Raw genomic sequence first — 57,671 nt, 5'->3', positions numbered from 1 at the left:
ATGCTGGTCGAGGAGGGCTACGAGGTCGTCGGCGAGGCCGGTGACGGCGAGACCGCCGTCCGGTTGGCCGAGGAGCTCAAGCCCGACCTCGTCATCCTCGACATCAAGATGCCGATCATGGACGGGCTGGCCGCCGCCGAGCGGATCGCCGGTGCCCGGATCGCCCCCGTGATCATCCTGACCGCGTTCAGCCAGCGTGACCTGGTGGAGCGGGCGCGGGCCGCCGGTGCGATGGCCTACCTGGTCAAGCCGTTCCAGAAGAGCGATCTGGTGCCGGCGGTGGAGATCGCCCTCTCCCGCTACTCCGAGATCGCCGCGCTGGAGTCCGAGGTGGCCGGCCTCACCGACCGGCTGGAGATCCGCAAGACGGTCGAACGCGCCAAGGGCGCGCTGATGACGACGTACGGGATGACCGAGCCGCAGGCGTTCAAGTGGATCCAGCGCACCGCGATGGACCACCGGATGACCATGAAGGAGGTCGCCGAGCGTATCCTCGCCGAGACCGCCGGTGGCGAGATCGCCGAGCAGCCCACCTCCTGAGCTGTCGGCGCACCGGCCGCCGATCGGTCCGTCTTTCCTCCCCGCTCGACTGCCCACCCCGTCCGGTCGGCGAGGTGACCCGCTCCGAACAGGCGGACGAATCCGCCCCGACGGCCGTCCGGTTCCGTCCTGACGTCGACCCGTTCCGTTCTGACGTCGACCCGTGCGGCGCGGTCCGTCCCGCGCCGGCGGCGACACCACGACGTACCGGTCGGCCGGTGGGCCCCTGCCCCCGATCACCCGGCTCCCGTCTGCGCAATGGTCGATCAGTTCGCCGGCCGGGCGGCCCGACCCGCCCCCCACGGCGGGGTTCCGCTGCCTAGCATCGACGCATGTCTGCCCGGCGCGTACTCGTGGTGTGCGCTCTGTTGGTCCTGGTGGTCGCCGGCTGCGACCGGCCCGGACCCGGAAACGACGAGGCCGGGCGGGGTGACGGCCGGTCGGCGTCGGTCGAGCCGGCCTGGCAGGAGGCGACCCTGCCCGTGCCGCCCGGCCCGGCCGGACGGCTGGTGCTGCGCGACGCGGTCTCCTGCGCCGGGGTCCGGTTCCTGGTCGGGGGGGTCGTCGACGCCGCCGGTGGGAGCCGCCCGGCGGCCTGGTCCAGCGCGGACGGTTCCACCTGGGTGCCGGTGCCGGTCGCGGCCAGCACGTTCTACGGCCGACAGCACGTGCTCTACGCGGCGGCCTGCGCCGGGGGTCGGGTGGCGGCGCTGGGCGCCAAGAACGGTGGGGTGCACGGCAACCCGCGTACCGGGACCTGGGTCCGCGACGGCGACGGCCCGTTGCGGGAGGTTCCGGCGGCGTTCGAGCTGTTCGGCGGCCCCCGCGCGGTCAGCGTGGCCCGGTTGGCGGCCGGTGCCGGGGGCTGGTTGATCGCCGGTGCCCGGGCCGACGGCGCGGCGGTCTGGACGTCGTCGGACGCGGGCGGGTTCACCCTGGCCGAAGGGCTGCCGGAGCTGGCCGGCGACGCCCGGGGGCGGACGGCGGCGTACGACGCGGTGGCGCTGCCGGCGGGTTGGCTGGTGGTCGGGTCGCTGCTGCCGGCGGGTGGATCGGCGCTGCGGCCGATGGCCTGGACCTCGGTCGACGGGCGTTCCTGGCGGCGGGTGGAGCTGCCGGTGGAGGACGGCCGGGGGCGGGCGGAGCGGGTGGTGCTGCGTGACGGCGTGCCGGTGGTGGTGGGGGCGGTTTCTGGCGGTTTCGCCGTGTGGCGGGCCGACGACGGGTCGCGGTGGCGGCGGGTCGGCGGGTTCGGGGCGGCCGGTCCGGGCGTGCTGTCGGTGGTGGGGCTGGCCGTGGTGGGTGGCGCGCTGGTGGCCGTGACCGGTGACGGTGTCGGTCGTGCGGTGTGGATGTCGACGGACAGTGGGGTGTCGTGGCGCTCCGTGCGGGTGCCGTTGACGGTCGTCGATGGCGGTGACACCGCCCTGACGGTGGCCGGCGGCGACGATCGACTGCTCCTGCTGGCTGACGACGGCAGGGGCTCCCATGCCTGGTGGGGGCGGGTTTGAGTGGCTATAGGCGGGGGCGGCGGCCGGCGGCGTCCCGCGCCTTCGAAGAGAAAGTGAAAATCTCTCAGAACTGACGGTTCTTACAGCGATCGTTTCGAATCCGCCACGGCGTGTAACGGTTCGATCAACCCCGCTTGCTGGGGCTTACGTCGCAGCTTCCCGGTGGGATAACGTCCCGGCCCAGACCGGCGACGACGGTCTGGTTCGTCCGCCCCCGCAAGGGCCAATAGGCAGCGGGTGGTTCGGACCATGCGACGGAGGAGGGTTCCGGCCTTGAGGCAGAAGCTCGCACGCGTGATCGGTGGAGTCGCCATGCTGGCGCTCGTCGCCGGCGGCACCGCTTGCTCCAGCGGCAGCGACGACGAGGCGTCCGGAGGCGACGGCTGCGGTAGCAAGATCGCGTTCTTCGGCGCGCTGACCGGCAGCTCGGCGGCGCTGGGCATCAACGAGAAGAACGGCGTGAAGCTCGCCGTCGAGAAATACAACAAGGAAAACGCCGACTGCAAGGTCGAGCTGGCCGAGCTGGACTCGCAGGGCAGCCCGGACCAGGCGCCCGGTCTGGCCCAGAAGGCCATCGACGACAGCAAGCTCCTGGGCATCGTCGGCCCGGCCTACTCGGGTGAGTCCGAGGCCGCCGGCCCGCTGTTCAACGAGGCCGGCCTGGTCACCATCACCCCCTCCGCCACCCGCCCCAGCCTCGCCCAGCAGGGCTGGAAGACCTTCTTCCGCGCGGTCGGCAACGACCTGAGCCAGGGTCCCGCCGCCGGCACCTACATCAAGAACGTGATGAAGGCCGACAAGGTCTACGTCATCGACGACCAGTCCGCCTACGGCGCCGGCCTGGCCGACGAGGTCAAGAAGGTCCTCGGCAGCGCGGTCGTCGGCTCGGACAAGGTCCAGGGCGAGGGCAAGCAGACCGAGTTCTCCGGCGTGGTGACCAAGGTCAAGGCGGCCGGCGTCAAGGCCGTCTTCTTCGGCGGTTACTACCAGGAGGCCGGCCTGATCCGCAAGCAGCTCACCGCTGCCGGGGTCACCGCTCCGCTGATCGTCGGTGACGGCTCCAACGACCCGGCGTACATCACCACCGCGGGTGCCGCCGCCGCCGAGGGCACCATCCTCACCTGCCCGTGCGCGCCGGCCGCCGAGGCCCGTGGCACCTTCGTCGAGGAGTTCAAGGCCCTCAACGGCGCCGACCCGGGCACCTACAGCGACACCGCCTACGACGCCGCGAACATCCTGCTCGCCGGCATCAAGGCCAAGAAGACCACCCGCGCCGACCTGCTGGAGTTCGTGAAGAACTACAACGGCGAGGGCGTCGCGTCGAGCTACAAGTTCGTCGAGGGTGGCGAGCTGGACCCGGCGCAGGTCAAGGTCTGGGCGTTCAAGGTCCAGGGCGGCAAGGTCGTCCCCGACCAGGAGATCCCGAAGGCCTGACCACGGTCGCTGCGAGCGATTGACGACAGATCGCGGGTGCGGCCGGGAGCTCGCTCCCGGCCGCACCACCTGTTTCTCCACACCTGACGGAGCGGCCCTCCCGTGAACTTCGACGGACTGTTCTCCAACTTCGGGGAACTCACCACGACCGGCCTGACACAGGGTGCGATCTACGCCCTGGTCGCGCTCGGCTACACGCTGGTCTACGGCGTACTCAGACTCATCAACTTCGCTCACTCCGAGGTCTTCATCGCCGGCGCGTTCGCCGCCATCTGGACCTGGAACGGCTTCGGCCTCGACCAGGACTCCCAGGTCAGCGGGGTCGGCTCGATCCTGTTCTACCTGCTCGTCGCGATGATCGTCGCGGCCATCGCGTCCGCCGGCACGGCGACCGTGATCGAGCGGGTGGCGTACCGGCCGCTGCGCAAGCGCAACGCGCCGCCGCTGGCCTTCCTGATCACCGCGATCGGCGCGTCGATCGCGATCTCGGAGGCGTTCGGCATCTGGACCCGTCGGCGGCCCGAGGGCGCACCGATCCTGATCAGCCAGAAGCCGCTGTTCCACCTCTTCGGGGTGCCGATCGACGGGGTGCAGTTGCTCACCCTCGGCGCCGCGCTGGCGATGATGGTCGCACTGGACCAGTTCATCAACCGCAGCCGGGTCGGCCGGGGCATCCGGGCGGTCGCCCAGGACGCCAACACCGCCGCGCTGATGGGCGTGAACAAGGACCGGATCATCCTGATGGTCTTCATCGCCGGCGGCACCATGGCCGGCGTCGCCGGCCTGCTCTACGACGTGCGGATCCAGAGCCTGACCTACAGCGTCGGCTTCCTGCTCGGCCTCAAGGCGTTCACCGCCGCGGTGCTCGGCGGCATCGGCAACCTGCGGGGCGCCCTGGTCGGCGGCCTGCTGCTGGGCGTGGTGGAGAACTACGCGTCGGGGTTGTTCGGCAGCGAGTGGAAGGACTTCGCCGCCTTCGCCGTCCTGGTGGTGCTGCTGATGTTCCGGCCGACCGGTCTGCTGGGCGAATCGCTGGGAAGGGCACGGGCATGACGACGACGGTTAATCCGCCGACCCCCGAGCAGCAGCAGGGGATCGGGACACGGCTGCGGCACGGCCGCGAGGCCATCGCCCAGCGGTGGCACGACGCCCCGCGCTGGGTGCGCTGGGCGGCACTGGTGGCGCTGATCGCGTTCTTCTACGCGCTGCCCAACAAGGAGTTCTACCAGTACCTGGGGCCGATCCCGACCACGGGCTCCAACTTCACCCAGGTGCTGTTCACCGTCTCGATCTACGTGCTGCTGGCGGTCGGGTTGAACATCGTGGTCGGCTTCGCCGGCCTGCTCGACCTCGGCTACTTCGGCTTCTTCGCCGTCGGCGCGTACACCGTGGCGGTGTTGACCTCGCCGAGCAGCAACCTCAAGACGCTCTGGCCGTGGCTGCTGGTGGTGCCGATCGCGATCGCCCTCACCATGGTCTCCGGCGTCATGCTCGGCACCCCGACCCTGCGGCTGCGCGGGGACTACCTGGCGCTGGTGACGCTCGGCTTCGCCGAGATGATCCGGATCGCGGCGGTCAGCTCCGACTTCCTCAAGGGCCAGCGGGGCTTCAACCAGATCCCGCACCCGCCCGGCACGTACGCCGACGGCAAGCCGTTCTTCGGGGTGCTCGACGCCCGCCCGTACTACTGGCTGGTGCTCACGCTGATCATCCTGGTGGTGATCGGGGTGCGGAACCTGACCCACAGCCGGGTCGGCCGGGCCTGGATCTCGATCCGGGAGGACGAGGACGCCGCCCAGTTGATGGGCGTGCCGACGTTCAAGTTCAAGCTCTGGGCGTTCGCCTCGGGCGCGGCGATCGCCGGCCTGGCCGGTGCGCTCTTCGCCGGCAAGCAGAACTTCGTCAACTCGCAGAACTTCGAGCTGCTCAACTCGATCATCATCCTGGCCGCGGTCATCCTGGGCGGCTCGGGCAACATCGTCGGCGCGATCGTCGGCGGTGGCCTGGTGGCGTACATGATCGAGCGGTTCCGCGGCATCGAGCTGTTCGGCGTGGAGCTGTACGAGTACCGGTTCCTCTTCTTCGGCCTGGTGCTCGTGGTGATGATGATCTTCCGGCCGCAGGGCCTCATCCCGAACCGGCGACGGGCGGCGGAGTTCAAGGACCGTCGCAAGGAGGTGATCGTCGGTGAGTGACACCGAACAGACCCCGGCCGTTCCGGCCCAGGCGGGCGCGCCCGCCGTCGAGACCATCCCCGGGCGGGAACCGCTGCTGGAGGTCGACCACGTCACGCTGCGCTTCGGCGGCGTGGTGGCGCTCAACGACGTCGACTTCACCCTCTACAAGGGGGAGATCCTCGGGCTGATCGGCCCGAACGGCGCCGGCAAGACCACCTGCTTCAACGCGATGACCGGCATCTACCAGCCCAGCGAGGGGCAGATCCGGTTCCGCGGCGAGAAGATCAGCGGCAAGAAGCGGCACCAGATCACCAAGATGGGCATGGCGCGGACGTTCCAGAACATCCGCCTCTTCCCGGAGATGACCGCGCTGGAGAACGTGCAGGTCGGTGCCGACGCGCACCACAAGACCAGTGTGGTCTCGGCGCTGTTCCGGCTGCCCCGGCACTGGCGCGAGGAGCGTGAGGGCCGGGAGAAGGCCGAACGGCTGCTGGAGTTCGTCGGCATCCGGTCCCGGATGCACGAGTTCGCCCGCAACCTCTCCTACGGCGAGCAGCGCCGGCTGGAGATCGCCCGGGCCCTGGCCACCGACCCGGTGCTGCTCTGCCTGGACGAGCCGGCCGCCGGCTTCAACCCGGCGGAGAAGGAGGAGCTGCTCCAGCTCATCCGGCAGATCCGCGACACCGGCGTGACCGTGCTGCTGATCGAGCACGACATGCGCCTGGTCATGGGCGTCACCGACCGGATCGTGGTGCTGGAGTTCGGGAAGAAGATCGCCGAGGGGCTGCCCGCCGAGGTGCGGGACAACCCGAAGGTGGTCGCGGCGTACCTGGGGGTACCGGACGATGCTGCTTGAGATTGACGACGTCAGCCTGCTGTACGGGCGCATCCAGGCGCTGCACGGGATCAGCCTGACCGTGGGGGAGGGCGAGATCGTCGCCCTGATCGGCGCGAACGGCGCCGGCAAGTCCACCACCATGCGGGCGATCTCCGGTATCCGGCCGATCGCCTCCGGGGCGATCCGTTTCGAGGGCGAGGACATCTCCAAGCTCCGGGCGGACCTGCGGGTCCGGCGGGGGCTGTGCCAGGCCCCGGAGGGTCGCGGCATCTTCCCCGGCATGACCGTGCTGGAGAACCTCGACATGGGCGCCTACACCCGGCGGGACCGGGCGGGCATCGCCCAGGACCTCAACCGGGTGCTGGAGCTGTTCCCCCGGCTGGCCGAGCGGCGCAAGCAGGCCGGCGGCACCCTCTCCGGCGGCGAGCAGCAGATGCTGGCCGTCGGCCGGGCGCTGATGAGCCGGCCCAAGCTGCTGCTGCTCGACGAGCCGTCGATGGGTCTGGCCCCGATGCTGATCCAGCAGATCTTCTCCATCATCACCGAGATCAACGAGCAGGGCACCACCATCCTGCTGGTGGAGCAGAACGCGCAGCAGGCGCTCGCCCGGGCCCACCGGGCGTACGTGCTGGAGACCGGCCGCATCGTCAAGAGCGGCACCGGCGCGGAACTGCTGCACGACCCGTCGGTCAAAGAGGCGTACCTCGGCGTGGCCTGACCGTCGCCCCCCTCGCAAAGGAGTACTGCCATGTTCCACCTCACCCCTGGTCGGCGGGCGGCGTTCGGCGTCGTCGGCGCGACCGCCCTGCTGCTCTCCCTCGCCGCCTGTGGCGAGGAGGAGAGCACCGAGCAGCCCGGCGGCGGCCCCTCGGTCAGCGCGTCGGCCGACACCTCGCTGGCCGACAAGGTCCCGGCGGCCATCAAGGCCGACGGCAAGATCGTCGTGGGCACCGACTCGACGTACGCCCCGGCGGAGTTCCTCGACAACGACGGCAAGACGGTCATCGGCTTCGACGTCGAGCTGTTCACCGCCGTGGCGGCCAAGCTCGGCCTCAAGGCGGAGTTCGTCTCCGCGCCGTTCGGCGACATCATCTCCGGCGTGAGCACCGGCAAGTACGAGGTCGGCGTCTCGTCGTTCACCATCAACGACGAGCGCAAGCAGCAGGCCAACATGGTCAGCTACTTCCAGGTCGGCACCCAGTGGGTGACCAAGAAGGGCAACCCCTCCGGCGTCAAGATCGACGACGCCTGCGGCAAGAAGATCGCCGTGCAGAAGGACACCGTCCAGGTCGAGGACATCCAGAAGCGCTCCAAGACCTGCACCGAGGCCGGCAAGCCGGCGATCACCGTCGAGCAGTTCCCCGGCCAGGACGCCGCCACCGCCGCGGTGGTCTCCGGCAAGGACGACGCGATGCTCGCCGACTACCCGGTCGGGGTGTACGCGGTGACCCAGTCCAACGACGCCCTCGAACTGCTCGACAAGCAGTACGAGGCGGCCCCGTACGGCTACGTGGTCGGCAAGGACCAGGCGGCGTTCGCCGAGGCGGTGCGGGACGCGACCAAGGCGCTGATCGCCGACGGGTCGTACAAGTCGGTGCTGGACAAGTGGAAGGTGGCGGACGGCGCGATCACGGACCCCGCGATCAACCCGTAACAGGTCATGGAATCCCACGACACTTCCACCGTACGGGCGCGGCCGGAGCCTCTCCGCGCCGTGCCCGTACGGCACCCGGGGCGGTGGGTCGCGGTCGCCGTGCTGGCCGTGCTGGTCGCCATGTTCGTCCACCTGCTGGTCACCAACGACGCCTTCAACTGGTCGTTCATGGTGGACAAGATGTTCCGCCCGCCGATCATCGAGGGCCTGCTGCGCGGCACGGTGCTGATGACGGTGAGCGCGATGCTCATCGGCGTCACGCTGGGCGTGGTGGTGGCGGTGATGCGGCTGTCGGACAATCCGATCCTGCGCGGGGTCGCCTGGCTCTACACCTGGTTCTTCCGGGCGGTGCCCCGGCTGGTGCTGCTGGCGGTCTTCGGCAACATCGGCATCCTGTGGAGCCGGATCGAGTTCGGGGTGCCGTTCGACACCCAGCTCGGTCAGCTCTTCGGCATCGACAACCTGCAACTGCGGCTGTTCGGCTTCTCCTCCCGGGACATCCTCACCGGCTTCATGGCCGGCCTGCTGGGGCTGGCGCTGTCCGAGGCGGCCTACATGGCCGAGATCGTCCGGGCCGGCATCCAGTCGGTCGACGAGGGGCAGACCGAGGCGGCCCAGGCGTTGGGCATGAGCCGGGGTCAGCTGCTGCGCCGGGTGGTGCTGCCGCAGGCGATGCGGGTGATCATCCCGCCGACCGGCAACGAGACCATCGCGATGCTCAAGGACACCTCGCTGCTGCTCTACGTGCCGGTGAGCGTGGAGCTGTTCTTCCAGCTCGACGCGGTCGGCAAGCGGACCTTCCAGATCTTCCCGATGTACGTGGCCGCCTGCCTGTGGTACCTCTTCCTGACCAGCATCCTGCTGGTCGGGCAGTACTTCCTGGAGCGGCACTTCGGCAGGGGCTACGGTCCGGCCGGCCGGGCCCGGCTGCGGTTGCGGGGGATGACGGCGGAGACCGGTGGCGGCGGCAACGCGGGGACGGTGGGTCCGGCATGAGTGAGCTGATTCCCGGCCAGCCGGGCGCGCCGGCCGCCGAGTCACCTGCCGGTGCCCCGGCCGACGGTGCCGGGCTGATGGTGCGGGCCGAGCAGGTGCACAAGTCGTTCGGGTCGCTGGAGGTGCTCAAGGGCATCGACCTTGCGGTCCGTGCCGGCGAGGTGTGCTGCCTGCTGGGGCCGTCCGGCTCCGGCAAGTCGACCTTCCTGCGCTGCATCAACCACCTGGAGAAGATCAACGCCGGGTCGATCCGGGTGGACGGCGAGCTGATCGGCTACCGGGAACGCGGCGGCCGGCTGCACGAGATGCGGGAGAAGGAGGTGGCCGCGCAGCGCCGTTCGATAGGCATGGTGTTCCAGCGGTTCAACCTCTTCCCGCACATGACGGTGCTGGGCAACGTGACCGAGGCCCCGGTGCTGCTGGGCCGGGAGAAGAAGGCGGCGGCCCGGGAGCGGGCCGCGCAGCTGCTGGAGCGGGTGGGGCTGGGCGACAAGCTCGGCGCGTACCCCGGTCAGCTCTCCGGCGGGCAGCAGCAGCGGGTGGCGATCGCCCGCGCGTTGGCGATGCGGCCGAAGCTGATGCTCTTCGACGAGCCGACCAGCGCGCTCGACCCGGAACTGGTCGGCGAGGTCCTGGACGTGATGAAGGACCTGGCCCGGGACGGGATGACCATGATCGTGGTGACCCACGAGATCGGTTTCGCCCGGGAGGTCGGCGACACGCTGGTCTTCATGGACGGCGGCGTGGTCGTCGAGTCCGGCGACCCGCGCGAGGTGATCGCCGACCCGCGGCACGAGCGGACCAGGACATTCCTCGCCAAGGTGCTCTGAGCTCCGGGCGACCCCCGGCGTCGGCCGTGCCGCCGCCGGGGGTTGTCGGGGGTACGGACTAGAGTCGCTGCCGTGACAGCTACGACGCCGCGCCTGCTTCTCGTCGACGGACACTCCCTGGCATACCGGGCTTTCTTCGCCCTGCCGGTGGAGAACTTCTCCACCACGACCGGGCAGCCGACCAACGCGGTCTACGGCTTCACCTCGATGCTGATCAACGTGCTCCGCGACGAGCAGCCCACCCACATCGTGGTCGCCTTCGACGTCTCCCGCCGCTCCTTCCGCACCGAGAAGTACGCGGAGTACAAGGCCGGCCGCAGCGAGACCCCGGCCGACTTCAAGGGCCAGGTCAGCCTGGTCAAGGAGGTCCTCGACGCGCTGCGCGTCCCGGTCGTCGAGCGGGAGGGCTACGAGGCCGACGACGTCATCGCCACCCTCGCCTGCCAGGCCCGCGACCAGGGCATGCAGGTGCTGATCAGCACCGGCGACCGGGACGCCTTCCAGCTCGTCGGCGACGACGTCACCGTGCTCTACCCGCGCAAGGGCGTCTCCGACCTGGCCCGGATGGACCCGGCGGCGATCGAGGCCAAGTACGGCGTCGGCCCGCAGCGCTACCGCGACCTGGCCGCCCTGGTCGGCGAGACCAGCGACAACCTGCCCGGCATCCCCGGCGTCGGCCCGAAGACGGCCGCCAAGTGGATCAACACCTACGGCGGGGTCGAGGGCGTGATCGCCCACGCCGACGAGATCAAGGGCAAGGCCGGCGACAGCCTGCGCGAGCGGCTCGCCGACGTGATCCGCAACTACGAGATCAACTGCCTGGTCTCCGACCTGGAGCTGCCGATCCGTCCCGAGGACGCCCGCTGGCAGGGCTGGGACCGCGAGGCCGTGCACCAGGTCTTCGACACCCTCCAGTTCCGCATCCTGCGCGACCGGCTGTACCAATACCTGGAGGCGGTGGAGCCGGAGGCCGAGGCCGGCTTCGACCTGGCCGGCGAGCGACTCACCGCACCCGGTGCGCTTGTCGACTGGCTGGCCGTGCACGTCCCCACCGGCACCCAGGTCGGCGTCGCGGTCAAGACGCCGGCCAAGCCGAAGGACCCCCGCGAGCGCTACGAGCCGCAGCTCGACGCGCTGGCCCTCGCGCTGGCCAGCGGCCCGGCCGCCTGGATCGACCCGGCGACGCTGGCCGAGGCCGACGAACGCGCCCTGGCCGACTGGCTGGCCGACCCCCGGCAGCCCAAGGTGCTGCACGACAGCAAGCACGCCCGGCTGGCGTTCGCCGCCCGGGGCTGGACCCTGGCCGGCGTCGCCCGGGACACCGAGCTGGCCGCCTACCTGGCCCGCCCCGACCAGCGCTCCTACGACCTGACCGACCTGGCGCTGCGCTACCTGCACCGCGAGCTGCGGGTCGACGCGCCGGAGACCGGTCAGCTCACCTTCGACGGGCTCGGCGACGACGGCGAGGCCGAGCAGAACCTGATGCTCCAGGCGCGGGCCACCCTCGACCTGGCCGACGCGATCGACGCCGAGCTGTCCCGCGACGGCGAGCAGTCCGCCCGGCTGATGGCCGAGGTGGAGCTGCCCCTGTCCGAGGTGCTGGCCGGGATGCAACGCGTCGGCATCGGTGCCGACCTGGACTACCTCCACGAGTTGGAGGCCCACTTCGCGGGCGAGGTGAAGTCCGCCGCCCAGGGCGCTTACGCCGCCGTGGGGCGGGAGTTCAACCTCGGCTCGCCGAAGCAGCTCCAGGAGCTGCTCTTCGGGGAACTGGGGCTGCCCAAGACCAAGAAGATCAAGACCGGGTACACCACCGACGCCGACGCGCTCCAGTGGCTCTACGCCCAGAACCCGCACCCGGTGCTGGAGCACCTGCTGCGCCACCGGGACGTGGCGAAGCTCAAGACCACAGTCGACGGCCTGCTCAAGTCGGTCGCCGACGACGGGCGCATCCACACCACGTTCAAGCAGACCGTGGCGGCCACCGGCCGGCTCTCCTCCACCGACCCCAACCTCCAGAACATCCCGATCCGCACCGAGGAGGGCCGGCGCATCCGCCGGGCCTTCGTGGTGGGCGACGACTACCAGACCCTGCTCACCGCCGACTACAGCCAGATCGAGATGCGGATCATGGCGCACCTGTCGCTGGACGAGGCGCTGATCGAGGCGTTCAACTCCGGCCACGACTTCCACGCCGCCACCGCGTCGTCGGTCTTCACCGTCCCGGTCGGCGAGGTCACCGCCGACCAGCGCCGCAAGATCAAGGCCATGAACTACGGCCTGGCGTACGGGTTGAGCGCCTTCGGCCTGTCCCAGCAGCTCGGCATCACCGCCGAGGAGGCCCGGGGGCTGATGGAGAACTACTTCGCCGGCTTCGGCGGGGTGCGCGACTACCTGCACGAGGTGGTGGCCCGCGCCCGCCAGGACGGCTACACCTCCACCGTCCTGGGCCGCCGCCGCTACCTGCCCGACCTGGTCAGCGACAACCGGCAGCGCCGGGACATGGCCGAGCGGATGGCGCTCAACGCTCCCATCCAGGGCTCGGCGGCCGACATCATCAAGGTCGCCATGCTGCGCGTCGACACCGCCCTGCGTGACGCCGGACTGCGGTCCCGGATGCTGCTCCAGGTGCACGACGAGTTGGTCTTCGAGGTCGCGCCCGACGAGCGGGAGGCGTTGGAGACGCTGGTCCGGCAGGAGATGGGGGCGGCGTACCCGCTGTCGGTGCCGCTGGAGGTCTCCGTCGGCGCGGGCCGGGACTGGAACAGCGCCGACCACTAGCCTTCGCACCACCGCCGCACCAGCCAGACCAGGGGGAGAGATGAGCACACTCACCGACCGACCGCACACCGCCCTGCTCGTCGTCGACGTGCAGAACGGGGTCGTCGCCGGGGCGTACCGGCGTGACGACGTCGTCGCCAACGTGGCCGCCCTGGTGCGGCGGGCCCGCCAGGAGGGGGTGCCCGTCGTCTGGGTGCAGCACTCCGACTCCCGGCTCGTCCGGGGCGGGGACGACTGGCGGATCGTCCCCGAACTGGTCCCGGCCGACGCCGAGCCGCTTGTCGAGAAGCTCTACGGCGACTCCTTCGAGGACACCGAGCTGGAGTCGGTGCTGGCCGGGCTGCGCGTCGGGCGGCTCGTGGTGGTCGGTGCGCAGACCGACGCGTGCGTCCGGTCGACCCTGCACGGCGCGCTGGTGCGGGGCTACGACACCACGCTGGTCGGCGACGCCCACACCACGCAGGACCGCACGCAGTGGGGCGCGCCACCGCCCGAGCAGGTCGTCACGCACACCAACCTCTACTGGTCGTACCAGAAGGCCCCGGGGCGCACGGCGGGCACGGTCGGGACGAAGGACGTCGACTTCGCCACGACGGACTGACCCACCCCGCGGGTCAACGCAGCGGGTCGTGGCCCCAGTTCATCAGCGACCAGCGCCACTTCGTGTCCCGGACGTCGCCGGCCGGTCGCTGCGCCAGGTGCCGGTGCACGTAGCCGATCACCTTGCGCATGTGCTGGTAGTCGGCGGCGGACAGTTCGGCCCGCTTGCGGCGCAGCAGGTCGACGATCCGCCGGCCCGACGAGTGCCCCACCGACTCGCCGCCACCGGCCCGGCCACCCTTGTGCCAGCCGACCTGTTTGGACTCGGGCGTCTGCAACCAGGAGGACAGCTCCCCGGGTTTCATGTTCACCGCCTCGGTGAACTCCCGGTAGGTCTGCTGCGGGTCGTCAGCTCGGCTCATGGCGCAACGCCTCCGGCCGGTGGGCGACGTCCCGTCCCGAGTCGTCGTTGCGGATGCGGTACCGCGGGTCGTCCGGGGCGGCGTTCACCGCGCGCCCCCGGACGTGCGTGCGCTCGGTCAGCTCCTCCTGCACCACGCCGTGGGCGCGACCGCTGTGGCTGGCCCAGGAGACATGGTCACCCCGTCGAAACCGCTGCTCGGCCATGGTCGCCGGGTACCCGACGGCACTGCCCCGAAACAACGCGCCCGGCCGGCCCGCCGCCGACGGACCGGTCGGCGGGGCGCGGTGCCGGCCGGTCCAGTGCTTGCCGGTCCAGCGCTTGCCGGTCCAGGGCCTGCTGGTCCGGTACCGGGCCGGTCAGGTACCGGGCCGGTCAGGTGGTGGCCGGCTTCTCCGTGACGAAGATGGCGGTGCCGGGAAAGAGCCGCCCGCGCAGCGGGCTCCACTGCCCCCAGGTCTCCCGATGGCCGGCCGGCCACTCCGGTTCCACCAGGTCGAGCAGGCGGAAGCCGGCACCGACCAGTTCGCGGATCCGGTCGCCGAGGGTCCGGTGCTGCTCCACGTAGCTGGCCATCCCCCGCTCGTCCTGCTCGACGTAGGGGGAGCGGTCGAAGTACGAGTGCACGGCGGTCAGCCCGCCCTCGCCGGGGTCGTCCAGGAAGACCCAGCGCATCGAGTGGGTATGATCTTGCTAGTATCTACTCATGACGCTGTTGAGCAGCCAGGACCGACGCGCCGCGATCTGCCTCCGTCTCTCTGACGATCCGCACAAGGGCACCAGCCGCGAGGGTGAAGGCATCGCGCGCCAGGGGGAAGACTGTGATGCCCACGCGGAGTACAACAGGTGGCCCGTGGCGCATCGGCTCGTTGACAACGACAAAACCGCGCTCCGCCGTCGGCCCGGCTTCGAGGGGCTGTTGAGGCTCATCGCGTCCGGTGAGATCAGCGTGGTCATCGCGTGGTCGAGTGAGCGACTGTTGAAGACAAAGACGGACGAGTATCGGTTCTACGAGACGTGTCTTGCCGCGCCTCACCCGGTGATCGTCTCCTACGCTCGCGGGATGACGTTCGACCTCTCGACGCCGCAGGGGCGCAAGTTCTTCGACAACGCGGCGAGTGACGCCCGGTACGAGACGGAGTTGAAGTCCGAGCGCCAGAAGCGGGCCAACCGGCAGCACGCCGAGAAGGGACGCCCGGCCCCCGGCCCCCGGCCGTTCGGGTACGAGCCTGACCGCGTGACGTTGCGGGAGAAAGAGGCCGAGGCGGCGAAGGACGTCTACCGGGCGATCCTTGCCAAGGGCAACCTCGCGTCCCAGGTCCGAGCGCTGAACGATGCCGGACTACGTACCGGGCAGGGGAACCTGTGGCGAACGGAGACGCTACGCAAGTGGCTTACCAGCCCGCGCAATGCCGGCTTGCGTTCGCACCGGGGCGAGGTGGTGACCAAGGCAGCCTGGCCGGGCCTGGTGGATGAGGCCACGTGGCGGGCGGTCAAGAGCATCCTGGAGAACCCGGCGCGTAGGAGAACCGGCAAGTCCGCCAAGGGGCTGAACACCGGGCTTGCGCGCTGTGGCGTCTGTGACGACACCGTCAACATGAGCGGCCAGTCGAAGACCGGAGCCAAGAACTACACCTGTCGCACCGGGAAGCACGTCAGTCGAGCAGTGGAGCCGGTGGACGAGTTGGTGAGCGATGTTGTCATCGCCCTCATCGAGCGAGACGGCGCTGACTTGCTCGTCGACCACGAGCGGCCCGACGTGGACGCGCTCCGTGAAGAGTTGGAGGCAACCCGGGTCCTGCTCAAGCAACTCGGCATCGACTACGCCAAGAAGCGCATTCCAAGGGCAACAATGCTTGCCGGGACCGAGGCTGCCGAGGCGGACATTGCCGAGATCGAGGCGAAGATGGCAGACGCTGGCCGGGTTGACGTTCTTGGCCCGGCCATTGCCGCCCCGGACGTACGGGCGTGGTGGCACTCCGACGAGGTTACCAACGACCAGCGCCGCCAGATCATCGCAACGCTCATGGACGTCGCCATCCTGCCAGCAGTCCGGGGGCGGAAAGGGTTCGACCCCACGACTGTTCGGATCACGCCGAAGAAGTCGACGAGGCCGACGAGCTCAGCTTGCCGCTGAGGGTCTAACTTTGGTCGGCCACCGAGAGGCATCGATCGGGGCAAGCCACGCGGGATCGTCGCCCCGTCAGGGAGCCGCGACTTTTGCTGCGTTGTCCACTCGGAGTCGGAAAGCCGACAATCGATGAAGCATCGTTGCAAGGTGCTTCTATATCACTTCTAATTGCTGTATTCATGCTAGATGGATTTCGATGTTGCCGAGACCGCTGCTTCCGTGATGCCTTACGTGACCGCTGCCGTGACAGCATATGGAGTCAGCACCCTTGACAAGGTTCGAAGCACGGTGATCGAGGGTGCTTCTGACGCTACGATTGGTGTTGGGCACCACATTCTCAATCGCCTACTCCGCAGAGAGCAGTCCCGGCAGGTAATCGAAGGGGCCGTAACCGACATTGCGGCGGGGGAAGAGGGCGGAGACATCGCGCTGCAATTGCAGATCAGAAAAGCAATGGCGGCCGATCCCGATCTTGCACGAGAGATTGCGCACTTGCTGCCACAGGGCAACAACTTTCAGCGATACGCCATCCAGCAGCAGACCAATTCCGGCTCGGGTAGCATTATCAATGGAAACAACTTCGGGAGCATCAATCCAACCTCCGGGGCGGCGGTCCAATGGTAGCCTCTAACCCGGAATGGGAATTGCCTTCGAGTCAGACAGTTTCCGGCTCCGGCTCCATTGTTAATGGTCACAACTTCGGCCGCATAGAGATGGTGGACAGTAAGACTAAGGCCGTCCTGGACAAGATCTCGCATGATGCACCCAAGCTAGGTACGCTTCTAACGAAAGCGCTGCGAGACGGGGTAATTTCGCCTGACACCGCCCTAGCCCTCAGTGCGGCGGCGCATAACATTAACGCCGATGTTGCGGAAGCCCTCTGGGCGGCCAGCCGTAGCATTAACGTCGACGTTGCCGAGATGCTCATCGTCTCATCAAACAGCATTAACATGGAGGTTGCCTCAACCATCTCCAGGGCTGCTGGCGACCTCGAAAGAATCCCCGAAGGGCTCCGGAATATTGCTGCGGAGATGCGCGAGATCACTGCCGAGATGCACACGGCGGCTCAGGAAATCAGGGAGCTACTCGGCGCTGTTCAGGCGCACGGAGATTTTGATAGCAGCATCTCGGCCATTCTTGGCGCATCCGAGAATCTCGCCATGGCTGCTAGTCGCGTCGCTCCACAGCCTAAGCCCGGACGCTTCTTATTGGGCATATTCGTAGGTGTTCTATTGGTCGTTGTTGCCCTCGGCTTCTACGCCCACGGCGGTAAAGTCGCATAGTGTGTGATCTGGTAGCGAAGATTGTGGCTTTCGAATGATGAGCGCAAGTGTGGAGCGTTGTTCCTCAGTCAATGGAGGCCACCTATCGAGCAGTTTTCGCACATGCTCGACGTAGCGCTGCTGTCGTCTACCCGCAGAATCACCAGGCAACCCGTAAACGCGGCGCGTTGTACGGGTGGGGGTGGTTTCAAGGCCCATCAGGCTCACCCCCCATGCGCGCGTCGTGCGCCGCCTCCCGAGCGGCTTGCAGGTCATCAGCGATGGCATCGGCGAACATGGCTTGTCCAGGCGTGTGACCGTTGCCGGTATAGGTCCACTGCTTGTCGGTGATGGTGTTCGGAGAGTCGGGCAAACGTTCCTCGGTCTGGTCGCGGCGGTGTTCCTCCCTCGCGGCGCGTAGTGCGGTGTAGGTGGTGGAGTAGGCCCGGCTTTTGCTGGCGATGTGGCCTCGGTAGCCGAGCTGATGCGCCCACCGCCGCAGGTTGAGGGCCTTGTATTCCTGCCGTCTGCCAAGCCTCCAGCAGTTGCGGATGAGCGTGCGTGCGTGCTCGGTGAGGGGAAGAACTGAGATCGTGATGGCGTCGCGGATGGGGCGGTCCACGGTGATGCCGGCGACATCGGGTTTGGTGACGTACTTGGCGATGTAGGAGGCCACGGCTCGTTCGGTGAGGTCGTCGCCGTGGTGGCCGGGGAGGATGGGTCGGACATCGAGTTGTGCGCCGAACCGGAGGATGGTGTCCAGGCCGGGCACGGTCAGGTGGACGCGGCGGGTGGCGGTGCGGATGGTCTGGATCAGCAGTGGCAGTGTTGCCCAGGCTGGCGGTGGGGTGGCAGGTGTGGGGCCGTCGAAGCGCATGACGGCGTGGAAGTGGACCGACCCGCGTCGCTGGTACTCGGCCACTTTGGCGTAGGCGATGCGGACTGTCTTGCGTGCGACGGTGCGGGAGATGCCCCGCGACGATGCGATGGCTTCGTACAGGTTGCGGTGCAGGCGTTGCCAGAGTTCGCGGGTGTGCGCGTTCCAGAGCACGGCGGCCGGGTAGTCGTAACAGTCGCCGCAGATCGGGGAACCGGTGAGCGGATCGTCAGTTGCGTGGCGGTCGAGGCACCACAGGGGTCGGCCGTGGGTGCAGACGAGGCCGCGATGTGGGCGGGGCGGCCGGCAGGGCTTGTCGGTGGTGTGCCGGTGGACGGGGCCGAAGCTGGGCGCGGTGAAGGTGACGAAGACGCGCGGGTGCGTCCGTACGGTGTCGGGGACGGACTTGCCTCCGGCGAGCCCGGACACGACGAGTTGGTACGTGTCGCCCTGGTGCAGGCGGGCGCAGGGTTCGCAGCGGGATTGGCGGCGGTTGCCGCAGGCGATGGTGAGTCGGCCGTGTGGTTGTTCGGCGCTGGTGAAGGCGTCCACCAGGCGGCCGGTGGTGGCGTCCACGGTCAGGGTGTGGCCGACGAGGTGGACGGGGTGTTGGCAGCCGCCGATGTGGCGGATGCGGGCGAGCCATGCCCGGAAGTCGGGGTGGGTGGCGGTGGCCAGGATTTCTCGGTCGGTGAAGGTCAACCGTTGCAAATCTCCATTTGAGTCACTTTCGCGCATGGGAATCCTCATTCGAAAAATCTCGGGTGGCAGATTTCGCCGAAATTGTCGGAGTCAAACTCCGACAATCGACCACCTTTCATGTTGAACGGGTTCGCCAATAACCTTCATTCAAGGCGCGGGGACGTCTTTCGATTAAGGGCCCAGATTTCCCGCGCGCCCATCCCTGATGTCAAGGTGAACGGCGATCGGCTGCACGGCTGTTGTCGAACACCGTCGAAGGAAGAAGAGGCGATGGTCAAACGGTTCGTAAGACTGCTACTCGCCGCAATGCTGGTGGCTGCCGGTGGGCTCACCGTGAGCGCCGCTCCCGCAGTCGCAGGCTCCCGACCGAGCACGACTACGAAGGCGTACACCGAAGCCGAGACCGCAACCGGGACGGACCAGTGCTCCAGTCCGGTGAGCGCACGGAAGGGTGCGTGGATCTGCCCGGACACGTCGAAGGTCCGAGCCAATGGCGGAACGTGCTCGGTGCTCGGGTGCTGGTACTACGTCGCGAACTACTGGGCCGAGTTCAGCGGCGATGGCATCTACGGCTACAACGGCACCACGTTGGGCAGTACCGAGTTCTTCATCGAGGTGAAGTTCAGCGGAGGCACCACTACGTCGAAGCCATTCCAGTTCGAGTCGACACGCGGCACGAAGCAGGTCCGGGCGTCGGGTGAGCGGCTGTACTTCAGCAGCGCCCACCCCGAGGGCTACCCCGTGAGCGGGGGTTCGACGTTGCAGACCTGGAGCGGTGGCCCGTATGGGGCCGGGGCCTTGGTGAGCTGCTTCGGATCAGGCGGCTACATCGCCTATGAGAGCACCGTCGCTCATGCCGGAGTGGCCCACCAGTTCGACTGGACGGACCCGTCCAGCTCGTACCCGGGCCGCTGGTACACCTTCGTCAACAGCCCGAAGTTCCACCGCAACTCCGCCGGGGCGTACAACCTGGACGACCCGCCGCAGATGGGCAGCGCCTGGTACGGCTCGGGGTGGAGTCCGTCCTGACGCACCCGAGACAAGCGGTACATGAATAACACCAGAGGGTCGAGCCCCGCGTGACCAAGAAAATGATCACGCGGGGCTCGATCCGCTTCGCGGTTCGGATCTCAGTCAGTCCGGTAGTATCCGCCACATGGAGCAACCTCGCCGCCGCACGAATGCCTATTATCTTCCACCCGAGATTCGTGACGAAGAAATCGCGCCCGCGCAGGTAATAACCGATCCCCGCCCCGGGCACGGCACGGTCTACATACATAAAGGCCGCAACCTGGAACGGGAAATAGTCTGGGCTGCCACTTGGGTGGACGAGATGCCAGGTGGCCAGACGGCCGGGGTGGCGGGAATCGAAGGCACTCGCGACGAGGTTCTGAGGTGGGCGAGGTCGCGTCCGGCGGCGGCGCTCGTGGTACCGGTTGAACGGGAACCGTACTGGATTCCGGCACCCGACAATGACGACGATATTGATATTTAGGCTGGGTCAGCCTCGTTGGCATTTCTCCCTTCACGGATTCGGCGGGGTCAGCCCTGATAGTCGCGGTGCCAGGTGTGCTGTCGCGTTGATGACGGTGTCCAGGGTTTCTGGTGGCAGGTAGACCGAGCGGGCACGAATCCACCCGGCCTCACTGGCGGTGGTGACCGCGATGCCCTTCGCGGCGGGGTCGATCTGCTGGGCGGCTTCCACCGCATCGGGGTAGAGGTCACCTAGCGTCATGTCGACGGTTTCCTCGTCGTTGACGCGTAGGCAGATCCGTCCGGCGAGTTGGGCGCGTAGTGCGGTCACGCCGGGGCCGAGGTCGGAGCCGACCCGTTGCCCGGCCACGACCAGGTGCACGCCGAGGGCCGCGCCGAGTTGCGCCAGCCGGAGAAGGTTCGTCGTGGCCCGGAGGGCTTCGTCCTTGTCGGCCCGTGAAGCGACAAGGTACAGCTCGGCCAACTCGTCGACCACGACGATCACCGGAACGGGTCGCAGGGCCGGCGGGAGTTGCCAGATGTTGCGTGCCCCGTGCTGGCGGCACAGACGCATCCGTTGTTGTGTCTCCGTGACGAGTTGGGCCAGGACATCGGCCGCTTCCGCCCGGTCCGTGGCGAGCGCGGACAGGCGGGGTGCGTGGGGTGCGAGTTCCATGCCGCCTTTGCAGTCGATGCCGACCAGCGCGATCGGTCGGGTCGCCCACCGGGCCACGGCCGCGTTGATGAGCGTGCTCTTGCCCGACTGGGTCGCCCCGGTGATGAGCCAGTGCGGGAAGGTGACCAGGTCGATCACCCAGGGTCGGCCGTCTTCCCGGTGACCGACGTTCGCCGCCAGGTCGCCCGGAACAGCCGTCGTACCGGCCCCGGTGACGACAGTCGGGGCGGTGCTGGCCGCTTCCTCGATGGCGGCTTCTCTGCCGGAGTGGGGCGTCCCCGCAGCCGATGCCGGGGTGGGACCGGTGGCCCAGTCGGCGGGATCGTCGCGATGGTTGGTGGTGAGGGGGTCGGCGGTGAGGATGGTCAACCGGACCCGGCCGCGTTGCCTCGGGTCGACCCGGACGGCGTGGACGCGCCATGCGTGGGACATCGCCTCCGCCGCGTTGACGAACGGCTCGGGGATCTGCCCGGGGTGCAGCAGGATCACCGCCGTCGCGCCGAACGTTCGGGGTCGGATGCGGGTCAGGAGCGGCAGGACCGGCATGATCGGTCGGCCCTTGACGACCAACGGCCCGAGTTGTCCGGTGGTCGGCCGGTCGGTGCCGGTCAGATCGGCGTTGAGGCAGAGGTGCCGCCAGGAGAGCCGCATCCGTATCCGCATCAGCGGGAACCCGACCACGTACCAGTGCACGCGGGGTGCCAGCCGGTGGAGCAGCCGCGACATGACGGCCAGCAGCACGAGGGCGGCGACCACGGCCAACACGGCGGTGATGATGGTGGGTAGCCATGCCTGGAGCCGTTCCAGGGTGACCCCCGGGAAACGCGGCGTGAAGCCGGGAATCCCGGGGGTCATCGATGGTGACGGCGCAGGCATCGGCGGTGGTGCCAATGCCGGCGGCATCAGTCAGTCCTCCGTTCGGATCATCGGGTGGTGGGTGGCGTAGTCGGACTCGTCGGCGTAGGTGCCGTTCAGGTCCAACCCGTGGGCCAGGACGCCGGCCAGCCAGCGGCACCGCGCCGCCATCTCACCGAGGTAGCCGGCCAGTTCCGCGACCAGGCGGGACCGGTCAGCCGGCGGCGCGGACTCGATCGCGTCGGTCAGGCCGCCGACGTCGGAGGCCATGAGCCGGATCACGTCCAGTTCGCTGGTGCCGGGCCGGTCATCGGCCCAGGTCGCTTCGGCGGCGGTCATGCGGTGCCCTTAGCGCCGCGCTCCCGCTGGGGCGGACCCGGCACCACACCGGGCGAGGAAGCACCGCCGGCCGCGTTGCCGGGTCGCTTCGGGTAGATCGATGCGGCCTTGTAGGACAGGCCGTGTCGGCCCTCGATCTCCCACGGCGACACGTCCAGCTCGGTCACACCGACCGGGCTTCCCTCCGTGACGCCTTCGGGCTGGGCGGAGGTCTGCACGTCGATGACCGACGCCTTACGGGTGCCTGCTCGGCGTACCGCGATCCCGGTCACCCACAGGTGGTTACCGTCGCGGTCCTTGCGTTGTTCGCCGTCGAGGTCAGTCTTCGGTTCGGGTGCGGCCACGCAGAGCAGGCCGGACAGACGAGAAAGATCAACAGGAATGCTGTTCACGAAAAGCTCCAAAGACAAGGGGTTTGGTTAAGTGGTGCAGGTTGTGCGGTGGTACAGGTGGTGCCCGATCGGGACAGTGGCAGCGGAGCGGGCCATCAGGGCGGGCCGCGACTCCGGCAAGTCGGCACGAGGCACGACCGGATCGGTGCGGTGACGGTGGCGCAGGCGTGACGGGGCATGACGAACCTCCAGACAGACAGGCGAGAACGGATGACGCCGCCCGAGGACCGGACGACTTCGACGCGACCCGCACGAGCGGACGGCCGAGCGGGATCGGCGTAGACGCTCGCGCACCCGGGTTCCGGCGATCAGGGCCAGAACGACGGAGGCGCGAGGGCAGCAGGGTCAACACCCGGGAAGCCGGGGTGCGTACGAGTTTCCCTACTTGGTCAAGATGCGGGATCGGCAGGGCCGATCCCGCGAAGAAGGAAGGGAGGAAAGGGCGTGGGCGGGGTCGGGGGCTGCGGCCTTCGGCCGGTCCCCCGCCCCGCCCCAGAAGGAAGCAGAGCGCACAGGACACCGGCGATGACCAGCAGACACAGCGATCCGACGTCGGGACCCAGACGGCGAACCCTGAGCACGGACACACGCCACCCCGCCACCGACCACAGCGGCGACGGCGCAAGCCGACAGCGACCACACCCGGCGGGACTGGGCACGAGCCGAATGGCAGCCGTCGTCAGGACGCCAGGCACCACGTCGCCACCCCACCTCACCGAAGCGGCCAACATAGGCCAGAACCCGCAGGCCGCGATACCCCGACGCCACCGACGCCGCCGGGCACAGCAGCGGTCCGGCTTTGAGGTGCTGCCGCGCCGGCAAGCCGGCTTGCCCCCGAATACCGGGCTGAGCAACGCAGACACCAAGCCGGCAGGCCAGGGGGCTACCGCCGGTTACGCGCCGTCTGGCATCGCTAGCCTTCCCTCCCTCCCGAGTGACGCCGCCCCACACGGGTGCTCTCACTTATAAGAGGGGACCGTTCCGGGGCCTAATATTCCAAGATCAACAATTGCCTCGATGCTTGGCGAAGATTTTTTCTGGCCTCCGCGTACGCTCGTGAGATCAAGGTCAGGCCGGTGAGGGTGCCGGTCCGGCTGTCGGTGTGGAGTCGGGCGACGGCGAGCGCTCGCGGTGGGGGCCACGCAAACGGCATGGCAGCCGCACGCGATCCTTCGTACGCTTGTGCGACTCCCGGCTGTCCGCAGCACGCCGGGGGCCGCACAGGGGTCAGTGTCGATCCCGGCCCCACCGCCGACAGGCGGCCCGGCGTGTCCCACCCAGCCCACGGCGACGTTGGGAGGACACGAACCCGTGCCCGAACACCGAGTGCCCACAAGGCACCTTTACGGCATCGTTCTGCCCGGCCACCTCAAGTTCCGGACGCCACCTGCCACCGACGAGCCGCCCGACCTGGTGACGGCGCTCGCCAAGGAAAAGAAGCTGCCCGCCGGGCGGGTCCTGGCCGCAGCTATGACCGTCCACCGGGTCGGCGTGCCGATGGGATTGATTACCGGCACCGACGACAGCCGCTCGGCCCGCGCGGACGAGGTGCTCCGCCACATGTTGTCAGAGGGCACCGCCCCAGAGACGAAAGACCAGGTGTGGCGGCACATCATCACCCAGGTCCGCGACGACCCCGACAACCGCGAGGACTGGAACCTCTACGCCCTCGGCGTCGCCGCCCCCGGAATCCTCACCCGCGCTGTCCGGCTCGCGCTACCAGACGAACACGACCCCGACGAACGCTTCGGCAAAGCGCAGTTCGTGCTGATCGTCGCTCTTCTCGAACGGATTCAGGCCACCGTGACCACCGCGGCCGGTCACACCCGATGGCGGCTGGACATCGACCGACCCAACGTGTTCTCCCGGCTTCTCGGCGGCGCGTACGACCACGCCAGCGGACGCACCGAACACCGACGCAAGCAACGCACCCGCCGCCACGACGAAACCGCAGCAGAGCACCAAGCCCGCATCGCGCGCCTCAAAGAGGAACAGCCCCGCGAGGTGCCCATGGGGGACAGCGAGATCAACGCCCGTGCCGCCGAGCGTCAGCCCGACCCCGACCCCCGAGGCATTGACGCTGTCATAGCCCGCCTACAGGAGTACGTCGCGCAGTCCGCGCGGATGCCGGCCGCGTATCGCATCGACGCCACCAACGCCGAACTACTCGCCCGCACCTACCTCGGAGGCGAACCGCTCGGCCAGGTCGCCGCCGAGCTGAACCTGTCGCAGAGCAACGCGTCCAAACGCCGCGCGACCGCCGTTCGGCAGCTCCGACGCGTCATCGCCGCCAACAAGAGCGATCCCCGCCAACAGCCGCACAGCTAGGCGCCGGAGTCCGGCCGTCCGTGGGTGCGGGACCTCATCCACGGACGGCCGGGGTCACCCTCACCCGACCGGAGTAACCGGCGAAGCGTGCTTGTCCCCGCCCCAGCCGTAGCGGGCTGCCTCCGCTACCACCCGCGTCACTGCCCCTTCGATCAACTCCCGCGACTCCGCGTCGTCTTCGATCCGCCACCCGTAGCGGGAAGCCGAATCCAGGAAGACCACGATCGCGTCCACCACCGGACTGATCCGGACCACCAGCGACCACGACGGCCCATGAACCCGCAGCACCACCCCACCGGAGCCGGAGTCGACCCGCAGCACCCCAGGCCCGCCGCGCTCCACCACACCGGGAGCATCCGACAGGGGTTGCCGCATCGCGGGATCATCGCCCACCCGCGACGGCATCACCCGTTGCGCGATCACGTCCGCCTCACCGTGCCACACCCCGCGCGGCAGCGGGTTCACCAACGCGTCGCACACCTGCTCCGCCAGCGCCCGACGCCGCCGCGCCGCCTCCGACAGCCCTTCCGGCTCCGCTGCCAGCTCGGCGAACGGCATCGCCGGATCACCCACCGGCAGCACCATCATCGGCGTGTCCTCGCCGGCCGCTTGAGCCCGCCACACCTCATCGTGGATGGCCGCAATCCGCGCGTTGTAGAGATCATCAGCCCACGTCGCCCAGGCCGCCCGAGCGCGCGGCTTCGGCAGCGCCCAGCGCGAGGAACGCAAGCGCCGACGCGCTGCCAGCCGAGCCCAGGCGGTCCGGCGGACGGGCGAAATGCGGTACATAAAATACAGCTTGGCACAGTCGCAGTTGGCCCAGCGACAGTTGACCTTCCGCGAGTAGCTGTCGACGGTCAAGGCCCCACAATTCGGGCTACACCCGTCGGTGACCCACCCCACCCCGCTCATCCCCGCACGGTAGGTTCACCTTGTGCTTCCGATGACCTTGCAGGAGATCGCGGCCGTTGTCGGCGGAGCCGTCTACGATGCTCCCGGAGTGGTGACGGTGACGGCCCCGGTGGTGTTCGACAGCCGGCGCGTGGAGCCCGGCGGGATGTACGTGGCGTTGCCCGGTGAGCGCGTCGACGGGCACGACTTCGCCGCCCAGGCGATCGGGGCTGGTGCGGCGGGAGTGCTGGCGTCGCGGCCGGTCGGGGTGCCGACGGTGGTCGTCGAGGATGTTCCGGCCGCGTATGGGCGGCTGGCCCGCGCGGTGGTGGACCGGTTGCCGCAGACCACGGTGATCGGGGTGACCGGATCGGTGGGCAAGACCTCGACCAAGGACATCCTTGCCCAGGTTCTCCCCACCTGGGGTGAGACGGTGGCCAACCGGGCGTCGAACAACAACGAACTGGGGTTGCCGTACACGGTCACCCGCGCCACCGCCGACACGCGGTATCTCGTGTTGGAGATGGGAGCGCGCGGCATCGGTCACGTGGCCTACCTGACCCGTATCGCCCCGCCCACGATCAGCGTCGTGACCCGCGTTGGGCACGCGCACCTTGGCGAGTTCGGGTCGGTGGAGAACATCGCCCAGGCCAAGGGCGAGATCGTGGAAGCCCTGCCCGACGCCCACGACGGCGGGTTGGCGGTGCTCAACGCCGACGACGCGTTGGTGGCGGCCATGGCGAGCCGCACCAGCGCCCGCGTGCTGACCTACGGCATCGACAACCCGGCCGACGTGCGTGCCGAGAACCTGACCATGGACGAGCTGGGCCGCGCCGGCTTCCGGCTGACCTATGACGGCCAGGCCGCCGAGGTGCGGTTGCGTCTCTACGGGCTGCACCAGGCATCCAATGCCTTGGCCGCCGCCACCGTCGCGCTCGGGCTCGGCCACCCCATCGAGGCGGTAGCCGACGCGGTATCGCACGCCGAGGCGGTGTCGCCGGGCCGGATGCAGGTCACCACCCGGGACGACGGCGTGACGATCATCAACGACGCCTACAACGCCGCCCCCGACGCCATGCGCGCCGCGTTGTGCGCCCTTCAGGCGATGACCGGGGACGGTCGGCGGGCGGTCGCGGTGCTGGGTGAGATGGCGGAGCTGGGCGAGCACGCCGCCCACGTGCACCGGGAGATCGGGCAGCAGGTAGCCGAGATCGGGGCCGGATGGCTGGTGGCGATCGGCGGAGCCGACGCCGCCCAGTACGCGGACGGAGCTGCCAGCAACGGCACGACGGTGGATCGGGCAGCGACCGTGGCCGAGGCGTGGGAGTTGCTCCGTGACGGGCTACGGCCCGGGGATGTCGTGTTGGTCAAGGCAGCCAACAGCGCCGGGCTCCTCGCGCTCGCGGACAAGCTGATCGAGGAACCCGGCGCTGTCACCGCCTGACAGGGGAAGGACTCAGGCGGACAGAGCCACCTCGGATCTGCTGCTCAGGGCGTCCAGGATCGCGGCAGCGTAGCCGGACACGTCACCGGTCCCCATCGTGAGCACCACGTCACCCCGCCCGGCCTTGGAGGCGATCACCCGGGCCGCATGGTCGGGTCCGAGGGGCATGCAGCAGTCACCCTCGCACAGCCGGGCCAGAATTGCCGTGGTGTCCGCCAGAGGTCCGCCGTCCGGCACCGTGCCGTGCACGTCGAGCAGCAGGACGTGATCGGCCTTGTCCGCGAGAATCCCGCCGATCCGATCTCCGAACGCCAGGACGCGGGCATGTCCGGACGGCTGGAACACCACGAACACCCGCCCCCGGGCCAGGGTCCGCGCGCCCTCCAGGTCGGCGGCGATCTCGTTCGGGTGATCGGCGTACGAGTCGATCAACGTCACCCCGGCCCGGGTGTCGATGTGCTCGAACCGGCGGCGCACCCCGCCGAAGGTGCACACCGCCCCGGCCACCTCGGCGGGGTCCAGACCCAAGGCCACCGCACACGCCATGACCGCCGCCGCATTGTCCAGGTGGTGCGCCGCCGGGGTCGGCAGAGTCAGCCGCACCTCCGTACCGTCCGGCATCCGCACCGTCGCCGACGCGCTCCACCCCTCGGCGTGCACGTCCAGGAGCCGCACGTCCGCCGCCCGGTCCCGGCCGTACCGCAACACCGTCAGGTCGGGACGCTCGTCCGCGATGACCTCGGCGGCCACGGTCGCACCGACGCAGTCGGCGTTGACGATCAGGAACCCGTCCGGCGCGATCCGGCAGCCGAACCCGACGTAGGCCCGCAGCACGTCGGCGTGGCTGACGAAGTTCTCCGGGTGGTCGTCGGTCACGTTCGTGATGACCGCCAACGACGGGGAGAGGAAGTGGAACGACCGGTCCGACTCGTCGGCCTCCGCGACCAGCAGCCGGGACCGACCGAGGTGCGCGCCGGAGCCCGCCCCGGTCAGGTCAGCACCGATCAGGTACGTCGGGTCCTCCCCGAGGGTGCGCAGGACGTGAGCGAGCATGGCGGCCGTGGTGGACTTGCCGTGCGACCCGGACACCGCCACCAACCGGCGCGCGGCGGCCAACATGTCGAGCACCTGCGCCCGGTGCACCACCGGGATACCGGCGACGCGGGCCGCGCGAACCTCCGGCGTGCACTTCGCAACCGTGGTGTACACCACGCAGCTTGCGCCCTCGATCTGCGCCGCGTCGTGGCCCACGTACACCCGCACACCGGCCGTACGCAACGCCGCGACGGTGGCCGAGTCGCGGACGTCGCTGCCGCTGACCTGGTGGCCCAGCTCGGCCAGCAGCCGGGCCAGGCCGGACATCGCGGACCCGCCCACGCCCACGAAGTACGGACGAGACAGGTCGATAGGGCCGGAGTACGCCTCGATGGTCGGGTTACCAGTGATCGTGTCGGTCATGATGCCGTGACTCCTTCGATAGAGCTGACGGATTGGTGCCACAAGCTGACGTGCGAGGGGGTCCACTCCTTTCCATCGGTGATTCGTTGCGCGCGGCCGAGCCGGCCACGGTCCCGGGGTGGCTCGCCCGGGGGTCCGCGTCGCCGTCATCCGTGACCCCGTTTGTCCGCTCGGCCGGATGCAGCGGACGGGGCATCAAGGAACGACATCGCGGCCAGCTCCCTCAGCAGGCGGTGAAGATCCCGACACACGCACACATCCGGCGACTGAAACGGAATCTCCCGAATCCGCTCCGCCGTCCTCTGATCACGCAACCGACGCGACAGCTCCGCCGCCGCAGCAGACCTCGCCACCAGCACTCCACCCGCGCCCAACGCGTTATCGCACGCCACCCAGAACTCCCGGGGAGCCGGCTGCCGCCCGACCTCCACATTCGCGACCGTGCTCCGCGACCACCGCACCTCCGAAGCGAGCCGCGACTGAGTGACGCCCAGACCCCTACGCGCCGCCCTCAACTGAGCCCCCAGCAGCCGACGAGCATCCGCCAGCGCCTCCGGCGTCACGTACCGGGGTGCCGGATCAGCAGTCACACGCTCCGCAGCGGCGAGCGACAACATCACGGCGTCGACACTCATCTACCGAACCGGGAACAGCGCGGGCGCACCAACACGGCGCGCGTTGACCAACTCCGGACGCGTCGCGCCGGGCCGTCGACTCGGAAGGCGAAGCGTCCGAGAGAACACCGTCACCGCCCCCTCCCTCTTGTAGCAGGGGCCGTGTGTGCCGCATGCCAGGCATCGGCCAGTGGCGCTGGAGGTGATATGCGTGTCGAGCGTGCGCTGGGCATCGGAAAGCTGTTCCTCGGCGGAGTTCGCGTAGTAGGTGGTGGCCCTCATCCCGTCCCCCTCAGGTGAGCCGGCACGCGGATCGTTCTTTCGGGGGTGGTCTGGCCTCGTCAGCAGCCGGGGCGCACCCATCCGCGTACCTACTCATGATCGACAGTCGCTAATCTGGGGTCGCGGCGGCCGACACGTGTCGGGTTCGTCGGTCGCCGCGCCTGGACATAGCGTTGCGAGACGAGCACGCTTGTTGAAGTACCGCGCCGTCTACAAGCGTCGACAGTTGGGGCGTTCCTGTGGTCGATACCTTCGGGCAAGTGCTGAGATCGATACGTGAGGCAGCGGGCCTCAGTCTCTCGGCACTGGCAACCCGTACCCGGTACCACAAATCAGAGATCGGCCACGTCGAGACCGGTCGCAGACGAGCGAGCTTTGCTCTTGCCGCTGCTTGCGATCGGGAACTAGGAACCTCCCCGCTGCTCTCCGTCCTTCTGGAACTTAGCGACGGACAGGGAGACAACGTGAAGCGACGAGCGATGTTGGCAAGCATCGGTGCGGCCACAACGATGGGTGGCCTCGGGTTGACCGTCCTTGCCGATCTAGTGCGGGATGGCCTACTCGACGCCGCCGAGGGGGGCGAGGACTGGGATGCCACGATTGCGTCGTACAACCGGCGCTTCGTAACTGAGCCCTCCGCCGAGTTCGGCCGCTCACTGCTGAGCCAGCTCATGCTCGCCCGGCACCAGATCGCGGACCAGGGCAAGACGCCCGAGCGGTTGAGAGCCGTTGCCGAGTTGGGGCAGTTGTACGGACTGTGGCTCGGTAATCAGGGTGACGTGTCGGCGGCTCGCAACTGGTACCGGACCGCTGCCCACCTCGCGGACCGCAGTGAGCACACCCCGACACGCGTCTACGTGCGTGGGCGGGCACTCTCACGCGGGATCTATGAGGGCTACACGGTGAGGGAGACCATCAACGGGGTGGACGAAACCCTCAGTCTTTCCAATGTTCCCACGCTCGGCGCTCTTGAGGCGTATTCCGCCCTCGTGCACGTGCATGCCCTGACCGGCAACCTGGCGGAGGGTCGGCAGGCAGTGATCGGCATGCGTAGGGTCGCGGATGGGCTGCCCGAGACTGACGTGTTGAAGGTTGCCGGCCCGATTCAGCGGACGGCGTCCTTCAACAGCTACCTAGAGTGCCGAATCGGGTCTATGAAGGAAGCAGAACGAGCCTTCTCCGAGGCCGAGCCCGTGTTGCGCCCCGTGCCGGTATGGCTGGCCGACGCCCGGATCTACTACGGACGGGCGAGGGTGAGTCACGGCGACACGGCCGGCGGCGTGGCGTTCGCGCTGGACGCGATCAGGCGTCTCCGTCATGACGTCCGGGTTGTTGGCCTCGGCGTGAGCGACCTGCTCACCGCCGTCCCCGCCGGCTACCGCTCAGACGAGTTGGACGAGTTGAGAACCTTCGCCGCTGTTGGCTCGGGTCCATGGGAGAACCTGTCATAACCTGGCAGGCCGATCACGGGACGGTCCCGCCCGGGACCGTCCCGGTTCAGTTGGGCGCGCTATGAGCCCTGCCAGGTGCTGCGGACCGTAACGTTACCGGGATGACCCAGCATCCGGAGCCGACTGAACCCCTCGTCATCCGTCGAACTGTGTCGGACAGGGAGACGAGGGCGGCAAACCGACGTTGGTGGGACAGGGACGCCGACAACTACCAGGAGGCGCACCGCGCATTCCTAGGCGATGTTGACCTGGTGTGGTGCCCCGAAGGTCTTCGCGAAGCCGACGCCCGGTTGCTCGGCGACGTCAAGGGAACCCGAGTCCTGGAGATCGGCTGTGGTGCGGCGGCCGGTTCCCGATGGCTCGACGGCCAGGGAGCCGACGTGATCGCCTTGGACCTGTCCGATGGCATGTTGCGCCATGCCAGGCTTGCCGCCGAACGCTCGGGCGTATCCGTGCCGCTGGTGCAAGCTGACGCTCTGACGATGCCGTTTCCCGCTGGCACCTTCGACACCGTCCATACGGCTTTTGGTGCCGTTCCCTTCGTCACCGATACCGAAGCGCTCATGCACGAGGTGTTCCGGGTCTTGCGTCCCGGCGGTACGTGGGTCTTTGCCACCTATCACCCGATGCGATGGGTTTTCCTGGACGAACCAGGCGAGGCCGGTCTGATGGCGGTCAACTCCTACTTTGATCGCCGCCCGTACGTCGAGCAGGACCCGTCGGGAGCGCCCACCTACGTCGAGCAGCACCGCACCTTCGGTGATCACATCCGCGAACTTAACGCCGCAGGCTTCTACCTTCTTGACGTCATCGAACCCGAGTGGCCGGCAGGCCACGAAGAGACATGGGGGCAGTGGAGCCCCATGCGTGGCCGACTCTTTCCCGGCACCGCGATCTTCAAGGCGCTTCGGCCGGATGCCTCGTGACGCACGCTGAGAACGGGTCGCGTCGACGGCGCGTTGAGCACGTCTGGACATTTGAGCAGGCGCTTCTGATATTGCAAGATCATACCCACTTGATCGGGTGGGTCACCGAGAAGACCCAGCGCCCGCCGGGGCGCAGCACCCGGTGCACCTCGGCCATCAGGGCGGCCGAGTCGGCGACGAACGGGATCGCCCCGAACGCCGTGCAGGCGATGTCGAACGACGCCCCGGCGAACGGCAGGGCCAGCGCGTCGGCCTGCACCAGCGGTACACGTACCCCGCTGCTGCCGGCGGCGCGGGTGGCGTGCCGCAGCATGCCGGCGGAGAGGTCGAAGGCGACCGGCTCGGCCCCCTGGGTGGCCAGCCAGCGGGCGCAGGACGCCGCGCCGCAGCCGACCTCCAGCACCCGCCTCCCGGCCAGTTCGCCGAGCAGCCGCGCCTCGGATTCGCGCAGCCCCTCCGGGCACCAGCGGAAGTCCACCTCGCCCAGGAAGGCGCCGTGCTCGGCCTGGTAGTCGTCGGCATCGGCGTCCCACCAGCCGCGGTTGGCCCGTCGTGCCTCGGTGTCGCCCACCCGGCGTCGGATCACCCGCTCGTCGTCGTCCACGCGTCCACGCTAGGCCCTGCGGTGGCGTCGTCCGCCGGACCCCGGCGTGCGCGGCGCGGCGGACGGTCGTACGCTGTCGGTCCCGTGGGGTGGATGTGACGGATGAGACAGCGGAGGTGTTTTCCCACCGAAATCTCCGCTTTCGCAGCAGACGAGGTCGTGAGGACCCGGGAGGGCTTGCACGCTGTGGTAATGCAGCGGGTAGGCTAGACGATGCGCTCGTGGATCGTGTACCTCGGCAGGGAGCAGGTGCGCGGTCACCGGAGCACCGATGATCCTCTCTTGGCGATCGTCAGGTGGGGTCGGTGGCGGATCCGCTGGCGCGAACGGGTCACTGCGACACCACGCCTGCTGTGACAACCCATCCGACCGGAGCAACCGCCCACATGACGAGCAGCATCGAGGCCCCCTCGAGCGCCACCCGGGTCACCCACGACGATCTCGGTTCCGAGGAGGCTTTCCTCGCCGCGATCGACGAGACCATCAAGTACTTCAACGACGGCGACATTGTCGAAGGCACCGTCGTCAAGGTCGATCGGGACGAGGTCCTGCTCGACATCGGCTACAAGACCGAGGGCGTCATCCCCTCGCGGGAGTTGTCGATCAAGCACGACGTGGACCCCGCCGAGGTCGTTTCGGTCGGTGACCACATCGAGGCCCTGGTTCTCCAGAAGGAGGACAAGGAGGGGCGGCTGATCCTCTCCAAGAAGCGGGCGCAGTACGAGCGGGCCTGGGGCACGATCGAGAAGATCAAGGACGAGGACGGTGTCGTCCGCGGCTCGGTCATCGAGGTCGTCAAGGGTGGTCTCATCCTCGACATCGGCCTGCGCGGCTTCCTGCCCGCGTCGCTGGTCGAGATGCGGCGGGTGCGTGACCTGCAGCCGTACGTCGGCCGCGAGCTCGAAGCCAAGATCATCGAGCTGGACAAGAACCGCAACAACGTGGTCCTGTCCCGCCGGGCCTGGCTGGAGCAGACGCAGTCCGAGGTGCGCACCGAGTTCCTCAACAAGCTCCAGAAGGGGCAGGTCCGCAAGGGCGTCGTCTCGTCGATCGTCAACTTCGGCGCGTTCGTCGACCTGGGCGGCGTGGACGGCCTGGTGCACGTCTCCGAGCTGTCCTGGAAGCACATCGACCACCCGTCCGAGGTCGTCGAGGTGGGCCAGGAGGTCGAGGTCGAGGTCCTGGACGTCGACCTGGACCGCGAGCGGGTCTCGCTGTCGCTGAAGGCGACCCAGGAGGACCCGTGGCGGCAGTTCGCCCGCACCCACGCGATCCAGCAGATCGTGCCGGGTAAGGTCACCAAGCTGGTGCCGTTCGGTGCGTTCGTCCGGGTCGACGACGGCATCGAGGGCCTGGTGCACATCTCCGAGCTGGCCGAGCGCCACGTGGAGATCCCGGAGCAGGTCGTCCAGGTCGGCTCCGAGGTCATGGTCAAGGTCATCGACATCGACCTGGAGCGTCGCCGGATCTCGCTGTCGCTCAAGCAGGCCAACGAGGGCTTCGTCGAGGGCGAGGAGCACTTCGACCCGACCCTCTACGGCATGGCCGCGACGTACGACAACGAGGGCAACTACATCTACCCGGAGGGCTTCGACCCGGAGACGGGCGAGTGGCTCGAGGGGTACGACAAGCAGCGCGAGACCTGGGAGAACCAGTACGCCGAGGCGCGTCAGCGCTGGGAGGCCCACACCAAGCAGGTGCAGACCTCCCGGGCCGCCGACGCCGAGGCCGCTGCCAACCCGGCCCCGCCGGTCGCCACCGGTGGCACCACCACCTCGACCAGCTCGTCGGCCCCCAGCCGGCAGGCCGAGGAGCCGGCCGGCACCCTGGCCACCGACGAGGCGCTCGCCGCGCTGCGGGAGAAGCTCGCCGGCGGCAAGTGAGCCGGAGGCTGGCCCCCACCGGGTACGACGGCTGACGTCGCACCCGGGTCCGGGTAGCCGCTGACACAGGAGCCCCGCCCCCGATCCGCCACGCGGACCGGGGGCGGGGCTCCTGTGCGTCCCCGGGTGCTCCGCTCCCGCCCTACCCCGCCTTCTTCACCCCGCCCTGCCGTGCCCTGTCTCGTCTCCCCGCCCTGCCGTGCCCTGTCTCGCCTCCCCGCCCTGCCGTGCCCTGTCTCGCCTCCCCGCCCCGCCTGCCTCGTCTCGTCTCGCCTCTTCCTGCCCCGCACCGTTCCGCCTTGATCTCGCTCGGTTGGCCTGGCCCAGGCTCGTTTCGGCCTGGCCCGGTCGTCCGGCCTGCCCTGTCGCCGCCGCCGTCCGAGTCGGCCCACCCCGCGACGGAGATCGACTCAACTGCCGCGACATTGCGGTCTCGCGCAGCGCGGATACCGCTACATCGCCGATATTGCGGGCTTGCCGGCCTGGGATGCCGCCATACCGGCGACATTGCGCCAGCGACGCGGGTGGGGCGACGCGGGTGCGGGGTCGAGTCGGTGGGGTGGGGGGTGGGTGGGGTGGGGGCGGTGTGGTGGGGTGGGGGCCGATCCGGTTGACTGGGTCGGTGCTGAGGGTGGGGTTGACCGGTGGCATCGGGTCCGGAAAGAGCGCCGTGGCGGCCCGGCTGGCCGAGCGGGGTGCGGTGATCGTCGACTCCGACCGGATCGCCCGGGAGGTGGTGGCACCGGGCACCGAGGGGCTGGCTGCGATCGTCGCCGCCTTCTCCGACCGGGTGCTGACCGCCGACGGGGCACTGGACCGGGCGGCGCTGGGTGCGCTGGTCTTCGCCGACGCGACCGCCCGTCGCCGGCTTGAGGAGATCACCCACCCCCGGGTGCGCGCCCGGTCCGCCGAGCTGTTCGCCACCGCACCCGCCGACGCGGTGGTGGTCAACGACGTACCGCTGCTGGTGGAGGTGGGGCTCGCGCCGACGTACCACCTGGTGGTGGTGGTGCGGACGGCCCTGGCCACCCGGCTGGAGCGGTTGACGCGGACCCGGGGGATGAGCCGCGCGGAGGCCGAGCGGCGGATCGCCGCGCAGGCAGACGACGCCCGTCGCCGCGCGGTGGCCGACGTGGTGCTCGACAACGACGGCGACCTCGACGAGCTGCACGCCGCAGTGGACGCCCTCTGGTCGGCGCGCCTGGTCACCTACGAGCGCAACGTGCGGGAACAGCGGGTGGTCCCGGGGTCGGCGGTGCCGACCGCGCCGGACCCGACCTGGCCGCAGCAGTACGCCCGGATCGCCGCCCGGATCCGGCACGCGCTGGCCCCCGACGATCTGCGGATCGACCATGTCGGCTCGACCGCCGTCCCCGGGCTGGCCGGGCGGGACGTCATCGACGTGCAGGTGACAGTGCCGTCGTTGGCCGAGGCGGACGGTCCGTTGGCCCACCGGCTCGCCGACGCCGGCTTTCCGAGGGTGCCCGGCGTGCGGGGCGACCGTCCCCGCTGGGTGGGCCGCGACGCCGGGGCGGGCGGGGACGGTGACGAGGGCTGGGAGCAGCGGCTGCACGGCAGCGCCGACCCGGGCCGGCCGGCCGCCGTCCACCTGCGGGTGGCGGGCTCGGCCGGCTGGCGGCACGCCCTGCTGATGCGTGACCACCTGCGCGCCGACCCCGATCGGCGGGCGGCGTACCTGCTGGTGAAGCGGGAGTTGGCCGCCGCGGCACCTGACGACGCCGGGTCCGGCACCGCCGACGACCCGTGGTTCGCCGAGGAGTACCTGCGGGCGCAGGAGTGGGCGGCGCAGACCGGCTGGCGACCCTGACCGTGCTGCCGGCTCTGACCGTGCTGCCGGCTCTGACCGTCCTGCCGGGTCAACGGGGCCGGGTGGGCGGGGGTGGTTTCCGGTGGGCGGGGACGATCCCCGCCGGCAGCGGGCCGGGGGTCAGCTCCAGTTGCGCCCACAGTCCACCGGTGGTGCGCAGCTCCAACCGGCACAGGAAGCCGGAACGGTCCAGCCAGTACCGCAGCCGCTGGCCCTGGCGGCGTACCTCGAACACGTCCACCGGGCGGTCGGCCCGTCGGTCGCTGCGGACGTGGACCGTCGTGGTCGCACCCCCGGTCGGCGCTACGGCCCGCACCGCCGCGTCGACCAGCGCGTCCAACTCGTCGGCCGGCTGGCCCGCGAGCCGCCAGCCGGCCCCCGTCGGCAGCGGCAGCGGCGGCACCGCCGACGGGCCGGAGGCGGCGGTGTCCGGCCCGACCGGGACGTCCGCCCGGGCGAAGCCGGCCCGGTCCCGACGCCGCAGCGTCCGGCGGCCGAGGGTGTCCAGTTCGGCGACGGACAGGTAGGCGACGCCGGCCGTCCAGCTCAGCCAGCCGCCGCCCCGCAGGTTGGCGGCGCTGCCGAGGGGCGCGGTCACGGTGACCGTGGCGCTCCCGGCGCCGGCACGCAACCGGGTGGCGAGCCGGCCGAGCCGAGCCGTCTCCTCGTCGGTGGCGGCGCGGGGCAGTCCGGGCCGGCCGCCGAGCGCGTCGACGGGCCACGGCGTCGGCCGGTCGACCCGGTCCAGGTCCACCGTGATCGGGGTGCCGTCGGGGAGCCGACCCGCCCAGCGGCGCAGCCGCGCGTCCCGGTCGACCCACCAGCGGGGGTCGGCGTCGTCGGCCCGACGACCACCCGGTGCGGTGGCGGCCGGTGCGGTGGTAACGGGTGCGGTAGTAACGGGTGCGGCGCTGGGAAGTGTGGTGGTGGGAAGTGCGGTGGCCGGCCACAGCGCCGCCTGGAGGACGTCGACCGGGTCGCCGCCGAGGGTTTCCCGGCCGAGCCACCGGCCGGCACCGGCGCGCAGCGGTGCGGCGGGCGCGGCCCGGTCGGCGGCGAGCGCGAAGAGCACCGTGAGCGCCCCGGCCACGCCCCGCCCGGGTGGCGGGTTCCGCAGCCGCCAGCGGTCACCGGGCGGCACCAGCGGTGGCCGGGCCGGGGTCACGATCGCGGCGGGGTCGGGGCGCTGCACCACCGCCGACGGGGTGGCCTGCACCAGCCCCCGGTCCTGCCCGGCCCCGGGGCCGCCGACGTCGAGGTAGGCCAGCGGGCGGGACCAGTCGACCCAGCCGACCAGGTCGGTGCGGCCGGCCCCGGTGCCGACGGCCACCCGTACCCCGGCCCGGACGTCCCGGTAGGTGCCGACCCGGACGGCGGCGAGCCGCTCGGCCTCGTCGTCGGTGAGCGCCCGCGCCGCCGGGGTCGGGGCGGGTGTGCCGCCGAGCAGGCCGGCCACGAGGGCGGCTGCGGCCGTGACGGCGACCACGACCAGGGCGACCAGGGTGGTCCGCCGCCGGCCCGGGGTGCTCTCCTCTGCGACGTCACGGTGGTGGCGGCCGGCGCGGCGACGGCCCGGACCGGCTCCCGGTGGGCGTGGTGGCTGGTCGGGCGAGGTGTCCACGTGTGGTTGAACGGGCCGGCCGGGGCGGAGTGACGCCGTCGGGGGCAGGTGGGGTGGCCCGGGTGCCGGGTGGGGCGGCAGGGGCGCTGACCGTGGTGGGAGACACGTGCAGGGGCGCTCGCGGCGGCCGGTCTGCGCCAGGGGCGCGACCACGCGGGATGCGCACGCCGGTGATGTCCGGGTGCTGCGACCCCAGGTGCCGGGCGGTGGGAGCCTGTCGAGGGCCCGGCCACCGCCGCGGTCGGCCGCCGCGAGCGGCCTACGGTGTCCAGGCTAGCCCCCTGCGATGTGGGCCACAATGGCAATATCGAAGCTGATCACCGGGCTGTCCGGCGATCGCGGCGCGGTGTCGGACCCCCGGCGTACCGTGGAGACCATGGCGCTCGACATTCCCCGGCTCGACGGTCGCTTCCAGGTCGTCAGCGAGTTCCAGCCGGCCGGCGACCAACCGGCCGCCATCGATGATCTTGAGCGTCGGATCCGGCGCGGTGATCGTAACACCGTGCTGCTCGGCGCCACCGGCACCGGCAAGAGCGCCACCACGGCGTGGCTGGTCGAGCGGCTGCAACGGCCGACCCTGGTGCTCGCCCCCAACAAGACCCTCGCCGCCCAGCTCGCCAAGGAGTTCAGCGAGCTGCTCCCGCACAACTCGGTCGAGTACTTCGTCTCCTACTACGACTACTACCAGCCCGAGGCGTACATCCCGCAGACCGACACCTACATCGAGAAGGACTCCTCGATCAACGAGGAGGTCGAGCGGCTGCGGCACAAGGCGACCATGTCGCTGCTCACCAGGCGGGACACGATCGTGGTGGCGACCGTCTCGGCCATCTACGGCCTGGGCACCCCGGAGGAGTACCTCGACCGCGCCGTCCGGGTCGTCGTCGGGCAGGAACTCGACCGCGACCAGTTGCTGCGCCGTCTGGTCGACATCCAGTACACCCGCAACGACATGGCCTTCCAGCGGGGCACGTTCCGGGTCCGGGGTGACACCCTGGAGATCATTCCGGCGTACGAGGAGCTGGCCGTCCGGATCGAGCTGTTCGGCGACGAGGTGGAGAAGCTCTACTACCTCAACCCGCTCACCGGTGACGTGGTCAAGGAGGTCGACAATCTGTTGATCTTCCCGGCCACCCACTACGCGGCCGGCCCGCAGCGGATGGAGCGGGCCACCCGGGACATCGAGGCCGAGCTGGCGGAGCGGCTGGCCGAGCTGGAACGGCAGGGCAAGCTGCTGGAGGCGCAGCGGCTGCGGATGCGCACCACCTACGACCTGGAGATGATGCGTCAGGTCGGCTTCTGCTCCGGCATCGAGAACTACTCGATGCACATCGACGGCCGGTTGCCCGGCAGCCCGCCGCACTGCCTGCTCGACTACTTCCCCGACGACTTCCTCACCGTGGTCGACGAGTCGCACGTCACCATCCCGCAGATCGGCGGCATGTTCGAGGGCGACGCCTCGCGCAAGCGGATGCTCATCGACCACGGGTTCCGGCTGCCCAGCGCCGCCGACAACCGGCCGCTGCGCTTCGACGAGTTCCTGGAGCGGGTCGGCCAGATGGTCTTCCTCTCCGCCACCCCCGGCCCCTGGGAGCTGGAGCAGGCCCAGGGCGAGTTCGTCGAGCAGGTGATCCGCCCCACCGGTCTGATCGACCCGGAGGTCGTGATCAAACCGACCAGGGGGCAGATCGACGACCTGATGCACGAGATCAAGCTGCGCACCGAGCGCGACGAACGGGTGCTGGTCACCACGCTGACCAAGAAGATGGCCGAGGACCTGTCCGACTACCTGCTGGAGAACGGCATCCGGGTGCGTTACCTGCACTCCGAGGTCGACACCCTGCGCCGGGTGGAGCTGCTGCGCGAGCTGCGCAAGGGCGACTACGACGTGCTGGTCGGCATCAACCTGCTCCGGGAGGGTCTCGACCTGCCCGAGGTCTCCCTGGTGGCGATCCTCGACGCCGACAAGGAGGGCTTCCTGCGCAGCGGCCGGTCGCTGATCCAGACCATCGGCCGGGCCGCCCGTAACGTCTCGGGCCAGGTCCACATGTACGCCGACAAGATCACGCCCTCGATGGCGTCGGCGATCGACGAGACCAACCGTCGCCGGGCCAAGCAGATCGCGCACAACGAGGCGCACGGGATCAGCCCCGAGCCGCTGCGCAAGAAGATCCACGACATCCTCGACGACATCTACCGGGAGGCGGAGGACACCGAGAGCGCCCGGGTCGGCGGGGCCGCCCGGCAGCTGTCCCGGGGCAAGGCCCCGGTCAAGGAGACCCGCAGTCGCGGTCGGGCCGCCGCCGGCGCGCCCTCCCGGGAGGGGATGGCCCGCGCCGACCTGGCACAGCTCATCCAGGAGCTCAACGACCAGATGCTCGCCGCCGCCCGGGAGTTGCAGTTCGAGTTGGCCGCGCGGATCCGCGACGAGGTCGCCGACCTCAAGAAGGAGCTGCGGGGGATGGACGCCGCCGGGGTGAAGTGACGGGCGGGCCGGTGCTGGACGAGGTCCGTGTCGGCGTACCGGCGGCACGGCTGCGTCCCGTCGTGGGCCGGTACCTGGGCTACCGGGTCTCCACCCCGGCGCTGCCGCCGGGGTGGAGATCACCAGGGTCCGTTCGACACCGACTACGGTTCCCGGGACCACGCGGCCCGGGACCTCCCCGGCAACGTCTGGTCGTTCGGCACCTACCGGCCCTGACCGGGGTGTCCCGAACGGCAGCCGCAGGGACGGGGGCTGCCGTTCGGGGGCCCTCCGACGACGGCGTGATCCGAGGGCGACTCAGATAGGCGTTGCGGTGTGCAAGCAAACTGTTGCCCTGGGTGATGATCCTGCGTACCCTCCCTCGTGGGGAGGCCGGGATGCCATTGTCATCGAGTCCTGTCATTCGACGTGCGAGGCTCGGCGCCGAGCTGCGCCAGTTGCGCAGGCGGGAGGCGCTGACGCTGGAACAGGTCTGCGCCCGGCTGGGCTGGGCCTCCACCTCCAAGCTGTCCCGCATCGAGCTGGGGCAGAGCCGGCCCGACCTGGCCGACGTGCTCGACCTGCTCGACATCTACGAGGTTCCGTCGCCGCAGCGCGAGGCGCTGATCGTCATCGCCCGCGACGCGGCGACCGGTCGTGGCTGGTGGAAGGCGCTCGGCGAGATGAGCGAGCGGCAGCGCACCTACGCCGAACTGGAGGCGGGGGCGGCGACCATCGTCGAGTACCAGCCGACGGTGCTGCCCGGCCTGCTCCAGGCGCCCGGCTACGCCAGGCTGCGGATCACGGCCGGCCGGCTGCTGCACCCGGACGTCGACGTCGAGGCCGACCTGCGGGCCCGGCTCACCCGGCAGGGGGTGTTGCGTCGTCCCGACCCGCCGCGCTACACGGCTTTGCTCGACGAGCGGGTCTGCGATCCCGCCGGCCTGCCCGCCGACGTCTGGCACGAGCAGTTGGAGCACCTGCTGGCCCTGGCCGAGTTGCCGCACGTCACGATCCGGGTGGTGCCGGGGACGGCGGCCCCGCGCGGTGGGGCGTACCCGTTGACCGCCTTCTCGTGTTACTCCTTTCCCGACCCGGCCGACCCGCGCACCGTGATGCTGGAGGCGTTGACCACCGACGTGCGGCTGGCCTCCGACGCCGACGTCGGGCGCTACGACCGGATGACCGGCTGGCTGTCCGCCGCCGCGCTCGGCGCGGCGGAGACGGCGGAGCTGCTCCGCCGCCGGGTCACCGCACTCGCCGCCGGCACGGCCGATCCGGCGGCGGACGACGCGGCGGGATGGGACGGTCGGGAGACCGCCGGGACGGCGTCCCGGACCCCTGAGGGCGTCGGCCGGGTGGCCGGTCCGGGCTCACCGGTAGCGGTTGAAGCCCCCCTCGGAGTCGATGACCTGGCCGCTGATCCAGTCCGCCTCCCGTGAGCAGAGGAACCGCACCAGCCGGGCGGCCTCCTGCGGGGTGCCCCAGCGGCCGGACGGGAAGAGTGCCGCCACTGCGGCGTGCGCCTCGGGTGGGGCGTAGCCGGTGTCGGTCGGCCCCGGGTTGAGACAGTTGACGGTGATCCCCCGGGGCATCAGCACCGGGGCGAGCTGGGCGGCGAGGTTCTCCACCCCGGCCTTGCTGGCCGCGTAGGCCAACTCGTAGGGCATCGGGCCGAGTCGCTGGCCGCTGGAGAAGAGCACCAACCGGCCGCCCGACCCGGCGGTGAAGGCGGTGGCGAACGCGTCGGCCAGGAGCAGAGTGGCCCGGACGTTCACCAGCAGGTGCCGGTCGATCTCGGTGGCGTCCAGTCCGCCCAGGCTGGTGGGGGTGGAGTAGGCGTGCGTCGCCACCACACCGTCGAGCCGGCCGTGCCGGCGTACCGCCTCGGCGACCAGCGCGGCCGGGGTGGCCGGGTCGAGCAGGTCGGCGGCGGTGTGGGCGGCGGCCCCGCCCAGCTCGGCCAGCAGCGTCGGTACGCCCTGCGGATCGCCGCCGTGGGGCTGCGCCTCGTCGTAGCCGGGCAGCCCGGTCAGCAGCAGCCGGTGCCCGTCGGCGGCGAGGGTACGGGCGACCGCCGCGCCGATGCCGGTCCGTCGGCTCACCCCGGTCACCAGGAACACCCGTGCGGTCATCCGGGCAGTCAACCGGACCGCCATTGCGCACGCCACGGATTTACCCCGCCCGACGGCCCCCGTCGGCGCGCCACCGGCGCGCACGGAGGGGGCCGGTGGCGGGACCGGGCCGGTCGGCCACCGGGTGCGGGCCCGGCGGCCGGCGGCCACGGTGGTTCGCCGCGCGACCACCGGCCCCGGCACCCCCGAACGTGCCGGGACCGGTCGCCGCGCGTGCGCCGCACGGTAGTCCGGGGGTACGACAGAATCGGATCGACCGGGGTGGTTTTTTTCGGGACGCCGCCGGGTCGCGGTCCCGGCCCGGCTCAGGCCGGTACGTCGACGAAGTGTTCGACCCGGGGCGGGCCGGCGAAGTGCGGGCCGATCAGCGCCCGCCACCTGCCGAACGCCTCGGTGGCCCGGAAGTTGTCCTCGTGGGCCTGCACCGAGTCCCACTCGACCAGCAGCACGAACCGGGAGGGGGACTCGATGCCCCGGGTCATCCGGACCGAGCGGCATCCCTCGGCGGCGACGATGATGGCGTGCGCCTGCGCGTAGGCGGCGGCGAAATCGTCCTCGTGTCCGGGCAGTACGTCGATGAGCGCGACCTCAAGCACCATGCCGACAGCCTGCCACGCGGCGGCGTGCCCGTGGCGGGCCGGGGCGACCCCCGTCACCTCCGCTCCTCCTGCCGCGACCCGCTCCGCAGGTCAGCGGCGTGATGCGGCGGGACACCGACCACGGCCACCGCCGTCGATCCGCCGCGCCCCGCTACACCTAGCCTCCTAGGATGCCCTGGGCGGTGTGGCGCGGCACGGAACCGTGCGGCAGGGAGACGACGTGCCGGGCGGCCCGACACGCGGGCGTCGGAACGTGATGCTGCCGGCAATGCGCGCCGCAGGAGATGCGCCCGTAGCCCTCGATGGTGAACAATGGCGGCCGAGGAGGGGAGTATTCCCCCGCGACGGAGTCGTCAGCACGGTCGAGCGTCCCCCGACAACTCGACCCGGCTCCGCCGGTCAGCGCCCCGCCCGCGGGTCGCTGGCGGAAGAGACCTCCGACAGTCACCAGTGTGTGCGTCGTCGCCCACCTCGCCGTCACGCGGCGTACGGTGTGCCCGACGCCGCGTGTCTGCCGGAGGAATGGATTGAACGTGTCCGGAATGGTGTGGGCGGGAACCCTCGTCGCACTGACGGCGGTGCTCCTCGCCGATCTCTTCATCATCGGCCGTCGGCCGCACGAGCCCAGCGTCCGCGAGTCGAGCCTCTGGGTCAGCTTCTACGTCGGCCTGGCGCTGCTGTTCGGCGTGGGGCTGTGGGTCACCGCCGGCGGCGACGTGGCCGGCCAGTTCTACACCGGTTGGCTCACCGAGTACAGCCTCTCGGTGGACAACCTCTTCGTCTTCGTGATCATCATGGCCCGGTTCCGGGTGCCCCGGAAGTACCAGCAGAAGGTGCTGCTCATCGGCATCGTGCTGGCCCTGGTCATGCGGGGTGGTTTCATCGCCGCCGGTGCGGCGCTGATCTCCCAGTTCTCCTGGGTGTTCTACATCTTCGGCGCGTTCCTGATCTACACGGCCGTCAACCTGGCCCGGCAGGGCGAGCCGGAGGAGGACGAGTTCAAGGAGAACATCCTGATCCGGTGGAGCCGCAAGGCGCTGCCGCTGTCGCGGGACTACGACGGCGCGAAGCTCACCACCCACGAGGCCGGCCGGCGGCTGTTCACCCCGATGCTGGTGGTGATGATCGCGATCGGCACCACCGACCTGATCTTCGCGCTGGACTCGATCCCGGCGATCTTCGGGATCACCAAGGAGCCGTACCTGGTCTTCACCGCGAACGTCTTCGCGCTGATGGGCCTGCGGCAGCTCTACTTCCTGGTCGGCGGGCTGCTCGACCGGCTGGTCTACCTCAGCTACGGCCTGGCGGTGGTGCTCGGCTTCATCGGCGTCAAGCTGGTGCTGGAGGCGTTGGCCGACAACAACCTGCCGTTCCTCAACGACGGCGAGCCGATCGGCTGGGCCCCGCACATCCCGATCTGGCTGTCGTTGTCGGTCATCCTCGGCTGTCTCGCCGTGGCGACGGTGGCCAGCCTGGTCAAGTCGTCCCGGGACCGGCGGCGCGAACTGGTCGAGGCACGTCGCTGACCGTAGCGCCACCGATGGGCGTCACCGCACTGCCGGTGACGCCCATTGCCGGTCATACCCGGTGTGCGCCGACGAGGGTGGCGACCCGGTCGGGCGGCAGCGGCTCGGTCAGCACCCGCCGCTGCCGGTAGCAGGCGTGCAGCATCCGTGGCCCCCGGCCGGCGGTCACCAGGCCGACGTGGTGGATGCCCCGGCCGGGTCGGGCGAAGAAGTACAGGTCGCCGGGGCGTTCCTCGCCGGCCGGCACGGGCGTGGTGGCCGCCGCCTGGTCGTCGGCGTCGCGGGGCAGCGTCACGCCGAGCCGTCGCCACACCAGGTGGACCAGGCCGGAACAGTCGATCCCGTGTCCGGAGAGGCCACCCCAGACGTACGCGACGTCGCGCAGCCGGGTGGCGACGGTGAGCACGTCGTCGGCCGTCGGCGGGGTGGCCGGCAGGCCGGTGACGTCCGCCTCGGGGACCCACAGTGGATCGGGCCGCCCGGGTACCCGGACCGGTAGCCACCCGTCGACGGCGGGACCGGCCGGGTGCAGCCGGGTGCCGAGCACGACCCCGGGCAGCGCCACCGGGCCGGCGGGGGCGGCCCGCAGGCCGGTGCTGACGGCGTCGACGACGAGTGGGCCGGCCGGGCCGCCGTCGGGGGTGGCCGGGGTGAGTTGGGCGGCGGGCAGCCAGCCGGGGTAGCCGCGCGGGTCGCGTCGGGGTGCGGCCTGCTGCACCGCGACCACCCGGGCCCAGCCGTCGGGGTGCAGCGCGGTCACCAGCACCCGTTCGCCGAGTAGCAGTTGACTGAGCACACAGTCACCGACCCGCTGGCTGGCGTCCATCCCGGTGATCCAGCCGTCGGTGTCCGAGGGCACCGCCAGGGCGGGCCGGTCGACCGGGCGGGTCGCGTCGGGGTCGGTCCAGAGGGTGGCCACGGCCACCCGGACGAGGGCCTCCCGGCCCGGCTCCAACTCCACGTCGACCTCCGGCTCACGTTCGGTGCCCCACCCGGACCATAGGAAGAAAAGCTGCGATCATCAACCTTGGTGCTGAATCTTTGTTTCGGTCACCGCGGTGATGCCGAGTCCCGGCGCGTCGGGCAGCACCACCGTGGCGCCCTCGTAGCGCAGCCCTCCGCGCACCGGGGACCAGGCCAGCCACCAGGCGGCGTCCAGGTCGGACACGGCGCTGGTCCGGTAGGCGGCGGCCAGGCTGGCCGCCGCGCCGACCCCGACCTGAGTCTCCATCATGGACCCGACGAGGGTGCCCATGCCGTGCTCCCGGGCCAACTCCAGCAGGGTCCGCGCCGGGCGCAGACCACCGCACTTGGCGAGCTTGACGTTGACCAGGTCGGCCGCCCGTCGCCTGATCACCGCGATCAGGTCCCGTACCCCGAACACCGCCTCGTCGGCGAGGACCGGCACGTCCACCCGGTCGGCGACCCAGGCCATGCCGTCGAGGTCCCACCGGGCCACCGGCTGTTCGACCAACTCCACGTCGAGCCCGGCGTCCTCGACGCCCCGGATCACCCGGACCGCCTCCCGGGGCGTCCACCCCTGGTTGGCGTCCAACCGCAGGCGCACCTGCGGGCCGACGGCCGCCCGGACGGCGCGGACCCGTTCCAGGTCGCCCGCCGGGTCGGTGCCGACCTTCAGCTTCAGCACGTCGAAGCCCTCGTCGCGCCGCTGCCGGGCGGCCGCCGCCAGGTCCGCGCCGGCCCCGGCGGCCAGCGTGACGTCCGTCGGCACCCGCAGCGCCGTCCCACCGAGCAACCGCACCAGGGGTACGCCGAGCCGCCGTGCCGCCAGGTCGTGCAGCGCCACGTCCAGCGCGGCCCGGGCCGCCTCGTTGCCGGCCACCGCCGCCGCGATCTCGGCGCAGCGGGCCAGCACGTCGTCGGCGTCCCTCCCGACGACCGCCGGGGCGAGCACGTCGCGGACGCAGGACTCCGCGCCGGCCACCGACGCCCCGGTGACCTGCCACACCTGCGGGGCCTCGCCGTAGCCGGACCGCCCGTCGGTGTCGGTCACCTCCACCACCAGGGTCTCCACCGTGGTGGTGCGCCGCAGCGCGGTGACGAACGGGGTGTGCAGCGGCGCGGACAGCCGGTGGGTGCGTACCACGGCGATCGTCATGTGCGGCACCCTATACGCACGTCGTCACCGAAGGAGCGCGCCGATGACCGTGGGAAGCTGGACGCTGGCGGGTGCGCCGAACGCCCGTGACCTGGGTGGACTGCCCACCCGTGACGGCCGGCGGGTACGCCCCGGCCGGTTGATCCGCACCCCGGCGCTGGGCCGGTTGACCGAGGCCGACCTGACGGTGCTGGGCCGGCTCGCCCCGGCCTGCGTGGTGGACCTGCGGGACGCCACCGAGACGGCGCTCGCCCCGCCGAACCGGCTGGTGGGTGACCCGTACCTGGTGCGGCTGCCGGTGCTCGACCCGGCGCACTCCGGGTTCGGCTACCTGTCGGCGGTGCTGCTCGGTCACGACCTCACCGGCCACGACGAGGCGGCCCGGCGGGGTGCGGCGGCGGCGATGGCGGAGCTCTACCGGTGGTTCGTCAGCGGTGCGGCGGCCCGGGAGGGGTTCGCCCGTGCGGTGCGGCTGGCGGCCGACCCGGTCAACCTGCCGCTGCTGTTCCACTGTTCGGCGGGCAAGGACCGCACCGGGTGGCTGGCGGTGGTGCTGCTCACCGCGCTCGGCGTCGACGAGGAGACGGTCCGGGCCGACTACCTGCGGCACAACGCGTTGACGGTGGAGCTGCGCGGGGAGGCGTCGGCGGCGATGCTGCGGCGGCGGCCGGAACTGGACCCGGAGACGGCCCGGGCGGTGCTTGAGGTGCGCCCCGAGTACCTGGACGCCGGCTTCGACGAGGTGCGCCGGCGGCACGGGTCGTTCGACGCCTACCTGGCCGACGGGTTGGGGGTGACCCCGCAGATCCGGGCCGCCCTGCGCACCCATCTGCTGGACTGACTGTGCCGGTCAGCAGGTGAGGTCGTGCCGGGCGGCCCAGGCCGTCGCCGAGACCTCCGCCAGCAGCCGGCAGGCGTCGAGGTCGTCGGGTGCGGTGGCGGGGTCGGTGGTGGTGCAGACGGCGATCACGTAGGCGGGGGCGTCGCCGGGCAGGACCACGCCGGCGCTGTGCCGTATGCCGCGTACCCAGCCGTTCTTGTGGGCGATCCGGGTGCCGTCGGGCAACCCGGCGGCGAGATCGTCGCGGTGCCGCTGGTCCAGCAGCACGTCGACCATGGCGGCGCAGGCCGCCGGGGAGGCCAGCGGGCCGGGCCGGTGCGCGCCGACGGCCAGCCCGCCGAGCAGAGCCGCCAGGTCGGCGGCGGTGACCAGGTTGGTGATGCCGGCCTCCCGGGCGGCGGCGTCCTCGATGCCCCGGCCGGTGACGCTGTGCCGGGCCCCGGCGAGCCGCCACGCCTCGGCGACGGCGGGCAGGCCGAGGAGTTCGATGATCAGGTTGGTGGCGAGGTTGCCGGACCGGGTGATCATCCGGTCGGCCAGCCAGCGCGGGGTGGCCTGGCCGCCGAGCCGCTGCCAGACGGCGTCGTCGTTGTCGTAGGGCCGGGCGCAGGTGAACCGGGGTGCGTCGGGCCGGGCCGAGGTGAAGTCGTTGACCACCGGCACCGGGGTGTCCAGGCCGAGGGTGCCGGCTTCGGCGGCCCGGTGCAGGGCCAGCAGCACCGCCACCTTCATGGTGCTGGCCGCGTAGTGGGTGGCCTCGGGGGTGCGGGTCCAGGTGGGTGGGGCGTCGAGTCGGCCCAGGTACGCCGAGACGGTGCCGGGCACCCGGTCCAGCCGGGCATCGAGGTCATCCCAGGTCATGCCCGTGACGCTAGCCGAATCCGGCCCGCCGGGAGGGCCCGGCGGCTTCCCGCCGCAGAGAGCGCCGGGACGGCCCGGTGGCACTCGGGGGAGGGTGCCGGGCGGGCCGGCGGCCCCCGGGGCGGGGCCGGTTGCGCCTCGGCGGTGGGGGACGGGCGGAGCCCCGGTCCGGGTGAGGCGGACCGGGGCTCCGGGTGAGGCGGGGTGTGGCTGCGGGTGGGTCAGCCGGCGTGCTTGCGGCGGGCGGCCATCCGGCCGCGCTGGGTCTGGTCCAGCACCACCTTGCGGATGCGTACGGCGACCGGGGTCACCTCGACGCACTCGTCCTCGCGGCAGAACTCCAGCGCCTGCTCAAGGGAGAGCTTGCGCGGGGGGATCAGCTTCTCGGTCTCGTCGGAGGTCGAGGCCCGCATGTTGGTGAGCTTCTTCTCCTTGGTGATGTTGACGTCCATGTCGTCGGAGCGGGAGTTCTCCCCGACGATCATGCCCTCGTACACCTCGGTGGTGGGCTCGACGAAGAGCTGGCCGCGCTCCTGGAGGTTGATCATCGCGAACGGGGTGACCACGCCTGAGCGGTCGGCCACCAGCGACCCGTTGTTGCGGGTACGCAGCTCACCGAACCACGGCTCGTAGGACTCGAACACGTGGTGCAGGATGCCGGTGCCCCGGGTGTCGGTGAGGAACTCGGTACGGAAGCCGATCAGGCCCCGCGCCGGCACCAGCCACTCCATCCGGATCCAGCCGGTGCCGTGGTTGACCAGCTGCTCCATCCGGCCCTTGCGGGTGGCCAGGAGCTGGGTGATCGCGCCGAGGTACTCCTCCGGCGCGTCGATGGTCAGCCGCTCGACGGGCTCGCAGGTCTTGCCGTCGATCTCCTTGGTGACCACCTGCGGCTTGCCGACGGTCAGCTCGTAGGACTCGCGGCGCATCTGCTCGACCAGGATGGCCAGGGCCAGCTCGCCACGGCCCTGCACCTCCCAGGCGTCCGGCCGCTCGGTGGGCAGGACCCGCAGCGACACGTTGCCGATCAGCTCCTTGTCGAGCCGGTCCTTGACCATCCGGGCGGTGACCTTGGCGCCCTTGACCCGGCCGACCAGCGGCGAGGTGTTGGTGCCGATGGTCATCGAGATGGCCGGCTCGTCCACGGTGATCAGCGGCAGCGGGATCGGGTTCTCGGCGTCGGCCAGGGTCTCCCCGATCATGATCTCGGGGATGCCGGCGACGGCGATGATGTCGCCGGGCCCGGCCGAATCGGCCGGCTTGCGCTCCAGGCCCTCGGTCATCAGCAGCTCGGAGATGCGGACCCGCTGGGTGCTGCCGTCGGTGCGGCACCAGGCCACGGTCTGGCCCTTGGCGATGGTGCCCTGGCGCACCCGGCACAGCGCCAGCCGGCCGAGGAACGGCGAGGCGTCCAGGTTGGTGACGTGCGCCTGGAGCGGGGCGTCCTCGTCGTAGGCGGGCGGCGGGATGGTGTCGAGCAGGGTCCGGAACAGCGGCTCCAGGCTGGTGCTGTCGGCAGGCACCGCGCCGTCGGCGGGCTGGGTCAGCGAGGCGATGCCGTCGCGGGCGCAGGCGTAGACGATCGGGAAGTCGATCTGCTCCTCGTCGGCGTCCAGGTCGAGGAAGAGTTCGTAGGTGTCGTCCACGACCTCCTTGATCCGGGCGTCGGGCCGGTCCACCTTGTTGATCACCAGGATGATCGGCATCCGGGCCCGCAGCGCCTTGCGGAGCACGAACCGGGTCTGCGGCAGCGGGCCCTCGCTGGCGTCGACCAGCAGCACCACCCCGTCGACCATGGTCAGGCCCCGCTCGACCTCGCCGCCGAAGTCGGCGTGGCCGGGGGTGTCGATGATGTTGATGGTGACCGGGTCGGAGCCGTCCGCCGGGAGGTAGCGCACGCCGGTGTTCTTGGCCAGGATGGTGATGCCCTTTTCCCGTTCGAGATCCATCGAGTCCATGACGCGCTCGGTGTTCTCACCACGGGCCCCGTAGGCGCCGGCCTGCCGCAACATGGCGTCGACCAGGGTCGTCTTGCCGTGGTCGACGTGGGCGATGATGGCGACATTGCGGAGGTCGGTGCGAAGCTGCATACCCTCCATACTCCTGTCTGCGGTTGCCGGGGCAGGTGTCGGGGTCGTCCCTTCACCGCCCGGATCTGTGCCGGAACTGCTGTTCCGGCCGTGCCAGCGGCGGGTCTGCCGAGCCCACCGGCGGGCCGACCGGCCCACCGGCCGGCCGGGCACCTGGTCGTCGCGACGGTCACCGCGGACGAGGCCGCAGTGATCTTCGGTCTGTCGGTGCCGGGGGAGTCGACCCTGCTGGTCGGTCTCCTAGCGTACGCGGGCCCGTGCCGGCCCGTCCGGGCACTGCTCCCGGTGACCGGACGGGCCGTGACGGGCGACACACCCATCCGGGTGCGCCGCCGGCCGGGGACCACCATCGGTGCAGGTGGGGACCCCCGGCCCGGGAGTGAAGCGGGTGGGCGGGTCAGTCCCGGGCGGCGACGGCCGCAGCGGGCGCGGTCGGCACCTCGTCGTCGGCCTCCCGGTCGATCCGCCCCGGCCACCAGAACCGGTCGCCGAGCAGGAACGCCAGCGCCGGCACCAGCACGGTGCGTACCAGCAGCGTGTCGAGCAGCACGCCGATGCACACGATGATGCCGATCTGGGTGAGCAGGACCAGCGGCAGTACGCCGAGGACGGCGAAGACCGCGGCGAGCAGGATGCCGGCGCTGGTGATCACCCCGCCGGTGACCCGCAGGGCGGAGAGCATGCCGTCGCGGGTGCCGGCCCGGCGGGCGTCCTCGCGGGCCCGGGTGACCAGGAAGATGTTGTAGTCCACGCCGAGCGCCACGAGGAACACGAAGGCCAGCAGGAGCACCCCGCTGTCGAGCGCGGGGAAGCCCAGCACGTGGTCGAAGAGCAGCCACGCCGCGCCGAGGCTGGCGAAGAAGGACGCGATCACGGTGAGCACCAGCAGCAGCGGGGCGAGCAGGCCGCGCAGCAGCAGCGCCAGCACGGCGAAGACGAGCACCAGGATGATCGGCAGGATCAGCCGCAGGTCCCGGGTGTTGGCCTCGTCGGAGTCGTAGGTGGCCGCGACGGTGCCGCCGACGAGCGCCCCCTCGGCCGGTTCGGCACCGGCGACGGTCGGCGGCGCGGAGCCGGGCACGGCGGCCACCGCGTCGCGCAGCGCCTCGACGGCGCGGTCGGCGGCCGGGCTGCCCGGTTCGTCGGTGAGCACCACGTCGACCTGGGCGACGGCGGCGCCGGCCACGCCGGGCCGGGCGGAGGCGACCCCGGGCACGGCGGCGGCGGTCCGGGTGACCTCGGCGGCGGCGGCCGGGTTGGTGAGCACCGCCACCGGCTGGGTGGTGCCGGCGGGGAAGGCGCGGGCCAGCGTCTCGGCTCCGGCGACCGCCTCGGGCTCCACCCGGAACTGGTGGGTTTCGGACAGCCCGGTGCGCAGGGTGAGCCCGCCGAGGGCGAGGCCGGCGAGCAGCAGGGTGGACAGCACGGCGACCGGCAGCGGCCGGCGGACCACGGCGGCACCGAGCCGGCCCCACAGCCGGCCCTCCCGGGCCGGGCCGCCGACCGTCGGCACGAACGGCCAGAACAGTCCCCGGCCGAAGATGACCAGCACGGCGGGCAGCACGAACAGCGCGGAGAGCATGGCGAACACGACGCCGGTGGCGCAGGCCACGGCGAGCGCCCGGTTGGTCTCCTGTTCGGACAGCAGCAGGGTGAGCACGCCGAGCACGACGGTGCCGCCGCTGGCGAGGATCGGTTCGGCGGTCCGGCGTACGGCGGCGCGCATGGCGGCGAACCGGTCCTCGGTGCGGCGCAACTCCTCCCGGTAGCGGGCGATGAGCAGCAGGGCGTAGTCGGTGGCGGCGCCGAAGACCAGCACGCTGGCGATGCCGGTGACCGCGCCCTCCTGGAGGTTGATGCCGACGGCCGGGACGATGGTGTCGACGGCCCGCAGGGTGAGCTGTTCGGTGGCGGCGACGACGATCAGCGGCACGATCCACAGGAACGGGCTGCGGTAGGTGACCAGCAGCAGCAGGGCGACCACGCCGGCGGTGACGGCGAGCAGGGTGAGGTCGGCGCCCTCGAAGACCTTGGTCAGGTCGGCGGTGAACGCGGGTGCGCCGGTGACCGCGACGGTGAGCCCGTCGGGCAGGCCGCCGAGGGCGTCGCGGACCTGCGCCACCTCGTCGGCGACGGCCTGCTGGCCGCCGGCGGTGTCCAGCGGGACGGCGAGCAGCGCGACGGTGCCGTCGGGGGAGACCTGGGGAGGGCTGACCCGGCCGCCGACGGCGAGCCGGCCCAGCGCGCCGGAGCGGTCGGTGACGGCGGCCCGGTCGGCGTCGGTCAGCGGGCTGCCGTCGTCCCTGCTGACCACGACGATCGCCGGTTGGACGTCGTTGTCGGGCAGCTGGTCCTGGAGGCGTTCCACCTGGGTCGACTGCCACTGCACGGACAGGCCGGTGGCCGAGACGGGGGCGGGGTTGTCGGGCTTGGGGAGCCCGAAGACGACCGCGCCGACGACGATCGCGGCGGCCACGGTGAGCCAGGCGGCGAGCCGGCTGCGGGCGACGCGGGTGAACAGAGACATCGGAGGCCCTCGTGGTCTGTCGGCGGGAACGCGGACGGCAAGATAGCCCGTCCTTCGAGTATCTTGATGGACGAGATTATCGGCCGTTGTTCTATGCTGCAACCGGACACAGCGACAGGGGGCAGCGGCGGGCGTGGCAACGCACGGGATGTATCGGCGGCGGGACGACCCGCGTGGGCGGATGGTGGCCGACATCACCAACGACCTGCGGCGCTACTCGGTCGACGCGCAGCACATCGGGCACGCGTTCGCCAACCTGCACGGGCTCAACCCGACCGACCTGCACGCCCTGATCGCGGTCATGGACGCCGAACTGCTCGGCGACCCGATCACCCCCGGCCGGCTCGGCGAGCAGCTCAACCTCTCCTCCGGGTCGGTGACCGCGCTGGTCGACCGGCTGGAACGCGCCGGGCACATCCGCCGTGACCGCGACACCGCCGACCGGCGCAAGGTGTTCCTGCACTACGCCGACCAGGGGGCCGCCCTGGCGATGAGCTTCTTCGGCCCGCTCGGCCGGCGTACCGACGAGGTGATGGCCCGGTTCACCGACGACGAACTGGCGGTCGTGCACCGGTTCCTGGCCACCATGGTCGCCTCGATGCGGGAGCACCGCGACGCGATGCGGGCCGCCCGCGCCGAACCGTCCCGCCGGCCGGTGGACTGAGCGCCGTGCCGGACCTGTCGCTCGCCCGCCTCGCCGCCGCCGTGCTGCGCCTGCCGGCCGTCGCCACCCACCGGGTCGACGTCACCCGGGGCATCGTGGTCCGGGCCCGCGACGGGGCACGGCTGCGTACCGACCACTACGCCCCCCGGCTGCCCGGCGCGCCGACCGTGCTGATCCGTACGCCGTACGGGCGGGGCGGGCCGATGCGGCTGCTCGGCCGGCTCGTCGCCGGTCGCGGCTTCCACCTGGTGATCCAGTCCTGCCGGGGCACCGACGGCTCCGACGGGCTGTTCGAACCGCTGGTGCACGAGCGCGACGACGGCCTGGACACCGTCGACTGGCTGCGCCGGCAACCCTGGTACACCGGCCGGTTCGGCATGTTCGGGGCCAGCTACCAGGGTTTCGTCCAGTGGGCACTGGCCGCCGACGCGGGGGAGGAACTGGCCGCGATGGTCGCCGTGGTCACCGCCTCGGCCACCCGCGACTCGACGTACGCGGGGGAGTCCTTCGCCCTGGACACGGTGCTCACCTGGGCCGAGCTGCTCCAGGCGCAGACCGTGCCGTGGCTGGCCCGGCAGTGGGAACTCAAGCGCGGGCAGCCCCGGCTGGCCGCCGCCCTGGCCCACCTGCCGCTGGCCGAGGCCGACCGGGTGGCGACCGGGGTGACCGTGCCGTTCTTCCAGGAGTGGCTGCGCCACCACACCCCGGACGCCGACTACTGGCGGACCCGGGTCTTCGGCGCGCGGATCGCCGAGGTGCGCGCCCCGGTGACGATGGTCAGCGGCTGGCAGGACATCTTCCTCCCCGCCCAGCTGGCCGACCACGCCGCGCTGCGGGCGGCGGGCGTGCCCACCCGGCTCACCGTCGGCCCGTGGACGCACGGCAGCCCCGGCCAGCTGGCCGAGGCGTTGCGGGAGGGGTTGGGCTGGCTCGACGCCCACCTGCACGGCCGGTCGCCGTCGCCGCGCGCCCCGGTGCGGGTGCACGTCGGCGGGGACGGCGGTGGCTGGCGGGACCTGCCCGAGTGGCCGCCGTCGGCCACCGGCGTCCCCTGGCACCTGCACGCCGGGGGCCGGCTCGACCCGCAGCCGCCGGCCGCGTCGGCCCCGGACACCATCCGGTACGACCCGGCCGACCCCACCCCGTCGCTGGGCGGCCCGCTGCTGGTGGCGCAGCGGGCCGGCCCGGTCGACAACCGTCCCGTCGAGGCCCGGCCCGACGTGCTGGTCTACACCGGCGCGGTGCTGACCGAGCCGGTCGAGGTGGTCGGCCCGGTGCACGCCGAGATCCACGTCCGCAGCGAACTGTCGTACCTGGACGTCTTCGTGCGGTTGTGTGACGTGGACCGGCGCGGCCGGTCCTGGAACGTCTGCGACGGCCTGGTCCGGGTCGCCCCCGGCCGGTTCCCGGTCGACCCGGGCGGGGTGACCCGGGTGCCGGTGCCGCTGTGGCCGGTGGCGCACCGCTTCGCCGCCGGGCACCGGCTACGGGTGCAGGTGTCCGGAGGTGCCCATCCCCGCTACGCGCGCAATCCCGGCACCGGGGAACCGCTCGGCGCGGCGATCACGCTCCGCGCTGGGGTGCGGGAGATCCTGCATGATCCATCGCATCCGTCGCGGCTCGTGCTGCCGGTGGTCCCAGCTGGCTCCCAGCTTCTACCTATCTGAAGACAACCCATTTCATCTGGGGTTTTCCCGGCAGTTGGGACTATCGTCGTCCGCAACGCTCGATGACGTGCACCAGTGGCCGGGCCCCGTCCTCCCCACCGACGTCGCCTACGTGGAGTCACGGCGGTTCCCGACCCTGGGTTGATGCCGAAGCAGCCGGCACCCGTTGGGCCGGCCGCGGAGAGGGGGCGTCATGACGACGGCTCCGGCCAATCTGCTGGCGGTCCGCCGGCTCCTACTCGACACCATCAAGGGGCTCGATCCCGCTGCGGTCGGGATCGTCGGTGATCCGGCCCACCGGGGCGGCTACCACTGCGGCTCCGACCGGGTGGTCACCAACGACTACTCCGTCGTGGAGTCGCCCCGGGACTCAGGCGGCCTCACCCTCTACGCCTCCGGGCTGGACGTGGGCACGTTCAGCGTCCGCGTCGGGGGTACCACCCACAACCTCCAGACGTTCTCCACCTGGTGCGTCGCCCAGTGCCGGGCGAACACGCCGGACAGCCGCGACCTACGGGAGATCATCTACTCGCCCGACGGCAAGGTCGTCCGGCGCTGGGACCGACTCGGCCGGCGCACTTCCGGCGACGATTCGCACCTGTGGCACACCCACCTCAGTTTCTTCCGCGACTCGACCAAGGCCGGACGGGACCAGACCCCGCTGTTCCGGCGCTACCTGACAGGCATCGGACTACTGAAGGACACGGACATGACACCCGAAGAGCACGCCTGGCTGGAAACCGTCCACAAGAACCTGACAGTCCTCGACGGCCGCAACCCGGTAGGTCAGATCTACACCCGGCTGGCGATGGGGGAGGACCACACCAACCCCGACTTCGTTGTCACGCACCCGACCCTTAAGTCGCTCGGCGCGCAACTGACCTCGTTGCAGACCGCGCTGACCGCCCTGGCCAACAAGGACTTCACCGACGAGCAGGCGATCGTCGCCGGGGTCCTGGCCGGGCTCACCCCGGAGAAGATCGCCGCCGCCATCCCACCCACCATCGCCAAGCAGGTCGCCGACGAGTTGGCCAAGCGCCTGGTGGCCTGACGGTGGACCCCGTGGGCGCCCCTTCCGCTCCGCCTCCTGCGGAAGGGGCGCCCACGGCTGCCGGCGGTCAGCCCGGGTCGGTCAGCCCCGGGCCCTGGCCCAGGTGAGGAAGCGGTCGGTCAGCTCCGGGCGTCGCCCGGGGTGGAGCTGGCCGAGCTGGTGATCGGCCTCGGTCATCAGGGCGGCGAGATAGACGAGCAGGGCGGTCCGGTCGTCCCGGTACTCGACCAGCAGCCCCAGCCGGGCCGGCTGGCAGGGCCACTCCGCGCCGCAGTTGCGGCAGCGCCAGAGGGGACGCATGGCGACGTGCGGGACCACCCGACGGGCCGTCATCGGGATCGCGCGACGCCGTGGGGTGTCGTCGTCCACACCGGTCACCGGTGACCCCCGCTCGGCCGGCGGGTTCGGTACCACCTGGTCCTGGCGGGCACGGGCTACCTCCTCGGGACTGGAGGGGCCGCCCCCAGGGAGAGGGGGCGGCCCGGCGGAGTCGGCCCGAGCCCCTCCGGCGTCGGGCAGGTCCGCCACAGGTGACAGTCTGGTGAGGGTGCCGTTACCGTCGGAAGGCATTCACGCTGCACCGCAGCGGGCGTGCAGCACCGTCGTCCTTCACGTACAGGAGTTGTGCAGATGGAGCCGCTGCCCATGCTGGAGCTGTTCGCCGGGGAGTTGCGTCGACTGCGGACGCGCGCGGGGTTGTCCCAGGAGGGGCTGGGCGAGTTGGTCAACTACTCGGCCTCGCTGGTCGCCGCCGTCGAACAGTGCCGTCGGCCGCCGCGCAAGGAGTTCGCCGAGCGCTGCGACACCGTGCTGGCAAGCGACGGCCTGTTGGCCCGGATCAGGGACGCCCAGGTGCGCGAGAGCCTGATGCCCTGGTTCCGTGAGTGGGTCACCATCGAGCAGCAGGCGACCGCGCTGTGCTCGTTCCAGCCGTTGGTGGTGCCCGGCCTGTTCCAGACCGAGGACTACGCCCGCGCGCTGCACGAGGGGGCGAGCCAACTCATCGGTGACGAGATGGAGCAGCAGGTCGCGGCGCGACTGGCCCGGCAGGAGATCCTGCACCGGGCGTCCCCGCCGCTGTTCGTGGCGGTGCTCGACCACACCGTGCTGGAACGCCCGGTCGGCGGGCCGAAGGTGATGCGGGAGCAGTTGCTGCACCTGCGGGAGATCGGCGGCCGGCCGCGGGTGCACCTGCACCTGGTGCCGAGGGACACCGGCGCCTACCCCGGGCTCAACGGCGCCTTCGTGATCGCCACGCCGCCGGAGGGCGAGGACGTCGCCTACCTCGACAACCAGCTACAGGGAACACTCGTCGAACGGACGGCGGACGTACAATCGCTGCGACGATGCTGGGAGTCGGTGCGCGCG

47 protein-coding genes and 4 pseudogenes (2 of these 51 only partly in view) are annotated in these 57,671 nt (G+C 70.8%); 31 read left to right on the top strand and 20 right to left on the bottom strand.

Annotated features, from left to right (window positions below):
* The 12 genes from Q2K16_RS10760 to Q2K16_RS10705 all read left to right on the top strand — a co-directional run.
* Positions 1-540, top strand: partial view of an ANTAR domain-containing response regulator gene (locus tag Q2K16_RS10760; protein ID WP_088643111.1) — the 3' portion only. The gene continues 84 nt to the left of window position 1, outside the view; 540 of the gene's 624 nt are visible here — the last part of the coding sequence; the start codon falls outside the window, past its left edge; the stop codon is at positions 538-540.
* A gap of 332 nt (positions 541-872) precedes the next feature.
* Positions 873-2,051, top strand: coding sequence for a hypothetical protein (locus Q2K16_RS10755; protein ID WP_302745119.1), 1,179 nt, complete (start codon positions 873-875; stop codon positions 2,049-2,051).
* 273 nt (positions 2,052-2,324) lie between these two features.
* Positions 2,325-3,485 (top strand): branched-chain amino acid ABC transporter substrate-binding protein, encoded by a 1,161-nt coding sequence (locus Q2K16_RS10750; RefSeq protein WP_302745117.1) that lies wholly within the window; start codon positions 2,325-2,327, stop codon positions 3,483-3,485.
* A 102-nt stretch (positions 3,486-3,587) separates the two neighbouring features.
* Positions 3,588-4,538: a branched-chain amino acid ABC transporter permease gene (locus tag Q2K16_RS10745; protein ID WP_302745115.1), complete on the top strand. Its 951-nt coding sequence runs from the start codon at positions 3,588-3,590 to the stop codon at positions 4,536-4,538.
* Positions 4,535-5,680, top strand: a complete 1,146-nt coding sequence (locus tag Q2K16_RS10740) for a branched-chain amino acid ABC transporter permease (protein ID WP_302745113.1) — start codon at positions 4,535-4,537, stop codon at positions 5,678-5,680. The genes Q2K16_RS10745 and Q2K16_RS10740 overlap by 4 nt, the downstream gene beginning before the upstream one ends.
* Positions 5,673-6,518, top strand: coding sequence for an ABC transporter ATP-binding protein (locus Q2K16_RS10735; protein ID WP_088643116.1), 846 nt, complete (start codon positions 5,673-5,675; stop codon positions 6,516-6,518). The genes Q2K16_RS10740 and Q2K16_RS10735 overlap by 8 nt, the downstream gene beginning before the upstream one ends.
* A complete protein-coding gene (locus Q2K16_RS10730; RefSeq protein ID WP_088643117.1) occupies positions 6,508-7,218 on the top strand; it encodes an ABC transporter ATP-binding protein in 711 nt (236 codons plus the stop codon). The genes Q2K16_RS10735 and Q2K16_RS10730 overlap by 11 nt, the downstream gene beginning before the upstream one ends.
* A gap of 30 nt (positions 7,219-7,248) precedes the next feature.
* Positions 7,249-8,154, top strand: coding sequence for an ABC transporter substrate-binding protein (locus Q2K16_RS10725; protein WP_302745111.1), 906 nt, complete (start codon positions 7,249-7,251; stop codon positions 8,152-8,154).
* Between the two features lie 6 nt (positions 8,155-8,160).
* On the top strand, positions 8,161-9,150 hold the full coding sequence (locus Q2K16_RS10720; protein WP_302745110.1) for an amino acid ABC transporter permease: 990 nt from the start codon (positions 8,161-8,163) through the stop codon (positions 9,148-9,150).
* Positions 9,147-9,980, top strand: coding sequence for an amino acid ABC transporter ATP-binding protein (locus Q2K16_RS10715; protein WP_489671874.1), 834 nt, complete (start codon positions 9,147-9,149; stop codon positions 9,978-9,980). The genes Q2K16_RS10720 and Q2K16_RS10715 overlap by 4 nt, the downstream gene beginning before the upstream one ends.
* Positions 9,981-10,052: 72 nt before the next feature.
* Positions 10,053-12,761, top strand: coding sequence for a DNA polymerase I (gene polA / locus Q2K16_RS10710; RefSeq protein ID WP_302745109.1), 2,709 nt, complete (start codon positions 10,053-10,055; stop codon positions 12,759-12,761).
* A 40-nt stretch (positions 12,762-12,801) separates the two neighbouring features.
* Positions 12,802-13,362 (top strand): isochorismatase family protein, encoded by a 561-nt coding sequence (locus Q2K16_RS10705; RefSeq protein ID WP_302745107.1) that lies wholly within the window; start codon positions 12,802-12,804, stop codon positions 13,360-13,362.
* 16 nt (positions 13,363-13,378) lie between these two features.
* Here the strand turns inward: Q2K16_RS10705 and Q2K16_RS10700 are convergent.
* The 3 genes and pseudogenes from Q2K16_RS10700 to Q2K16_RS10690 all read right to left on the bottom strand — a co-directional run.
* A pseudogene (locus Q2K16_RS10700) lies at positions 13,379-13,723 on the bottom strand (DUF3140 domain-containing protein); the annotation flags it as partial.
* The gene (locus tag Q2K16_RS10695; protein ID WP_302745105.1) at positions 13,710-13,928 is read right to left on the bottom strand and encodes a hypervirulence associated TUDOR domain-containing protein; all 219 of its coding nucleotides are present in this window, start codon (positions 13,926-13,928) and stop codon (positions 13,710-13,712) included. The pseudogene Q2K16_RS10700 and the gene Q2K16_RS10695, both read right to left, overlap by 14 nt.
* Positions 13,929-14,097: 169 nt before the next feature.
* Positions 14,098-14,406, bottom strand: a pseudogene (locus Q2K16_RS10690) (SAM-dependent methyltransferase); the annotation flags it as partial.
* A gap of 22 nt (positions 14,407-14,428) precedes the next feature.
* Between Q2K16_RS10690 and Q2K16_RS10685 the strand changes: the two are divergent.
* From Q2K16_RS10685 to Q2K16_RS10675, 3 genes are all read left to right on the top strand, one after another.
* Entirely contained in the window at positions 14,429-15,859 is a 1,431-nt protein-coding gene (locus Q2K16_RS10685) for a recombinase family protein (protein ID WP_302745104.1), read from the top strand.
* 180 nt (positions 15,860-16,039) lie between these two features.
* Positions 16,040-16,477: a hypothetical protein gene (locus Q2K16_RS10680; RefSeq protein ID WP_302745103.1), complete on the top strand. Its 438-nt coding sequence runs from the start codon at positions 16,040-16,042 to the stop codon at positions 16,475-16,477.
* Positions 16,478-16,566: 89 nt separating this feature from the next.
* Positions 16,567-17,136 (top strand): hypothetical protein, encoded by a 570-nt coding sequence (locus tag Q2K16_RS10675; RefSeq protein WP_302745102.1) that lies wholly within the window; start codon positions 16,567-16,569, stop codon positions 17,134-17,136.
* A gap of 187 nt (positions 17,137-17,323) precedes the next feature.
* On the opposite strand, the gene Q2K16_RS10670 is transcribed toward Q2K16_RS10675, so the two are convergent.
* On the bottom strand, positions 17,324-18,694 hold the full coding sequence (locus tag Q2K16_RS10670; protein WP_302745100.1) for a replication initiator: 1,371 nt from the start codon (positions 18,692-18,694) through the stop codon (positions 17,324-17,326).
* Between the two features lie 507 nt (positions 18,695-19,201).
* Between Q2K16_RS10670 and Q2K16_RS10665 the strand changes: the two genes are divergently transcribed.
* Together Q2K16_RS10665 and Q2K16_RS10660 are read left to right on the top strand one after the other, a co-directional pair.
* On the top strand, positions 19,202-19,723 hold the full coding sequence (locus Q2K16_RS10665; protein ID WP_302745099.1) for a hypothetical protein: 522 nt from the start codon (positions 19,202-19,204) through the stop codon (positions 19,721-19,723).
* A 127-nt stretch (positions 19,724-19,850) separates the two neighbouring features.
* Complete coding sequence (locus Q2K16_RS10660; RefSeq protein ID WP_302745097.1) at positions 19,851-20,189, top strand: hypothetical protein; 339 nt, start codon at positions 19,851-19,853, stop codon at positions 20,187-20,189.
* A 30-nt stretch (positions 20,190-20,219) separates the two neighbouring features.
* Here Q2K16_RS10660 and Q2K16_RS10655 read toward each other — a convergent pair whose 3' ends face one another.
* The 3 genes from Q2K16_RS10655 to Q2K16_RS10645 are packed head-to-tail and all read right to left on the bottom strand — an operon-like array spanning position 20,220 to position 22,441.
* On the bottom strand, positions 20,220-21,698 hold the full coding sequence (locus tag Q2K16_RS10655) for an FtsK/SpoIIIE domain-containing protein (RefSeq protein WP_302745095.1): 1,479 nt from the start codon (positions 21,696-21,698) through the stop codon (positions 20,220-20,222).
* A 51-nt stretch (positions 21,699-21,749) separates the two neighbouring features.
* Positions 21,750-22,037: a hypothetical protein gene (locus Q2K16_RS10650; protein ID WP_302745093.1), complete on the bottom strand. Its 288-nt coding sequence runs from the start codon at positions 22,035-22,037 to the stop codon at positions 21,750-21,752.
* A complete protein-coding gene (locus tag Q2K16_RS10645) occupies positions 22,034-22,441 on the bottom strand; it encodes a hypothetical protein (RefSeq protein ID WP_302745092.1) in 408 nt (135 codons plus the stop codon). The genes Q2K16_RS10650 and Q2K16_RS10645 overlap by 4 nt, the downstream gene beginning before the upstream one ends.
* Before the next feature lie 1,401 nt (positions 22,442-23,842).
* On the opposite strand from Q2K16_RS10645, the gene Q2K16_RS10640 reads away from it, so the two are divergent.
* A complete protein-coding gene (locus Q2K16_RS10640) occupies positions 23,843-24,757 on the top strand; it encodes a hypothetical protein (RefSeq protein WP_302745091.1) in 915 nt (304 codons plus the stop codon).
* A 60-nt stretch (positions 24,758-24,817) separates the two neighbouring features.
* Here Q2K16_RS10640 and Q2K16_RS10635 read toward each other — a convergent pair whose 3' ends face one another.
* Positions 24,818-25,618: a hypothetical protein gene (locus Q2K16_RS10635; RefSeq protein WP_302745089.1), complete on the bottom strand. Its 801-nt coding sequence runs from the start codon at positions 25,616-25,618 to the stop codon at positions 24,818-24,820.
* A gap of 82 nt (positions 25,619-25,700) precedes the next feature.
* Here Q2K16_RS10635 and Q2K16_RS10630 point away from each other — a divergent pair, with 82 nt between their 5' ends.
* The gene (locus Q2K16_RS10630; protein WP_302745087.1) at positions 25,701-27,092 is read left to right on the top strand and encodes a UDP-N-acetylmuramoyl-tripeptide--D-alanyl-D-alanine ligase; all 1,392 of its coding nucleotides are present in this window, start codon (positions 25,701-25,703) and stop codon (positions 27,090-27,092) included.
* A 12-nt stretch (positions 27,093-27,104) separates the two neighbouring features.
* Here Q2K16_RS10630 and Q2K16_RS10625 read toward each other — a convergent pair whose 3' ends face one another.
* Positions 27,105-28,550: a UDP-N-acetylmuramate--L-alanine ligase gene (locus Q2K16_RS10625; RefSeq protein ID WP_302745085.1), complete on the bottom strand. Its 1,446-nt coding sequence runs from the start codon at positions 28,548-28,550 to the stop codon at positions 27,105-27,107.
* Positions 28,551-28,696: 146 nt separating this feature from the next.
* Positions 28,697-29,167: a helix-turn-helix domain-containing protein gene (locus tag Q2K16_RS33005; protein WP_368052564.1), complete on the bottom strand. Its 471-nt coding sequence runs from the start codon at positions 29,165-29,167 to the stop codon at positions 28,697-28,699.
* Between the two features lie 518 nt (positions 29,168-29,685).
* On the opposite strand from Q2K16_RS33005, the gene Q2K16_RS10620 reads away from it, so the two are divergent.
* Entirely contained in the window at positions 29,686-30,897 is a 1,212-nt protein-coding gene (locus Q2K16_RS10620) for a helix-turn-helix domain-containing protein (protein WP_302745083.1), read from the top strand.
* A 101-nt stretch (positions 30,898-30,998) separates the two neighbouring features.
* Positions 30,999-31,823 carry a class I SAM-dependent methyltransferase gene (locus Q2K16_RS10615; RefSeq protein ID WP_302745081.1) on the top strand — a complete coding sequence of 275 codons (825 nt, stop codon included), beginning with the start codon at positions 30,999-31,001 and terminating at the stop codon, positions 31,821-31,823.
* Between the two features lie 82 nt (positions 31,824-31,905).
* On the opposite strand, the pseudogene Q2K16_RS10610 reads toward Q2K16_RS10615, so the two are convergent.
* Positions 31,906-32,427 (bottom strand): annotated as a pseudogene (locus tag Q2K16_RS10610) (class I SAM-dependent methyltransferase); the annotation flags it as partial.
* A gap of 386 nt (positions 32,428-32,813) precedes the next feature.
* Between Q2K16_RS10610 and rpsA the strand changes: the two are divergent.
* Together rpsA and coaE are read left to right on the top strand one after the other, a co-directional pair.
* Entirely contained in the window at positions 32,814-34,310 is a 1,497-nt protein-coding gene (rpsA, locus tag Q2K16_RS10605; RefSeq protein WP_088643126.1) for a 30S ribosomal protein S1, read from the top strand.
* Positions 34,311-34,932: 622 nt separating this feature from the next.
* Entirely contained in the window at positions 34,933-36,138 is a 1,206-nt protein-coding gene (coaE, locus tag Q2K16_RS10600; protein ID WP_302745079.1) for a dephospho-CoA kinase, read from the top strand.
* Positions 36,139-36,187: 49 nt separating this feature from the next.
* Here the strand turns inward: coaE and Q2K16_RS10595 are convergent, their stop codons facing one another.
* Positions 36,188-37,759: a hypothetical protein gene (locus Q2K16_RS10595; RefSeq protein ID WP_302745078.1), complete on the bottom strand. Its 1,572-nt coding sequence runs from the start codon at positions 37,757-37,759 to the stop codon at positions 36,188-36,190.
* A gap of 376 nt (positions 37,760-38,135) precedes the next feature.
* Between Q2K16_RS10595 and uvrB the strand changes: the two genes are divergently transcribed.
* Together uvrB and Q2K16_RS10585 are read left to right on the top strand one after the other, a co-directional pair.
* Positions 38,136-40,244, top strand: coding sequence for an excinuclease ABC subunit UvrB (uvrB, locus tag Q2K16_RS10590; protein WP_302746432.1), 2,109 nt, complete (start codon positions 38,136-38,138; stop codon positions 40,242-40,244).
* 377 nt (positions 40,245-40,621) lie between these two features.
* Positions 40,622-41,479, top strand: a pseudogene (locus Q2K16_RS10585) (helix-turn-helix domain-containing protein); the annotation flags it as partial.
* Positions 41,480-41,596: 117 nt separating this feature from the next.
* Here the strand turns inward: Q2K16_RS10585 and Q2K16_RS10580 are convergent.
* Positions 41,597-42,358, bottom strand: coding sequence for an SDR family oxidoreductase (locus tag Q2K16_RS10580; RefSeq protein WP_302745076.1), 762 nt, complete (start codon positions 42,356-42,358; stop codon positions 41,597-41,599).
* A gap of 305 nt (positions 42,359-42,663) precedes the next feature.
* The gene (locus Q2K16_RS10575) at positions 42,664-42,957 is read right to left on the bottom strand and encodes an antibiotic biosynthesis monooxygenase family protein (RefSeq protein ID WP_302746431.1); all 294 of its coding nucleotides are present in this window, start codon (positions 42,955-42,957) and stop codon (positions 42,664-42,666) included.
* Positions 42,958-43,484: 527 nt separating this feature from the next.
* Here Q2K16_RS10575 and Q2K16_RS10570 point away from each other — a divergent pair.
* Positions 43,485-44,483 (top strand): TerC family protein, encoded by a 999-nt coding sequence (locus Q2K16_RS10570; protein ID WP_302745075.1) that lies wholly within the window; start codon positions 43,485-43,487, stop codon positions 44,481-44,483.
* 52 nt (positions 44,484-44,535) lie between these two features.
* On the opposite strand, the gene Q2K16_RS10565 is transcribed toward Q2K16_RS10570, so the two are convergent.
* A complete protein-coding gene (locus Q2K16_RS10565) occupies positions 44,536-45,444 on the bottom strand; it encodes a C40 family peptidase (protein ID WP_302745073.1) in 909 nt (302 codons plus the stop codon).
* 60 nt (positions 45,445-45,504) lie between these two features.
* Positions 45,505-46,602: a mandelate racemase/muconate lactonizing enzyme family protein gene (locus Q2K16_RS10560; RefSeq protein ID WP_302745071.1), complete on the bottom strand. Its 1,098-nt coding sequence runs from the start codon at positions 46,600-46,602 to the stop codon at positions 45,505-45,507.
* Positions 46,603-46,645: 43 nt separating this feature from the next.
* Here Q2K16_RS10560 and Q2K16_RS10555 point away from each other — a divergent pair, with 43 nt between their 5' ends.
* A complete protein-coding gene (locus tag Q2K16_RS10555; RefSeq protein WP_302745069.1) occupies positions 46,646-47,443 on the top strand; it encodes a tyrosine-protein phosphatase in 798 nt (265 codons plus the stop codon).
* A gap of 9 nt (positions 47,444-47,452) precedes the next feature.
* Here the strand turns inward: Q2K16_RS10555 and Q2K16_RS10550 are convergent, their stop codons facing one another.
* The 3 genes from Q2K16_RS10550 to Q2K16_RS10540 form a co-directional block, all read right to left on the bottom strand.
* Positions 47,453-48,304 carry a serine hydrolase gene (locus Q2K16_RS10550; protein WP_302745068.1) on the bottom strand — a complete coding sequence of 284 codons (852 nt, stop codon included), beginning with the start codon at positions 48,302-48,304 and terminating at the stop codon, positions 47,453-47,455.
* Positions 48,305-48,525: 221 nt separating this feature from the next.
* Positions 48,526-50,394, bottom strand: coding sequence for a translational GTPase TypA (typA, locus tag Q2K16_RS10545; RefSeq protein WP_302745066.1), 1,869 nt, complete (start codon positions 50,392-50,394; stop codon positions 48,526-48,528).
* Positions 50,395-50,791: 397 nt separating this feature from the next.
* Entirely contained in the window at positions 50,792-52,921 is a 2,130-nt protein-coding gene (locus tag Q2K16_RS10540) for an MMPL family transporter (RefSeq protein WP_302745064.1), read from the bottom strand.
* A gap of 148 nt (positions 52,922-53,069) precedes the next feature.
* On the opposite strand from Q2K16_RS10540, the gene Q2K16_RS10535 reads away from it, so the two are divergent.
* The 3 genes from Q2K16_RS10535 (at position 53,070) to Q2K16_RS10525 (ending at position 56,303) form a co-directional block, all read left to right on the top strand.
* Positions 53,070-53,585: a MarR family winged helix-turn-helix transcriptional regulator gene (locus Q2K16_RS10535; RefSeq protein WP_302746430.1), complete on the top strand. Its 516-nt coding sequence runs from the start codon at positions 53,070-53,072 to the stop codon at positions 53,583-53,585.
* A 5-nt stretch (positions 53,586-53,590) separates the two neighbouring features.
* Complete coding sequence (locus Q2K16_RS10530) at positions 53,591-55,252, top strand: CocE/NonD family hydrolase (protein WP_302745063.1); 1,662 nt, start codon at positions 53,591-53,593, stop codon at positions 55,250-55,252.
* Between the two features lie 193 nt (positions 55,253-55,445).
* Positions 55,446-56,303, top strand: coding sequence for a hypothetical protein (locus Q2K16_RS10525; protein WP_302745061.1), 858 nt, complete (start codon positions 55,446-55,448; stop codon positions 56,301-56,303).
* A gap of 81 nt (positions 56,304-56,384) precedes the next feature.
* Here the strand turns inward: Q2K16_RS10525 and Q2K16_RS10520 are convergent, their stop codons facing one another.
* On the bottom strand, positions 56,385-56,681 hold the full coding sequence (locus Q2K16_RS10520) for a flavin reductase (RefSeq protein ID WP_245854716.1): 297 nt from the start codon (positions 56,679-56,681) through the stop codon (positions 56,385-56,387).
* 252 nt (positions 56,682-56,933) lie between these two features.
* On the opposite strand from Q2K16_RS10520, the gene Q2K16_RS10515 reads away from it, so the two are divergent.
* On the top strand, positions 56,934-57,671 hold the 5' portion of the coding sequence (locus Q2K16_RS10515; RefSeq protein ID WP_302745058.1) for a helix-turn-helix domain-containing protein. 63 nt of this gene lie beyond the right edge of the window; 738 of the gene's 801 nt are visible here — the first part of the coding sequence; it begins with the start codon at positions 56,934-56,936; its stop codon lies beyond the right edge, outside the window.

This window comes from Micromonospora cynarisoli (assembly GCF_030518815.1).
GTDB lineage: Bacteria > Actinomycetota > Actinomycetes > Mycobacteriales > Micromonosporaceae > Micromonospora > Micromonospora wenchangensis.
The sequence above is the reverse complement of the archived record's forward strand: the minus strand, read 5'-3'. Positions and strand labels throughout refer to the sequence as shown.

What these genes read in the sequence shown, in the direction of transcription:
- Q2K16_RS10755 (WP_302745119.1), top strand. Translation starts at nt 873, where the DNA reads ATGTCTGCCCGGCGCGTACTCGTGGTGTGCGCTCTGTTGGTCCTGGTG.
- Q2K16_RS10740 (WP_302745113.1), top strand. Translation starts at nt 4,535, where the DNA reads ATGACGACGACGGTTAATCCGCCGACCCCCGAGCAGCAGCAGGGGATC.
- Q2K16_RS10730 (WP_088643117.1), top strand. Translation starts at nt 6,508, where the DNA reads ATGCTGCTTGAGATTGACGACGTCAGCCTGCTGTACGGGCGCATCCAG.
- Q2K16_RS10725 (WP_302745111.1), top strand. Translation starts at nt 7,249, where the DNA reads ATGTTCCACCTCACCCCTGGTCGGCGGGCGGCGTTCGGCGTCGTCGGC.
- Q2K16_RS10720 (WP_302745110.1), top strand. Translation starts at nt 8,161, where the DNA reads ATGGAATCCCACGACACTTCCACCGTACGGGCGCGGCCGGAGCCTCTC.
- Q2K16_RS10715 (WP_489671874.1), top strand. Translation starts at nt 9,147, where the DNA reads ATGAGTGAGCTGATTCCCGGCCAGCCGGGCGCGCCGGCCGCCGAGTCA.
- Q2K16_RS10705 (WP_302745107.1), top strand. Translation starts at nt 12,802, where the DNA reads ATGAGCACACTCACCGACCGACCGCACACCGCCCTGCTCGTCGTCGAC.
- Q2K16_RS10695 (WP_302745105.1), bottom strand. Translation starts at nt 13,928, where the DNA reads ATGGCCGAGCAGCGGTTTCGACGGGGTGACCATGTCTCCTGGGCCAGC.
- Q2K16_RS10685 (WP_302745104.1), top strand. Translation starts at nt 14,429, where the DNA reads ATGACGCTGTTGAGCAGCCAGGACCGACGCGCCGCGATCTGCCTCCGT.
- Q2K16_RS10680 (WP_302745103.1), top strand. Translation starts at nt 16,040, where the DNA reads ATGGATTTCGATGTTGCCGAGACCGCTGCTTCCGTGATGCCTTACGTG.
- Q2K16_RS10675 (WP_302745102.1), top strand. Translation starts at nt 16,567, where the DNA reads ATGGTGGACAGTAAGACTAAGGCCGTCCTGGACAAGATCTCGCATGAT.
- Q2K16_RS10660 (WP_302745097.1), top strand. Translation starts at nt 19,851, where the DNA reads ATGGAGCAACCTCGCCGCCGCACGAATGCCTATTATCTTCCACCCGAG.
- Q2K16_RS10655 (WP_302745095.1), bottom strand. Translation starts at nt 21,698, where the DNA reads ATGACCCCCGGGATTCCCGGCTTCACGCCGCGTTTCCCGGGGGTCACC.
- Q2K16_RS10650 (WP_302745093.1), bottom strand. Translation starts at nt 22,037, where the DNA reads ATGACCGCCGCCGAAGCGACCTGGGCCGATGACCGGCCCGGCACCAGC.
- Q2K16_RS10630 (WP_302745087.1), top strand. Translation starts at nt 25,701, where the DNA reads ATGACCTTGCAGGAGATCGCGGCCGTTGTCGGCGGAGCCGTCTACGAT.
- Q2K16_RS10625 (WP_302745085.1), bottom strand. Translation starts at nt 28,550, where the DNA reads ATGACCGACACGATCACTGGTAACCCGACCATCGAGGCGTACTCCGGC.
- Q2K16_RS33005 (WP_368052564.1), bottom strand. Translation starts at nt 29,167, where the DNA reads ATGTTGTCGCTCGCCGCTGCGGAGCGTGTGACTGCTGATCCGGCACCC.
- Q2K16_RS10615 (WP_302745081.1), top strand. Translation starts at nt 30,999, where the DNA reads ATGACCCAGCATCCGGAGCCGACTGAACCCCTCGTCATCCGTCGAACT.
- rpsA (WP_088643126.1), top strand. Translation starts at nt 32,814, where the DNA reads ATGACGAGCAGCATCGAGGCCCCCTCGAGCGCCACCCGGGTCACCCAC.
- uvrB (WP_302746432.1), top strand. Translation starts at nt 38,136, where the DNA reads ATGGCGCTCGACATTCCCCGGCTCGACGGTCGCTTCCAGGTCGTCAGC.
- Q2K16_RS10580 (WP_302745076.1), bottom strand. Translation starts at nt 42,358, where the DNA reads ATGACCGCACGGGTGTTCCTGGTGACCGGGGTGAGCCGACGGACCGGC.
- Q2K16_RS10575 (WP_302746431.1), bottom strand. Translation starts at nt 42,957, where the DNA reads ATGGTGCTTGAGGTCGCGCTCATCGACGTACTGCCCGGACACGAGGAC.
- Q2K16_RS10560 (WP_302745071.1), bottom strand. Translation starts at nt 46,602, where the DNA reads ATGACGATCGCCGTGGTACGCACCCACCGGCTGTCCGCGCCGCTGCAC.
- Q2K16_RS10555 (WP_302745069.1), top strand. Translation starts at nt 46,646, where the DNA reads ATGACCGTGGGAAGCTGGACGCTGGCGGGTGCGCCGAACGCCCGTGAC.
- Q2K16_RS10550 (WP_302745068.1), bottom strand. Translation starts at nt 48,304, where the DNA reads ATGACCTGGGATGACCTCGATGCCCGGCTGGACCGGGTGCCCGGCACC.
- typA (WP_302745066.1), bottom strand. Translation starts at nt 50,394, where the DNA reads ATGCAGCTTCGCACCGACCTCCGCAATGTCGCCATCATCGCCCACGTC.
- Q2K16_RS10540 (WP_302745064.1), bottom strand. Translation starts at nt 52,921, where the DNA reads ATGTCTCTGTTCACCCGCGTCGCCCGCAGCCGGCTCGCCGCCTGGCTC.
- Q2K16_RS10535 (WP_302746430.1), top strand. Translation starts at nt 53,070, where the DNA reads ATGTATCGGCGGCGGGACGACCCGCGTGGGCGGATGGTGGCCGACATC.
- Q2K16_RS10525 (WP_302745061.1), top strand. Translation starts at nt 55,446, where the DNA reads ATGACGACGGCTCCGGCCAATCTGCTGGCGGTCCGCCGGCTCCTACTC.